Raw genomic sequence first — 57,671 nt, 5'->3', positions numbered from 1 at the left:
TTTACATCGTTCAGAAAACTGATCAGCTGTGGATGGCCGCACGCAAAGCCGATACGCATTCCAGCCATGGAACGGGATTTGGAGAAGGTCTGAACTACCAGGAGATTGTCATATTTCTCTATAAGCTCCAGTGCTGATTTCGCTCCGAAATCTACATATGCTTCATCTACGATCACAATGACGTCCCGGTTGTGTAAGAGAATCTCCTCGATGTCACCGAGGGGCAGCTCCACGCCTGTAGGTGCATTGGGGTTCGGAAAAATAATTCCACCGTTTTCTCCGAAGTAATCTTCTTTGCGGATACAGAAGTTCTCATCGAGAGCTTTACATTCATATGGGATTCTGAAAAGATCCGCCCATACGTCATAGAAAGAATAGGTGATATCTGGAAAAAGGATCGGTTTATCTGAGTTAAAGAAGGTGAGGAAGCTCATGGCAAGTACATCATCTGAGCCAACACCTACAAAAACCTGCTCGTCTTTCAGTCCATAGTTCCGGGCAATTGCATGTACCAGATCGCCAGCTGTAGGATCCGGATAAAGGCGGAGGGTATCTGGCTGAATCCCGTGTAATGCTTTCTCCACGCCTGGTGCAGGGGGATATGGGTTCTCGTTTGTGTTCAGCTTGATCATGTCCGGCTGATTGGGCTGCTCGCCGGGTGTATAAGGTACTACTTTACGAATGTTTGCTTCCCATGTATTCATTTCGGTCCATCCTCGCTTCTTCGTATTTTTATTATAATTTCTTTTTGAAAAAATCTGTAGTATGCATGTTTCTGCATAGTTATTAGTATTTTACTTTTTTCCTTGGAGTTTGTCAAATTTCGCTGTGGGGTGTTGCGGTGCTTCTTTCTGCGGTTATATTGCTATTTAATGTGTTGAAAGTTATTCAATGCGTCCCTCCTGAAGAACTTTTTAACCATAAAAAAGCCCTTTAGGAATTTTTATTGACTTCCTAAAGAGCTTTCAATATACAATCTTATTAACCTGCCAGGTGAAGGATTCCGATGAGGAATACCCAGCCAAGTCCATAATATGTCACAACAGCAACAAGGTCGTTGACGGTGGTGATCAATGGACCAGAGGCTACGGCTGGGTCTACGCCTACTTTTTTGAAAAACAGAGGGATACAGGTACCTACGGCACTGGAGATCAGCATTGCAAGGAGCAGGGCAACTCCGATGCAGCCGGATACGGCGTATGCAAATACCAAAGTCTTTCCTTTAAATAAGTAAATGTAAAGTCCAATGAGTACAAAGGACAATATACCAAGCAACGCACCATTGCAAAGACCAATCCGCATTTCTTTAAATACAAGTTCCAGCTTCTGCTTGCCGGTGAGGGACTCATCCATCAGGACACGGATGGTAACAGCCAGGGACTGCGTACCGACGTTTCCGGCCATATCCAATATAAGGGACTGGAAGGCCATGATGATGGGAAGCTGGGTAACTACGTTCTCAAAGACACCAACTACAGAGGATACAACCATTCCAAGACCAAGAAGAACGATCAGCCATGGCATACGTTTCTTCATACTCTCTTTCAGCGGCTCCTTCAGATCTTCCTCTGCGGTAAGACCTGCCAGCATGGCGTAATCCTCTCCCATTTCATCATCAACCAGGTCGATGATATTGGAAGATGTGATAACACCTAAAAGGCGGTTGTCATTATCCAGCACGGGGATGGAATCCTCGGAATACGCTTTCAGTTCTTCGATACAGTCGTCAATATCCTCTTCGGCATATACATATGGGTAAGAGGTTGCCACCAGATCTTCCAGGGATTTATCCTGTCTTGCAATGATCAGGTCTTTCAGATCAATGGCTCCGTAAAATTTCTGTGACTCGGTTACCACAAAGATTGTGGAAATATTATCGTTCTTAGCAGCCTGTTCTACAAGGCTGTTCATAGCCTGCTTCACAGTCAGGTTCTCACGAATGATAATGCAATTGGTCGTCATGCGGCTGCCGATTTCATCCTCATCAAAGGAAGCAATCATCTCAATATCGTGGCGGACATCATCGTCCATTAATTCGAACAGCAATTTCTTTTTGGCTTTATCAATCTTATGAAGAACCTCTACAAGGGCATCGGTCTCCATACGTGAAAGAATGGCTGCACCTTTTTTCACATCCATCTCTTTCACATATTCTGCTGCATTATCTGAGTCCGTATACTCAAAAACATCGGACAGCATATTCAGGTCCAGAATACGGTACAGTTTGCAGCGTTCCTGAACAGTCAGCCTCGGCATTGCATCTGCAATGTCATTGGCATGAAAATCTCCCAGCTTATCGCTCATAGCTGCCGGAGAGGTATTACTTCTTACTACAGCCAGAATATCCTGGGTGTAGTCCTGCACTCTTTTCTCCATCCTACTTTCTCCAATCTGACAATAAGACAGTTCACCATTTCCAGGTGTTTATCTTATGTATTTTTGACAGACTTATACAAAGTCCATTTTTACGGACAGTAAAATCCGTATTTAAACAGAATATAAGCGTATAGCTTTTCTGTTCTTTGAGCGTGTTTGAAAAAGGTTTTCTGCAAGATGTACGTCACAATTTGTGGGAGATTTTACCAGAATGAGGGCACCATAGTGGGCTACGGCAACCGAATTCGGGTAAAATATACTGCAAAATGGAGCGCAGATTGCGGAAATGCTTTTTCAAACAGGTTCTAGGGAATATTGGATTCTTCTGAAGAACTCATAGGATAGAAAAAAGAAATGAAACAGTGTTCTTAAGCGCAATGCGCCTTTTACATGAAAAGAAGAACAGAATGTGCGCGATGCTCATCTGTCATTTCGTTTTTCCATCCTATGCAACTACTTCGCCCATGAGAATCGCAACTATCCATTCTGTTCACCTGCCTTTGTTCTTAGATTTTGTGGGAATATATTTTATTCCCACAGGTCATTCTAACTGCTTTTATACAAAAAATCAATTCCTATTTTGCTATTTACCTGATTTTTCACCTGATTTTTTCAGGTTTCTTTCCATTTCTTTACATAGCTGTCATTTTTCTGTGGACAAATAGAAAAAGAGAGACGGCAAAAGCCGTCTCAAAAGAATCAACACGCTATAAATTACAGTAACTGGCGCAATGGTCTTATTATAATTCTTAATACTCCATAGAACAGCTTCTTCTGCCAGTTCAGCTCTTTCGTTTCGTACTGTGCTCCTTCGGTCTCCTGTCCGTTTGACAGAACTTCTTTACTTTTTTCTATGTAAGTACCTTCCGTGAACTGAATCTGCTGATTCAGTTCTTTGCTGTCGATAACAAGCATTAATTCCGTATCCAGATAAGTACTTCTCATGTCCAGGTTATAGGATCCAACGATAGAGAGTCGGTCATCAAGCAGGACTGCTTTGGTGTGAACTGGAACCTCGTTCATCAGCTCATAGACATCGGCACCGGTATTCAGAATTTTCTTTTTCTGATTCAGGTAGTCGGTGCATCCCCAGGGGTTGGAGCCTTTCTCTACTGCGTTAAGAATGATCTTTAACTGGGCATGGGACGCGATCTCATTTAAAGTGTCGTACATGTATCCGTTGCAGATCACATATGGGGTCTGGATCGTTACATTTTCTGCGTTCTGCGCCAGATAGCGGATTGTCTGAAGTACCAGGGGCGTTTTTGGACCTGCATGGGTTCCGTTGTTGACAAGCGTAATTTTATTCGCCGGAATGGTATCCTCCTGCCAGGAGCTGTAATCTTCAATATCGGTGTATTTTTCTTTCAGGGAAGCGTAACGCATTTCTAAAGACTGGTACTGTTTTTCGTACTTTGAAAGCTTTTCCTCTGTCTCGTCTGTTATCTCATTTTCAGCATTCGATTTTCCATTCACAATATCAGAGTTTTTCAAATTACTTTCTGAACCCTCACTGTCGTCTGCTGCTTCTTCTAACACAGAAATTTCCGAACTATTCTTTTTTCTTCCCCCCTTTATTTTCACGCAACCTTCATTCCAAATCTGCTGAAAATATGCTTCCAGGTCCTGCAAGGATTCACCTTTGCCGTTTGTTGTATCGCATACCAGAATATCCCGATCCACATTGATATCTGTGGTATAATCTCCAAGGAAAATATCATTGCTGTTGCGGCCACCAAGCAGATACATTTTGTCATCCACAATCACATATTTATCATGCATACGGTAATTGAGCTTAAATAAGCCAACCGGGCTCACCGGGTTGTAAACACCTACCTCCACATTTTCCCGCGACGCAAGTGCCTGAAATTCCTTGCTTCCATTCAAGAACAACTGCTGGTAAATTCCGTCAATTAAGAGCTTGATTTCCACACCTTTTTCAGCAGCGTGATCCAATGCTGCAAGAAGATCTGTTCCGCTTTCATCTGCCCGCAGATCAAAGGTTGCCAGAACAATACTCTTCTTCGCTGCTCCAATCATCCGCAGTCTCCACAAAAGTGCCTCTTCATTGTCATCAATACAGCGGATCCGTTCGCCCCCTGGCGTATCGGAAGTAAATTCTGTCTGTTTCAGCGTTTCCGCAAATTTTTCATCTGGCTTCCTGCAATACAGCGGCGCAAAAACATTTACCAGTACTACAATAAGTAAAAACCATAAAAATATATTCCGTATTCGTTTTAGATTTTTCTTTATCGTTATACACCCTTTCTAAAATCAACATTCCCACAAATATTTCTTCAAATCTACACAACCATTTTCTTTCAGAGTAACTCCTTCCCCTTTCAGCAGCCACTCCTGCTCTGTCCACCCCGGCGCCAGCCTCCCCATATGGTTCACCACCCGATGGCAGGGAAACTTCCCATAGTTCTCTGCATGTGACAACACTCTCGCCACCAATCTGGAATTCTTCTCCCGCCCGATCAGCTTCGCGATCTGTCCATAGGTTGCCACTCTCCCCGCCGGAATTTCCTCCACCACGGAAAGAATCTCATAGGCAAGATCATCGTTTAATTTGGAGATATTTTCTTTGCGCTTGTTTGTTTTCAGTAAATCTGAAAAGGGATCGTCAATCATAACTTTTGTCACCTACTTTTATTCATTTCTATTTTGTCATGTAGTATTTCAACTGCTAGAGCCTGTTTGAAAAACATTGTAAGTTGTTCATTTTAACCAAATTAATATTGAAGCGATACATATAAATCCCAAGAAAGTTAAAGCCAGCTTATCATAGCGGGTGGCAATTCGACGATATGCTTTCAATTTGAGAAAATAATTTTCTACCAAATGTCTCTCTTTGTAAAGCCACCAATCGCAATGGCGTTCAAATTTAGCACCTTTTCTAGAAGGAATCGTTGGTTCTCCTCCATGGGCATAGATATAATCAATTAGATTGCTACAGTCGTATCCACGATCTGCCAATACATTACTTCCATTGGGATTGACATGATCCAGCAAAGGGATTGCGTAATTGATATCGTTACGCTGCCCTTCACTGATCATAAAATAAACCGGATAACCGTATGCATGTACAACTGCATGGATTTTTGTGCTGGCTCCACCACGGCTGTGTCCGATTTCGTTTGGTGGCCCCCTTTTTTTGCTCCAGCACTATGCTGATGAGCTTTGACAATAGAAGCGTCAATTGACAGTTCTGTTAATTCGGCTTCTAAGCTCAAAACACGAAAAATATTATCAAGGGTGCCGTCTTCAATCCATTTACGGAAATGGGAATAAACAGTTTGCCAGGAACCATAACGTTCTGGAAGGTCTCGCCATGGAGCTCCGCTACGAGCAATCCAAACAATTCCATTCAGAATTGTCCGGCTGCACTTTTGGGGGCGTCCCTGTTTTCCGGAATTTTCAGGCGGCAGTAATGGAGCTATACAGTTCCATTCTTCATCAGTTAATTCGTATCGTCTCAACATAATTAACACCCCTTTTTCTTTATTCTAACATGAAAATGGGTATTAGAATATATGTTTTGTGCAACTTTTATTTTTCAAACAGGCTCTAGCGTAGGCGTAATCGACAGGGAAAATTATGTTGTACTCATTTGGACAATTTGAATATAAGACTCCCTCGTAAATCAAAATGCCATCACACCGACTACTCCAAGTGTGATGGCATATGCCTTCTTTCTGTATTTTCCTACTTGATTTACGGATGGGTAATTGAATGTTCCCGCCGGGGTATCACAGATACTGGCTAAACTCTATCTTTTCCTTATTCGGTCCCTTAATTGTGAAAAATCTGACTCCGTTTTCCCAGAATGGTAAAAAATGGATCGTATCCCTGGTGGTATTTAAACCAGCATGGTTGATCAGTTCATATACTTTTTCGATGTCTTTTACATCAATTGCAACGTGATCTATAGCGCCTGATTCCATTTTAGCAGCTTTATTCTCATATGTCTCAATTACCAGATTATTCAGCTTGAGGAATGCAACTTTCTCATTTGCTTCCTCGTTGACAGTTTGCAAAGCGACCTCGAATCCAAGCCTTCTATAAAATTCAACGGTTGTTTCTATATCATTTGTAGGAATTCCCACATGCTGAATTCCATTTAACTGCTTCCTTAACATTATTTCTCCTCCTTTTTTTCTCATATAACAGCCCGGCTTCAGCCAGTTTTTCTAAAATCCGCCTCTTTTCCACTTCCGTCTCAACTGGAATCTGCAATTCTCCATATGCAAAATCCGGCAAGCTTAAGACTCCAAGCATGGATTTCGCGTCCACAATATAGCGTCCATAACAAAGATCCACATCGCAGGAAATTGATTCTGCAATACTGACCAATTTACTTGCATTCTGCATAGTTCCCAATGTTACTTTTATTTTCATCGCTTTCACACTCCTACGCAAACAGACTAATCACAATAGCACAGACCAGACCTGTAATTCCAATAATGGTTTCCATCATGGTCCAGGATTTCAAAGTCGTTTTCTCATCAATCTCAAGAAGGGAACTGACCAGCCAGAAGCCTGAATCATTTACATGACTGAAAGCAGTTGCTCCTCCGTTGATGGCACAGACCATGGCAGCCAGATAAAGTGGTGACAGTCCTGCTACTCCAGGCATAGCGGCCATGATTCCAGCTGCCATTGTCATGGCTACCACAGCAGCTCCAACGGACGAGCGGATCAGTGCTGCAATGAGAAAAGCAATCAATACTAACGGAAGTCCGCTTTTTTCAAGGGCTGGTCCAATAATATTTCCCATTCCGCAGTCCTGAAGCACCCAGCGGACAATTCCGCCGCCAGTAATTACCAGTAGGATTTGTCCTGTAGGGCGCAGGGAACGATCCAGAATTTTCTTTAACTGCTCTCCATCATATCCCTGTTTTTTTCCAAGGAAGTACATGGCACACAACACAGCAATGATCAGCGCTACAAATGGAGTTCCCAGAAATTCCAGCACTGGTCTCGCCGGAGCAATACCAGGAATATAAGTTGAAAGTGTGTTACACAAAATCAGTACCAATGGTACAAGGATAATACATAACACTGTAGAAAACTTCGGAAGATTTCCTTCTTCGGCTTCCCGAACTTCCTGAATATTTGAAGGAAGTCCTGCATCAATTTTACTTCCGATAAATTTTGACCATAAAATACCTGCAAAAATCAGTGACAAAATTCCAACAGGCACACCTACTGCGATCATAATGCCAAGATCCACGTTCAGCATATTTGCCACCAGGACAGAGCCTGCTGATGGCGGAATAAATGCAAAGCCTGTGGCAAGTCCAGCCAGAAGAGGGATCACATAATATAAAGTAGATTTCTTTGTCTTTTTTGCAAGTCCGAATGCCAGTGGAATGAGAATCACCACGCCAGCCTCAAAGAATACGGTTGTACCAACTACCAGCCCTGTGATTCCCAATGCAATTCCAGATTTTTTCTCACCGAATTTATTGATCAAAGTCTGGGCAACACATTGTGCACCTCCTGATACTTCCAGGATTCCTCCAAACAAAGAGCCAAGTCCAATTAATAGGACAATTCCCTGCAAGGTATCCCCCGCACCTTTTTCCACTGTACTTACCAGGGTTGGAACCGGCATTCCGGCTCCAAGCCCAATAACCAATGCTGAAATCAGCAGTGATAAAATCGGATGAATCTTAAATTTAATGATAAGAAGCAGAAGCAATATAATTCCTGTCCCTGCCGCGATCAGCAGTCTGGCTGACTCTGCCACAAATACCGGTTCTGTCATTTTGTATTTCCTCCCCAAATTTCTCATTCAATAGTCTACAGTTAAACAGATAACAACACCCGCATTTTTGCTATCCTATATTCGGGACTTATCAGCATAGTGCATCCCAGATAAATTTATTACGCTGTAACATATTTATGAATTGTAGCTCTCACAACTCCCGGCCCTGCGATCATTTCCCTGAACATGTTCTCAATCTTCTCTCCCACACCAGCTTTATAAAGATCTGTGAAAAACAAACGCTCGTTAGAAAGGATCGGCTTCAGCTGATCTTTAAAGGTCTCAGGCTTTCCAGTAACAATATCTTTCAACTGTTCCTGAAGCTCTTCATTCATCGGATCTGGTGCCAGTTCGTATTTATTCCCTGCATCATCCACTGCCAGCATATATCTTAACCAGCCCGCGATTCCAAGAGGAATTGCTGTGAGCTTAGATGCATTCCCGAATCTCTTCACATATGCCTTTACAGTCTCTCCAAAACGGATTCCAACCATCTGGGATACATCCACAGCAAGACGAAGGTTGGTATCGCCAAGGTATTCATTTGGAAAACGATCGTTAAAAAGCTCATCCACAAATGCCTGTGGGGAAAGGATTCCAGGATCAGCAACTACCGGAAGACCCTCACCATAGGCTACCATACGTGCCATTTTCATCATGTCTTCATTTGTATTCAGCATATGGGCAAAAAGGTCATATCCAAGAACCACGCCAAGAGGACCAGTTGCAGAATGAACCGGATTCAGACATACCGTTACTTTCATCCGCTCAGAAAGGTTTACTGTATTTCTGTCTGCCATGTATACGCCGAAGCCTTTTTCCAGAGCAGGACGTCCATTGGGAAAACTGTCCTCGATTACAAGATACTGTGGTTTCTCAGCATTTACAAATGGTGCAATGTATGTTTTCTTGCTTGTGATAACAGGCTGCATGCTTTCTACGCCAAGCTTCTCAAGGTCAGCTGCAATCTGCTCACTGGGACGAGGTGTGATCTTATCGATCATGGTCCATGGGAAAGCAACCACTTTCTCATCACTTACATAGCTTATAAATCCATCATCTACAAATCCGGCTTTCTTCCATTCTTCTGTCATAGTCAGCACAGACTCACGAAGCTTCGCACCATTCTGGGAGCAATTGTCCATGGATACAAGAGCGATCGGATATTCGCCTGCTTTATATCTCTCGTAGAGCATTGCCACCAGAACTGCCATGGCACCTGTGGCCTTATCCGGACCATTCTGGATATCAGCCTGTACAAATGGTAACCAGGTTCCGTCAGCTTTATGTAATGCATATCCTTTTTCCGTGATGGTAAAGGATACCATCTGAAGGGATTTACTGGTAAAAATTTCTTTCAGACGGTTCCACTGAGCCAGTTCTGAAGACTGAGCTTTTACAGCTTCTGCCAGAGCGCCCAGAACCTTATATTCACGGGTTCCGTCTCCATGAAGGATTACATTTAATCCAAGATTGTCATATGGTTCATAAATCTTATCCACTACATCATAGTCAAAGGTCTCCACACAGGTGATTCCTCTGTCCAGAATTCCCTCTTCCAGAAGTCCGTCTGCAATACCACCGATAAATACACGGAAAATATTGCCGATTCCAAAATGTACCCATACCGGAGCTTCTTTCGCTTTGGCAGATATTTTCTCCACATCATAACCTGGAAGCTGAATTCCTGCATTTTCCCATGCTTCATGCTCTTTGATTCCGTTTAATGTTAATTTCATGTTCTGTTCCTCCCTAATTTTCTTATTGTACAGATCTGATTCTCAATCCCAATCTGTTTTGTTGTTCTTTATGTTTCTTTTTGTTTTAACTTATGTGTATGTCTTAATTGCAAGTTGAGTATATATCTTTTCTTTTCAAAAATCCATTGACAGAAATTCTAATTTTTGTTTCTAATTTTTGTATGGTTTTACCAGTAATTTTCTGCTTATTGCTTTTTTAACTGTTCTATACTAAAATGCAAGTAAGACTTAACATTATCTGATAAAGTAAAGATTACATGATTATTGTTCACTTCATAGTCTGCAATACAAGCTTTGTTACCAATGGACAGTAACATTACCTATTTGAATATTTATTAGCAGTCACTAACCTTATGTTGTACTAAAGACATAACCAGGAGACCATCATGAGTGAAAAAGGATTAACCACCATTGCTTTAAAGAAAATAAACCGTTCCAAAATTTACCAATACATTTACCGGAGCAAACTGACCTCAAAGCTACAGATCGTTCAAGATCTGCAGATGGGTCTGTCTACTGTCAGCCAGAATTTAAATCTTCTGGAAAATGAAGGGCTGATTGAGAAAAATGGTTACTTTGATTCCACCGGAGGACGAAAGGCCAATGCCATTCAGATTGTTTCGGATTTCAGAATTTCCATTGGTGTTGGAATATTAAAAAATATGTTTCATATCACCGCCATTGATCTGTACGGAAACACGGTCTATACGGATACAATTCCGCTTACCTACTCAAACACAGCTGCGTATTACCAGCAGATCACTGACAAAGTCAAGGACTTTATTGAAAAAAACCAGTATCCGGAAGACAAAATTCTTGGTGTTTCCATTGCTACCCAGGGAATCACCTCCCCGGACAATACCACTGTTATTTACGGAAACATTATGAACAACACCGGTATGCGTCTGAAGGATTTTTCCAGGCATCTGCCCTATCCCTGCCATCTGGAGCATGACTCCAAATCAGCTGCTTTTCTGGAATTATGGAATCATCCGGAGCTTGACAGTGCTGTTGTTTTTTTATTGAATCGAAATCTTGGCGGTGCCATTATCACCAATCACCAGATTCACCAGGGATGTTCTATGCACAGCGGAACAATCGAGCATATATGCGTCAACCCTGACGGACCGCTTTGCTACTGCGGAAACCGGGGCTGTCTGGAAACCTATTGCTCTGCCAACTCCTTGGAACAGGCCAGCGGCATGACTATAAAGGAATTTTTTCCTCTTTTAAGAGAAAAAAAATCCCCCCAGCTTATACAAATCTGGGAGGATTATCTGAAACATCTGGCTTTTGCAATGAAAAACCTGAATCTGGTTATTGATGCACCCATCATTATCAGTGGATATCTTGCACCTTATTTTACAGAAGAAGACACCGATTATCTGTTGGAACAGATTAATTCCATGACTCCTTTTGAACTGGAAAAAGAACAGCTTCTTGTGGGAACTCATGGGCAGTATACGCCAGCGATTGGGGCTGCACTATTTTATGTGAAGGAATTTATCCATTCAGTTTGACTGTTTAAAATCAAGTTAAAACAAAACACGGATTAGGAATGAGTCCCAGTAAATTTCGCCCAAGCATGTAATTACACATTTTTCTTGACAAAATTTTATCCTCTTATTATAATTACCATCGTTAATTAACTGTGGTAATTATTTTTTTGTAAGGAGAAAGACCTATGGACATTGAACTTATCAAGCGGATGATGGATGCCTGTTATCAGGGCAAGCGAATCCGGGATATGCTGCCGCCTCTGCCAGATGGAGTTGCATCTTCTTTTATTCAATATCTGGATATCATTGAAAAACTGGAAAAACAGGGTATTCGAGTGAAGATATCCGATGTAAGTGACGCTCTTTCCCTCCCACGTCCCGGTGTAACCCGTACAGTGAAGGACATGGAAGCCAAAGGCTATGTGAAAAAGCTTGCATCTGCAGAGGACGGCCGGATTACCTATCTGACTGTTACAGAAGCCGGAAAAGCCCTTTCAGAGAAGTACAACAAACAGTACTTTACTATTCTATCCGGTTATGTAGACAGTATTCCAGAGGAGGACATTCTATGTACCATCCGGACCATGGAGAAATTTTATAAGATTATGTGTGAAAGGAGAATTGACCTTGACAAATGAAAAAAATGATTTTACACAGGGAAGCATTCTGAAAAAGCTTGCCCTTTTTATGCTGCCGATTCTTGGTGCCCTTATACTGCAGGCAGCATATGGTGCAGTAGACCTTCTGGTAGTTGGACGCTTCGGCTCTACATCCGGACTGTCTGCTGTTTCTACCGGCAGTCAGGTATTGAACCTTGTGACTTTTGTGGTAACACAGTTTGCTATGGGAATCACAGTCCTCATAGCCCGCTATCTTGGCGAAAAAAAGCCGGAACGGATTGGCTCTGTCATTGGCGGTGCTGCAGTTGTTTTTGCTGTCATTTCTGCCATACTTTTTATTGTAATGATTGCTTTCGCCCACCCTATTTCCGTGCTTATGCAGGCTCCTGAGGAGGCTGTTTCACTTACCACAAGCTATGTAAGAATCTGTGGAAGCGGTATTTTCTTCATTGTTGCCTATAACCTGCTTTCTGCTATTTTCCGCGGGCTTGGTGACAGTAAATCGCCGCTTTTATTTGTTCTGGTAGCCTGTATTGTAAATATTTTCGGAGATTTATTTCTGGTTGCAGGGCTTCATCTGGATGCCGCCGGTGCAGCTCTCGCAACCGTTTTCGCCCAGGCGGTCAGTGTAGTATGTGCAATCGTCATCCTGCTGAAAAAGGAGCTGCCCTTTTCCATCCAAAAATCCGACTTCCGTTTTAATTCCCAATGTAAACGATTTCTGGGAATCGGACTGCCTCTGGCTCTCCAGGAATTTCTTACCCAGATGTCCTTCCTGGCACTTTGTGCATTTGTAAACAGATTGGGGCTGGAAGCCTCCTCCGGATATGGGGTTGCCTGCAAAATTGTAAACTTTGCCATGCTGATTCCAAGCGCACTGATGCAGTCCATGGCATCCTTCGTTTCCCAGAACGTAGGCGCAGGAAAGCCAAAGCGTGCAAAGCATTCTATGTTCACCGGAATCGGAGTCGGACTGCTATTCGGATGTCTGGTTTTTGTTCTGATTCTATTGAAGGGTGATATACTTGCCAGCCTGTTCTCAACTGATGCAGCAGTTATCCAGAAAGGCTTTGAGTATTTGAAGGGCTTCGCACCTGAAACAATTTTAACAGCAATTATGTTTAGTATGGTTGGTTATTTTAACGGAAATAATCAGACCTTGTGGGTTATGTTTCAGGGATTGTTCCAGACACTTCTGGTGCGTCTTCCAATGTCATATTATATGAGCATTCAGCCTGATGCCAGCCTGACAAAAATCGGCCTGGCGGCACCTGCCTCCACACTGGTAGGCATTTTGCTTAATGTAATTTTCTTTCTGTACTTCAACAAAAAAATCAATAACAGGCAATAAGTAAAAAAACAGTCCCCTACGCAGTCTGTAAAATGTACTGCGTTGGGGACTTATTTTATGACGGGGTTATTCTTATTATGCCCGTTCTGCTTTCTTTTCAGTTTCCGGTTTTTCCAAAAGCTTCTTAATACCCTGGATTGCAACCAGCACACCCAGTATTAACAGTAATACTGCAAATATCAGCTGTAAAGAATTTCCAAGATCCAGACCTGTTGTTACAAATGCTTTGGAAAGCTTTACAATTGTCATTCCAAGTGCGGTAAAGGTAACTGCCATCATAAATACCATTGGTACCCAGAGCATCCAGCCCTGACGCTTGGTCTTCTTTAAGAATACGGCGCAGGCTACCAGTGCAAGTACGGATAACAACTGGTTTGCAGAACCGAACAACGGCCAGATTTCCGCATATCCAACCTTTGTAAGCAGGTAAGCAAGTACAAGTGTAATGATGGTTGCAAAGTATTTGTTTGTTACTACTTTCTGGAATGGACTCATATTTTTCTCATCTGTGTCAGAATCAAGGAAAAATTCCTGGAAAGACAGACGTCCTACTCTGGCTACAGAGTCAAGTGATGTAAGCGCAAATGCGGATACTGCAAGGTTGATCAGAGTGAACACAAGGGAGTGAGGCAAACCGATCACAGAAAGGAAGTTTGCAATCGCACCTGCGAAAATCTGCGGCTGGGTGGTAAGTCCCTGTGCTGCTGCCTCGCCCTGTCCAAAGGATGCAACTGCGATCAATGCGATGATTGCAAGCATACTTTCCATAAGCATTGCACCAAAGGAAACTGGAAGCATGTTCTTTTCATTTTTAATCTGCTTGGAAGCAGTACCGGAAGATACCAGAGAGTGAAAACCGGAAACTGCACCACAGGCAATTGTTACAAATAAGATTGGGAACATGTACTGTCCATCTACGTTAAAGCTTGTAAACGCCTGAAGGTTACATGCCGGGTTTGCTGCAAATACACCGATAACAGCGCCCACGATCATGAAAATCAGCAGATAGCTGTTCAGATAATCACGTGGCTGAAGCAGCGCCCATACAGGAGCTACACTGGCAATCAGAATATATACAAAGATAATAATGTGCCAGGTTCCAAGGCTTACATACATTGGGAACTGCAGTCCCAGCACAATTGCTGCAACCAACAGCACAATTGCAAAAGCAGTATTTACCCATTTATTGAACTTTGTGTACTTCAGGAAAAATCCAAGTCCAACTGCTTCAAAAATGAATAACATGGAAGTTGTTGCAACAGCTCCGTTTGCCACTACCTTTGTCACTTCTCCTGCATCATTTGTGGCAAATCCGTTAAAGGTTCCGGCTACAACATCTGCGAATGCCGCAACAACCAGAATACAGAACAGCCAGCAGAATAAAAGGAATAATTTTTTTCCAAGTTTTCCAATGTACGCTTCAATAATGTATCCGATTGTACGTCCTTTGTTCTTTACAGAGGCATACATAGATGCAAAGTCCTGAACTGCTCCAAAGAACACACCACCGATCAGAATCCAAAGCAGTACCGGAAGCCATCCAAAAATTGCAGCCTGGATTGGTCCGTTGATCGGGCCGGCACCGGCAATGGATGCAAACTGATGTCCAAATACTACATTGGTATCGGCCGGTACATAATCAACTCCATCCTCCATTTCGTAAGCCGGAGTTTTTGCTTTCGGGTCAATTCCCCATTTGTTCTGGAGGTAACGGCCATACAGAAGATAGGCGCCGCCCAGAACTACGATAGCGATTACCATCATCATAATTCCACTCATAATCTTTCTCCTCGTCTTTCATTTGTAGTCAAGTGGTTAATATATAAAAAACGCCCTTGCTATCCAATGGATAACAAAGGCGGAATTTCCGTGGTACCACTTTGTATTATCGTATCTATTACTAAATACGACCACTCATTGCTGTCTGTATAAACAGCTTCTTCTGTAACGTGAAGACTACGTCCCGGCTTACTGAAATTAGTTATTATTTTTTCAGCGGGATGCTCCCAGGTGATACCACAAAATACCTTCTGCCGCCTCTCACCAGTCTGCGGCTCTCTGTGTTCCGGTTATCTTTTGTAATTTGTCCTGTTCAATGCATTTCTCTTTATCTAACTAAAGTTTTACTACTTTTTTTAGAAAATTGCAATACATTTTTTGTATATATTATACGATTTTATCGATCTGTTTTTGTGTATTTTCACCGACCGGTATCAGTATCTTCAGATCAAACCAATTCTCCTTTGTGTCAATGGAAACAGCGCCATCATATTTATTTACCGTATAGCGAATGCTTTTCAGTCCATAACCGTGGAATTCTTTGTCCCGCTTCGTTGTGATAAACGCTCCGCCCTGGTAATTCAGTTCCGTATCATAATAATTTTCAAACCGGAGAAGCAGAAAGTTTTTCTGTTTTGAGACACTGACGTGTATTAATCTTTTTTCTTTATCCGGAATCTTCAATTCACATTCAATGGCATTATCCAATGCATTTCCAAAAATACTGCAGATATCCATAACGTCCATAAAATCCAGCAATGTTCCATCTGCAACGCAGGTAAAAGTTATGTTATGCTTTGCGCAATAAAGACTCTTGGTAGTCAGCACAGTATCCAACACTTTATTTCCTGTTTTGTTCTGGTTTTCATATTTCTTTATATCTGCTTCCATTTTATCCAGAAATTCTTCTCGTTTTCCAGGATCAGTTTCACTTCTTAACACAGCGATCTGATGCTTCAGATCATGATACTTATAATTGATCAGCTCAATGCTTTCCTTTGACTGCTTGTATTGGGCATACTGATTCTGAAGCACATTCTGCACTGCCTCCAGCTCTTTTCTTACCCGAAGCTCACAGCACTGTATCAAATGTGCATATAAAATTGCAATTCCTGCAACATCTACCATAGTACGGATATTCCCCATTTCAAAAGAATATCTGCCTGTAAATGGCGTGTTCACATTCACATAACTCATATTGCTGACAGCAAATACAGCAATACTGATCAGGAGTCCGGAAAAATATTCCCTTCTGGTGATTTCCATCTGTCCATCCTTTGGCAGATGAACATGGAGAATTTTGTATAATATCACTACAAGCACACCATAGATCAGAAGAATTGCCATTCCCTGCTGCCACCAGGACATCCATGCTTCTTTCCCTGTATAACACAGGATCTGCCACCCGGCAGAAGCCATAAATTCAGCTGCTACAAAAGCAATCATTCCAAAATATGCCGCATCTGTCAGCCTGATCTCACAGCAGCAAAAAACAAAAGCAACCATCAGAAAAACCGCAAATATCATACAGGGGATCCAAAAAATCAGTCTTACCCCACCGGTAGAAATCAGAAATACGCTCTGTATTCCAAATGCACCTGCCACAAGACAGCCTGTTACAGCCGGTGAAAATCTTTTTTTGAAAGGCAAAATAAAAATCAGACAAGCCATCCACTCTGCAAGTGCCGTATAAAGTCTTGGAATATCGGGCAGATAATATTCTGTCATTTTATCACCTCTCCCCAATATCTGGTCAGGGCTTCCATGAAGACCTTTCTGCGTGCACGGCTCAATGTCAGATTTTCTCCCTTCACCAAAGCACATCCATCCTGGATCCGTTCCACATGCTGGAGGTTGATCAGATATCCCTTATTTCCACGGCAGAAATTCATCTCCGCAAGCTTTTCCTCCATCTCCTTCATTTTCCCTGTTGTTTCATAGTTTCCCAGTATGGTATGAAGTATCAGAGTATGTCCCTGACTTTCAATATAATAAATATTTGCAACATTGATTCTGACCATACCGCCTTTCATATTCACCATGATAATCTTCGTTTCCCGCTTTTTCATCCGGCTGATGGCACGGTTAAGCCGCTGGGAAAATGCGAAATAGGACACCGGCTTCAGTACATAATCCAGCGCATCCACTGCATATCCTCTGATCGCATATTGTGCCATATTCGTAATGAAAATGATCACAACCTCTGTGTCAATTTTGCGGATTTCTTCAGCTGCAGACATTCCGTCCATGAATTTCATTTCCACATCCATCAGAATAATATCGTACTGGGATTTATATTTATTTACAATCTGATCGCCGTCTGAATAGACTGTAATGTCAAACATCTCTTTGTTCTCTTCTTCATATTGATGCAGAAACTGCTGAAGCTGCTTTGCATACATTTCTTCGTCTTCCACAATTGCAATGCTGATCATGCCAGTCCTCCTTTTTTCCTGTTATTACGCCTCCTTTCATAATAAATAATTTTTCCTCACTCTGCAAGACAAAAATCGCATAAAAAAATCCCCCTTTTTTGCTCTGGAAATTTTACAGATTCCTTGCTCTGCTTATTCCAGATTTAAAAGGGGGACTTATGTCTCCAGATTACTGTTTAATTATTCGTTTACAGCCTGTTTTTTCTTTTTTCTCCAGCGTACAATTACAATTGTATCAACTACAATAAGAACAACTGCAAGAATCACGTCAATCATTACAAACAGTTTTGTCATATTGGTCATTCCTGTTGCCGGATTTCCATCTGCATAATATCCGCTGTTTGCTACTGTATAAAGGATATTTTTGCAAGCCTGACGCATTGCAAGAACTGCTGTTGCGCTCTCGTCTGTCAGTTTGTTGGACTCTGCACTGTTAAATCCAAGCATCAGATCATTTCCGTTTCTGATACAATGATCGGTGATCATGTAACCATAGGAACCGTCATAATCGGTTTCTACCATTCCAACAAATCCCCATTCTCCACGGAGCACGTTGTTCAAAAGCTCGTTGTTTGCACAGCTTGGTACTGTACCGATCCAGTTGAAGGAGGACATAACTGCCATTGCTTTTCCTTCAAAGCCCTTTGTTGCAAGCTCGAATGCTTTCAGATATCCTTCACGGATTGTCTGCTCGGAAGCAAATGTGAGAAGGAAAGAGCATCTGTTTGTTTCCTGATCATTTAATGCAAAATGCTTCATGTATGGATAAACACCCTTGGTGGCTGCTCCATTCATTTCATTTGCTGCCATGTATCCAGACAACAGACTGTCTTCTGAATAATATTCGAAGTTACGTCCTGCAAATGCTGTACGGTGGATGTTCATAGCCGGGCCGTACCATCCGTAGTTGTCAGCATCTACATATTCCTGTCCCATAGAAACGCCGATTTCATTTGCAAGTTCTTTGTTCCAGGTCTGAGCCATAAGAACTTCAGATGGATAAGCAGTTCCATATGCCTTTGTGATGAAGTTGTTTAATCCGGCAGGTCCGTCACAGTCAGATGTGGCAATTTTACCTACTGATTTGATTTCTGCGGTCTGCCATCCACCAACATTGATCAGAGTAGCCATATCTTCGAAGCTGAGCTGGTCTAACAGCTTATCCCAGTCTGCATCGTCATAATCTTTTCCGGTAAGGTCAGCAAGCTGAAGTCCGTTGTCTGCTCCCATTGCCGGCATTTCATCAGAATCATTGTTATATTTGGTTCCATCGTAAATGCCAAATACATTCTCTTCTACGGCTGCCCTTGTCTCGTCGCTCATTACATAAGCATCCTCTTCCGGCACACCGCATGCTTTGTCATAATTTGCAAAACCGTCCTCACGGGAAAGCTGCTCAAAGTCGCCTCTCGCATAATCCTCAAACTGGTTTGTTGCAACAGTTTTGTCGGAAGAACGACCATCTTTGCTGTAATCAATATCTTCATCAACGGTGAACTTCTCTTCACTAAGAACTGTATGAGAGTCTGAACGAAGAGAAATTGTGTATTCGCCAGCCTCTAAGATATAACCGCCTCCGGAGATCTTAATACCTTCAGAATCATAGGAAGCCATATCTTCTTTGTTGATGGTAAAGGATTTTGTCTGGGATTCTCCTGGCTCAATAGAATCTGTTTTCTCGAAAGCGATCAAGTTTGCTGCTGCTTTCTCGATTCCACCGTTTGTGTAAGGTGCTGTGTAATAAATTTCCACAACATCTTTTCCAGCAACAGAGCCTGTGTTCTCTACCGTTACATCAAAGGTGACGGTATCTCCGTTATCCTTGAAATTCTCAATCTGTTTGTCAAAGGTTGTGTAGCTGAGTCCATATCCAAATGGATACTGTACCATATCCTCATACTTGATAAGACCCTCTTCAGCTGCTGTTTCATAGAATTTATATCCTACATAAATTCCCTCTGCATAGTTTACAAATCCCATGCTTCCTTCGTAAGCCGGATCATTTGCTGCGATCTGCTCTTTCAGATCTTCTACGTTTGTATAAGCATTCAGGCCCATATTATTGTAGTATGGAGTCTCTGTCAGATCCTTTACAAAGGTATCTACTGTTTTTCCAGATGGGTTTACAGAACCATTGATGATCTCGCCCAGTGCTTCGAAGCCAGTTGCACCTGCTCCAGGAGCAAAGATAACCGCACCGATCTGCTCATATTTGTCTACCCAGTCCAGTTCCATTGCATTATTTGCGTTTACAACTACAATAACATTGTCAAACTGGGAGCATACTGTATCCAGCATATCTTCCTCTGTATTGGAAAGCTCAAGATAGCTTTCTCCCTCGTCGAAGTCATCATAGTCTCCATTGTTTGTGTAACTTCCTTTTACATATCCGTAATTGTCTGGGGAAACAGATACTTCTTCTGCTTTCTTTGCATAGCTTCCATCAATTACAGATTTCATGTCGGTTGGAAGGTCTGCACCCTCTCCGCCGGAACGTCCAATTACAACTACAGCTGTGTCAGAATACTCTTTTGCTTCGTCCATCAGGCTGTCTGTGTAATACTCCTTAGTCGGCTCAGGCAGTGTCCAGTCCTGCTGCGCCATGGCAATTGTAGGACGGTCAGCTCTGTAGTCAGTATACATCTTGGTAAGAGACTCGTTTGTCTCATATCCGGCATCCTTTAAGGACTGCAGGATACCGATTGCTGTGGAGGAATCAGAAGATCCTGATCCGGTTCCGCCAAACAGCGGGTTTGTAGAATCCCAGCCGAATACATTTAGTTTCTTTGTATCTGAGGAAAGAGGTAAAATACCATCGTTTTTCAGTAACACCATTCCTTCTTCAGCAACCTTCTGAATGGTTGCACGGCTCTGGTCTGTAGTCTCTTGTGCAAGTACTACTTTCTTTGCGTTTAAAACACTTGATACGTTGTTGTACATCGGTCCGTAGCAGATTACATTTACAAGCACTGCAACAATTGCAATAAATGCAATGGCAGCCTGCCAGCGGATCACATGACGGAATCCCTTTTGGGCTTTATGAGCCACAACCATTACTACGATCATCACAACAAGTAAAGCAAGGATTGCGATAACATAGCCGATCAGCTTCTCAATATAGGATGTAAGGTCAGCCTGACTTACACCGAGACTGCTGAAAACCGGGCTCAGTAAGTTTACTAAAAATCCTGTCATAATCATTTCCTCCCTTTGTTATTTTCAGGAGTATTCTATCAGATTTCAGCAGATTCTGTTGTATTTTACATAAACGGTTCTTTTTTTACATAAACGGTTCTTTTTTTTACATAAACGGTAGTTTTTATGGCATTCGTTTTATTAATCCATTCGGAAACACTTGGTGTAAAAGTCAATAATCCGACCTGCTTTTTAAAATGTTCAGATTGGGACACTTTAAATTGCTACATCTTGTACATTAATTATCCTATTCTGGCAGGCTACTTTCCAAACAGAGCCGTCCCCACCCGATTAAGTCATTTGGCAACTTTTCCGATCCTTGCAAGGCTTTTGCACCACGACGGAGATAGGCTTTTAGTTTTTCGCCATAGAGGTAGGGATCTTTTCGGCGGGTGATTCCCCATTCCATAAGGAGGGCGGCTGCACCGGTAACGAAAGGCGTGGAAAAGGAGGTGCCAGTGAAGGATGCATAGCCTCCACCAGAGCGGGGAGCATAGATATCAACACCGGGAGCGACAAGGTCGGGTTTTGGATAGGGGAGGGCACGACAGCCGCGGCCAGAGAAATCAGCATAGGTGTTTTGACGGGCGTCGTAGGCGCCGACGCTGATCACGCGTCTGGCAGTGGCAGGGATTGTAAGGGTTCCCTGAGGACGTGGAAGATAGAAGGCTGTGCCTGGGTTTAGCGTTTTGCCACCTGGAAGCCACAGGAAATATTCCCCGTTTTTTATATTTCTTGCTGCTAAGATTATTTTCCACACACCGCTGTCTACATAGGGGGGGGTCTCATCCTGCGGCAGAAAATCCACATAAATCTCCTGCGTCACATGATACGGTGCCGGTTTTCCATAATAAATCAGAAGTTCCGTATTTCCCGCCTGCCAACGCTGGGCGCCCAGTGTTTCAAAAAGGGGGCCAACACGCTCCCCGGCTGGATTTTCCAGATAGATTTCCATCTCATCTTCGTAATTTTTCCAAAGCTGCACATTTAAGGTAGGCTCAAAGGCACCAACCCCAAGTTCAATTTCCTGGATTTCACCTGGCGAAAGCTTTCCTCCGGTATGCAGAGCATCATTTCCATTGTTGCCCATTCCTACACAAATCACATTTTTCCCCATACCGGACACATTGTCCAGATAAGTTTCCAGCAGAGAATCGCCTCTGTGTGAGCCATAATTATTTCCAAAGCTTAAATTGAGCGCGATTGGTCTTCCAAGCCGTATAGCCTGCCGAACCAGATAATCTACACCTTGCATCAGCTCTGTAGTTCTTGGAAAAGAGTCCTGTCTTGGAATACCCATTTTCACAACCAGAAGGTCACTTTCATATGCCACACCCCGGTTCACTGCCCCACGGGAAAAATCGCTGCCAGCTGCCACTCCAAGCACAGCGGTTCCATGACCGCTTCCATCTTCAGACGGAACAAGGCGCCGCCCCTCCTGCACAGAGAGGGACAACGCCTCATTGATTTCCTCATTGGTATATTCAGTTCCTGTTGCATAGCCCTCCGGGGGATTACCGGGAATGCTCTGATCCCACAAACGCAGAATCCTGGACTTTCCATCTGCTGTAAGAAATGCAGGATGCCTGTAATCCACCCCGGAATCCACAATTCCGATCAACACGCCGCGTCCTGTCAGCTGCAGATTCCCCGGTTCATCGCGCTGTACCTGGGTAATACAGCTTGCCTCTTTTGAAAAAAGATCTTCAAAATACAGACGGGTGGGCTTTTCTATAAATTCTATCTGGGGACGTCGGGAATATTCTTCCAGCATACTTTCAGGAAGCGTCACAATGGCATACCCGCCAAGGAGAGGGACCACGGAAATTCCGGATCCACCAAGCAACGCCTCAACAGAATCACCCATTTCACTATACTTCACAATAATTTCCCACTTTCGTGTCTGCTTCTCATACCCCACATTCAGATTTCGGGATTTCTCTCTTTCCTCTTCTGTGGCATCCAGCGCAAGGTTCAAAAGATTATCCAGCTTCTGATCTGGCATATTTCCTCCATTTTGCAGCATATGCATACTCAGAATATACTTATCTTTAATTTACGCCAACCCGTTTTAAATAATACCTCAGCCTTCCTATTATATTTCAGAGCGTGTTTGAAAATCATTCCCACCATCTGTACTCCCTGCTTTATGGAAATTTTTTGCAGAAAGCCTTTTTCAAACACGTTCTAAACCCTCTGTAGATTTTCAAATATCAGTTATTTTTCCTCTACTTTCACCTTTTTCAGCAGAAAAACCATCACCAGCAGCACCACTGGGAAAATCAGGCCTACGCCCATACCCACGCGGATGTTATCTCCTGCATTCTGTGTGACACGGCCCACGATTCCAGGGCCTATACTGCCTCCAAGATCTCCGGCCATGGCAAGAAGGGCGAACATGGCAGTTCCACCTGCCGGAAATTTCTTAGAGGAAATACTGATGGTTCCAGGCCACATGATTCCAACGGAAAATCCGCATACAATACAGCCAATCAGTCCTGCTGCCGGATTAGAAGACAGGGATGCAAGAAGATAGCAGAATACGCATAAAATTCCGGATCCTGCCATAAATTTCATCAAGTCCATTTTATCTCCGTATTTTCCAAAGATCATACGGCTGATTCCCATCGTAATGGCAAACATGCAGGGACCGGCCAGGTCTCCGATGGTCTTTGACAGTCCAAGTGCCGCCTCTGCATAGGCAGATGCCCACTGGGACATGGACAGCTCTGATGCCCCTGAACACACCATCAGACACACGGCAATCCAGAACACAGGCTTACGAAACAGTTCCCTGATTTTCATGCCTTCCCCTTCATCCACCAGATGTTCGATGGGACAGGTGGCAAAGTTGTAAACATTAACGGCCGGAACGATTGCCCACAAAACTGCCAGCCACTTCCAGCTGTCCATTCCAAAAACTGCGAAAAACAGGGTGGAAACTGCAATGGTTCCCACAGAGCCCCAGCAGTAGAAGGAATGAAGAAGACTCATGGTCGCTTCTTTATTTTTGAAAGGACATGCTTCCATAATAGGACTGCACAGCACTTCAATCAGTCCGCTTCCAACAGCATAAACAATAACACTGATGATAATTCCCATAAAAGGATCTGGCAAAAGCTCCGGAAGAAATGCCAGCCCCACCAGTCCTAAAGCGGAACTGATCTCAGAGGTTACAATGCACACGCGATATCCGATTTTGTCCACAAATCGGGCACAAAACAAGTCAACCAGCAGCTGGGTAAAGAAAAAGCAGGTGGAGATCAGTGCAATATTTCCAAGGGAAATATGATAATCTGTGTGAAATTTCAGAAACAGCAAAGGTGCAAAATTTGCTGCTATAGCCTGGGTGATAAAGCCCATATAACAGGCTCGTTTGGTTTTCTGGTAATTTGGCATGATTGGTTCTCCTTTTTTTCTTCTTTAAAGAAGATTTTTGTCTTATTGGATTATATTATATTTAAATGTGTTTTTCATTGGATTATTTCTGATTTTTATTGTATAATATCGTAAAAACATTAATTTTCTATTTTTTCGGGGCACTTCCCAGAGCGGTTCGAAAAAGGTTTTCTGCAAAATATACCGCAAAGTGGGACGAGCAGATTGCGGGAATGATTTTCAAACAGGCTCCAGGTCTCGATTTGAGGATAAACAAGATATGAAAGAAACCAACGTATATACCAAAATTATTACCGACGAAAATTTAATGGAGACCATTCCCCACGGAAGCCAGGACTATCCCTTTCGCTACTATTATGAGCATTTAGCCCAATTTGATTTTAACTGCATAGACTGGCACTGGCATACGGAGCTGGAATTTGTGTATATTCAATCCGGAACCGTAACTGCATGGATTGGGGAAAAACAGCTGGAGCTGCCAGCTGACAGCGGCATTTTTATTAATTCCAAATTCCTTCACCGTTTTTCCTCTCCTGTGGATGCTGTCATCCCAAACTTTCTCTGCATGCCCTCTTTCCTTGCAGCTACAGACAGCTATATTTACCAGAATTATGTGAAGCCTATCATTTCATCGAATATTCCTTTTTGGATTTTTCGCAGGGAGATTTCCTGGCAGGCCAGAGTTCTTGATCTTATGAAGCAGATTATTTCTGCGCAGACTTCCGGTTCTTCCTGCCATCTTCTGACCTCTGCCCTTATGCAGCAGCTCTGGCTGGAAATATACAAGCATACAGATCTTTCCACTATGCCGGAAATCACTGGACAGTTCTCTGTAAACCGCGCAAGACTCCAGCTGATGATGCAGTTTATTCACGAAAATTACAGAAGAAATCTTTCCCTGGATGAGATTGCTGCACAGTCTATGATCAGCAAAAGCTCTGCCTTAAATCTTTTTCGGAGCTATCTTCACATCACGCCGGTCAATTATCTCATAAACTATCGGCTGAAACAGGCTGCTCTTCTGCTCTCCCATACAGAGAAAAAAGTCAGCACCATTTCAGCCGAAACTGGTTTTCACAATGTAGATTATTTTTGCAGAGCCTTCAAAAAACACTACCAGGTGACACCTGGGGAATATCGGAAAGAAAAGTGGGATAAATAGCTGTTATTTGTTAATTTTACATTCCGCATTCAATGCATTTACAACAGCTTCATACATCGGTTTCGCCTGCGGTGCAGCTCCAATCAGCTCTGCCAGTGTCATTCCATACGCAAACTGGATCATCGGACCATCCAGCATTCCCGGTTCCATTTGATTGAACCTTTCTACTGCAAGGGGTTCTGCCACAGTCTCACCAAGGGTGCTGTCCATACTGAAGCGCTCTGGCCTGTCTGCCTTTGCATTTAAAGTACTTTTGGAACTGCCTACGTTGAAAAAGCTGAAGGTTGCCATAGAAATATCATTCCTATAATGATTCATTTCTTTCACATCACCACGTAGCAATGCGCGTACAAATTCATTATATGGTACATTTTCGTCTGAAAACCAGTCTCTTATCATATTTTCAAACATCATTCGGACTTCCCGATTTGTAACACTTAAATATTTCCCTTTTGGATCAGGGAAATTATATCGTCACATAAAGATAATTGAACACCAGCTTTCTCTGATACTCATAATACTTCGCCTTTTTCTTGATCATCTCCATTACCGCACGGTCAACCTCATCTCCGCGGAGGTCGAAGGGATTGTAAGAATTGACATTATCCCGAATCCGAAGTATACATTCGCCATTGTTGTCCATTACTTTTACAGATACATAATATTTCTTATCTGTTTCGCCGATGCCAAATTTCATAATGTTCAGAAGCAGTTCTTCCACGATCAGATGAATAAAAAACGACTGCTTAAAATCCAAGTTCCATTCATCGCACAACCCTTCCAGATTCTGGGACATTTTTTCCATACTGCCTTCCTCGATGGGATAATATTCCTCAAAAACCCGGTTGGTAAAACTGTATTTTTCTTTTATGTAATCTTTTATTTTTCCAAATATCTGTATTGCAAAAACCAGCAGCAGGCAAACTCCCTCACTTATCACATACACAAGCGCAAGCCCTACAATACCCTTTTTCTCAATCAGCAAAAATCCGGCCACCAGCATGAGAATGAAGTTGCGTAAAACAGATAACCCGGAAGCATATCTTGTCTTTCCTATTGTTTGCCAGAAGGACGTGGTTACCACATTCACTCCTGCCAGAGCCACGCTTAATGCATAAATACGAAATGCGGTCGCTGCTGTTTCCAGTGCCGGACCATCATTCAGACCGAAGAATATCAGTATGTTTTTTGCCCCGGCTGCAAAAAACAATGCCATAATCATTCCTGCTGCTGCAACAATCCGCAGTCCATCGTGATACACCGCCAGCATTCCTTTCCAGTCCTTCTCTCCGCCTAAAATGGAGATAACCGTAGAAGCAGCAGCTCCGGCACCGTCAAACATAGCCCCCGGAATGGTACTCATGGTATAAATAACACCAAATACAGCCACAGAAAAAGTGCCATTTTCTGAGTTTCCCTTTAACAGCATAGTATTAAACACCAGCATAACCACCGCCTGAAAAATAAATGCAGAGCCTACGCCAAATCCATTTTCCACATATTCTTTGATCTCATTTCCTGTAGGAATGTGAAAATGAAAGCTTAAAAGCGCCTGCTTGTTCCAAAAATGAGTAAGCAGAATCAGAGTTCCTACTGTTTCCGCAATACATAAAGACGCCGAAGCCCCAACAAGTCCCCAGTTCAGTACTTTCATAAATAACAGATCCAGGCTTAAATTGGTGACAATAACGCCAGCAGAAGAAATGGCAGCCAGCTTTGGTGCTCCGTCTGTCCGCACTGCTATGGAAAGAATATTATATACCACATAAATTGGGGCAAAAGCAAACACTACCGTCAGATACTGCAGGGCCTGTGGCAAAAGCTCCGGTGTGGCACCAAGCAGACTGCATAATGTGCTGCGAAATATGAGAGATACTGCTGCGAAAAGCACACCTGTTATCAGGCCTGCACTTAATACGGAGCCGAAAACCCGATTTGCACCTTTTAGATCTGCTTCACCGAGTTTTTTCCCAATTAAGACGCCTGCACCGCCTCCTAAGGTGATCCCCATAAGTAAATAAAGCAGAAATACCGGTGTAGCAATATTCGCCACAGCCAGTCCGGTACTGCCTATAAAATTTCCTACCAGAGTAGCATCCACAAGGGTGGATACGGTAACCCCAAGAGAAGAACATACTCCCCAGAATAAAAAGGTTCTGTATGCACTTTTTGCATAGTTTGTTTCCATATAATTTTCCTCCTGCCCCATCACTTCCCAATAATAAAATTATATCGTTCATTTCTGTTTAAAACAATACTATTTTTATATGAAAGTCAGCTGTTCCGCGCCTATGGCACTCCCACAGCTGCCGACCGCATTCGTAATCCGGGCTATCGCCCTACTTACTCATACGGTCTAGCCCGTCCGATACCCAAGAATTCGCTGATGCAAGCATGGCTCATTCTTGGTTGCCGTCCAGGACTTTCATAGCAAGTAAAAAAACGAGCCATCCTCCACAAACGCAGATTCCTGCATTCATGGTTCGGACGGCCCGTGTAATTTTACCGAATAAAGTAAGTCCCCTGCTGGGGTTGCGAATATCCGCTTGACTTTTTAGATTTCAGCTAATTTCAGCAGATCCGGAATCTTGGACTCCCAGCCAAGTGCCATGATATGAACACCCTGGCAGTATGGCTTGCACTCTTTGATAATACGTGCAGCGATCTCAACACCGGTAATTCCAGCTTTTGTCTTTTCTTTGTCAGCCTTCAGCTCCTCGATCATCTCATCCGGAACATGAATGCCGGCAACGTTATTATTCATGAATTTCGCCATTCCAGCGGACTTCGGAATAATAATTCCAACCTGTACAGGTTTTCCGAACTGTTTTGCTTTTTCCATAAATTTGATAAATTTTTCCGGCTCGAATACAGCCTGTGTCTGGAAATAGTCAGCGCCTGCTGCAACCTTTCTCTCCATCTTCGCAAGCTGTGCATCAACAGAATCACTGCATGGAGACACGACAGCACCCTTGGAGAATTTCGGAGGCTCTCCAACAAGCTGGTTTCCGCCAAGATCCACACCGGATTCCAGAAGCTTCACTGTGTGAAGAAGGGATACGGAATCAAGGTCGAAGACCGGTTTTGCCTGAGGATGATCGCCCATCTTAGTATGATCACCGGTAAGGCAGAGAATATTGTCAATACCGAACATAGCAGCACTGAGAAGATCAGACTCCAGAGCGATACGGTTTCTGTCACGGCACGCAAGCTGGAAAATGGGATTCATGCCTGCATCTTTAAGAACCTTACACATTGCAAGAGATCCAAGACGCATAACAGAAGACTGGTTATCTGTTACGTTAACTGCATGAACACCTGTAAGGTATGTTTTGGCTTCTTCTACCAGCTCATCTACATGGATTCCTTTCGGCGGTCCTACTTCTGCTGAAACTGCAAATTCACCACGATCGAATAATTCTTTCATTTTCATATTATATTTGCTCCAATCATTAAAAATTTAGGATTAACCTTTTATTTCACTTCATCATCTGTAGCAAAATTGTGGATCTGTGTCGGGCATTTCAGCACATCAAGGCGTCCAATCTCTTTCAGGCGTCTGTAAATACGCTCCCATCCACACTCCATTTCGCTGTCCACTTCGCATTTTCCATTCTTGGAACCGCCGCACTGACCATTCACAAGGCTCTTGGAACATGCCGTGATCGGGCAGATTCCACCTGTCAGATTCAGATAACACTCACCGCACTGATCGCATTTATATTCTAATGGTGTCACTCCCTGGAAACCAGGTACCGGATATGTATCACAGGCAGCACAGACCATCTTATCTTCCAGATATTCAGAAATTGTCTGCACGCCAACACCACAGGAAAATACAAGAACCAGATCTGCTTCCTGAATTTTGCTCATATGTTTCTGAAGACGCAGCTCCATGTTCTCCGGATTACAAATATAATCAGTAGTCATAATTCCTGTCACATTTCCTTCAGCGGAAAGCTCCTTCTGAAGTTCAACAGCTTCTTTTTCCGGAAAATGAACCTCTTTACATCCATGACAGTTAATAATGAAAACTTTTTTTCCGGCTGTCAGTGATGTGATTGCTTCTTTTGCTTTTAACTGGGTAATCAACATATCACTTCATCCCCCTTACTGCATTTTTTCCGGCTTTAATACTGTCGATGATCGGAATCTTGGAAGAACAGATATACTGACAGCATCTGCACTCAACACAATCCATAACATTCATGTCCTTCATGCCCTGCCAGTTCTCGTCTTTGGCATATTTTACAAAGTACAGCGGAGACAGTTCCATCGGACAGACATCTACACATCGTCCGCATTTGATACATGGCTGCTCTTTGGTCTCATCTGTATCAATTGCAATGATACCGTTGGAGCCTTTCATCATAGGTACATCCAGTGTATTCAGAGGGAATCCCATCATAGGTCCGCCCATCTTAACCAGAACATCCTCATCTGTAAATCCACCACAGTAGTCGATCAGCTCTCTTACGCTTGTACCAATTTTGATGATAAAGTTTCCAGGATTCTTGATCTTCTCACCTGTAACAGTTGCAACACGCTCAATCAGAGGCATTCCTGTCTGGATTGCGTCTGAAATTGCCTTTACTGTACTGATATTATCTACTACAACACCAACATCTGCCGGAAGACCGCCGCTTGGAACAATTCTGCCCATAACACGCTTGATCAGAGTTTTCTCAGCGCCCTGTGGGTATTTGGTTCTGGCAACAAATACTTCCATATCTCCGATATTGGCAACTTTTTCCTGCATTAATTCAATGGCATCCGGCTTGTTATCCTCAATAACAATGATACCCTTCTGGGCACCGGTTGTCTTAAGAACTGCTCGCAGACCAAAAATAATATCATCTGCATACTCAAGAAGTACTCTGTGATCTGCTGTCAAAAGCGGTTCACATTCGCATCCATTGAGAAGGATGGTATCAACTGGTTTCGCCGGTTTCAGCTTGACACAGGTCGGGAAACCTGCACCACCCATACCAACGATTCCTGCTTCACGAATGATATCAATGATTTCATCCGGAGTAAGCTTGTCAAGGTCTCCATGTGGCTGTACGGATTCGTGCAGAGTATTTTTTCCATCCGATTCAATAACAACAGCCATCACTTCACTGCCTCTTGTGCCGTGCATACGAGGTTCAACAGCAACTACCGTTCCGCTTACGCTGGAATGTACAGGAGCGCTGATAAATCCGGCAGCTTCGCCGATTTTCTGACCGACTTTTACAGTGTCACCAACCTGAACGATTGGATTCGCCGGAGCACCCAGATGCTGAGACATGGAAATTACAACCGTCTTCGGATCCGGGAACTTCTTAAGAGCAATGTGCTCACTGAATTCCTTGCGCTCTGACGGATGAACACCACCATAATAACCATCCAGTCTGTTTTCTCTGATTGATTTCACATAATCATTGATCACCTTGAAATTAACCTTGGAGAAATCACGAACCTGTACGGGCTGATTAAGGAATTCTTCCAGACGTCCCTGTTTCGCCAGTCTCTGGTAAATTTTCTCCCATGCACAGTCCTTATTGGGATCTACTTCGCACTTTCCATTCTTTGCTCCTCCACACTGACCATTCACAAGACTCTTGGAACAGTCAACGATGGGACAGACACCACCGGTAATATTCAGATAACACTGTGCACATGCATCACAGCTCTTCTTGGTAAGTGCCATGCCATGATAACCTCTGTAGTTAAGGGTATTGCTTGCAGCAACAACCGGCTTACCTGCCAGATCCGCAACAGTCTGAATACCAAGACCACAGGAAATTACTACCACATTCTCTGTTCCTTCCGGAAGCAGATCCTGCAATTTTCTTTCTGTGTGCATTTTATTGCATAAGAAATCAACTTTCGCACTACCTGTGACAGTCTTTCCCTGCTCCTCAGCAAACTTCAGGAATTCATCGCAATCCGGTTCCTCAACCGTCTCAAATTCCTTAAAGCACTTATTACAGGCAATCACAAACAGGTTGTCCTTGCCGTTCAGCACTGATGCAAGCTCATCACTGCTTTTCAGCTTGTACTTAGTATAATTTTCCAATTGCTCACCTTCCTTATAATAAAAATTATATTCTTATACTATCTGTTCTTATCCGTTCCCTCCACAAAAAAACTTATAAAAGCAGATAAATAAGTTACTGTTTTTTCTTATATAATTTACCACAAACTGACTATTTTATCCAGTCTTTGTGACTATTCTGCCTTCAAATTATGTTTTATTTTTTCATTGTTGGTTCTTTTTCTTAAGTTGTTCGTATTATAGTTTATGGGAATGGATATGTATTGTAAAAAACGATACTATTTTTACAAAATCATCTGAAGATATGTTATAATGAGAATATCTGTTGGATATCGTTAAAAGAAATATTATGATTCCGTTCAGCATAGAACATTGAATCATTAATGAAAGATACTTACGAGGTGTAAAGCTTATGAAATACAGAGATGAGTTCCACATTGCATCCACTGCAATTCTGCTCAGTGTGGCTATGGTGGGAATTTCCGTAGTCGTTCCCAAAGAAAGCAGAGTGCCAACTGCCAAGACCACATTAACAGAGGCTCCTGAAACAGCTGCTGAAGCGGAAGCTGCACAGCAGGAAGAATTTCCAATTTACAGTCAGGACAGTAATTATGACGAGACTTATGACTACAGCCGGGAAGATAGCTCCTACGACAACAGCTATGATTCTTCGGACGGCGATTCTTCAGGAAGCGACCAGATCACTTATCCTACTGAGGATTCTGGAGATGGCTCAGGAAGTGACTCATCTGATATTCCGGATTATACAGAAGATACCTCCGAAGATCCCGGACAAGATAACGATGAGAACTGGGATTATATTGATAATGGAGATGGTTCTGGTTCCGATAACGGAGGAGACTATACGGAGGATACCTCCGATCAGGATGTTGAATACTATGAATAAAAAAATCCTGCCCGGCAGGGCTTGAAAATTCCAACGGAATTTCCTGTTACATAATAAAAATCCCCGGATTTCCGGGGGTTTTTATTATTATCTGATCTTATTCAAAAATCCAAATGGTTCCTTATCTTCCAGAAAATGCATCAGCATATATGCCGTCATGATTGCTACATTCTCTTCCTTCAGAATCCGCTTCACTTCCTCGCGGTCCGCCAGAATCACTTCAATTTCTTCCGTATCTTCCTGTGCCTTGGAACTGATTTCGCCGCTGGCATATCCATATACAGTCGCACAAGACTCGTCTGTCATTCCTACAGTAGTGAAATAGGGCTTCTGGTAAGCTTCTGCTACCGGAATAGGATCAAGCTTCAGTCCGGTTTCCTCGTACATTTCACGAATTGCGCCTTCATGGTAATTCTCATCTGGCTCTACCAGACCAGCTGGAAATTCATAAATATAATCGCCTAATGTATAACGATACTGGCGAATCAACACCACTTTGTCATGTTTTTCGCCATAAATGCTATAAATGATCACACCGTCCGGATTGTTCTTATGTGTCACCATTTTCAGGCTGTCTACATCTTTTGCACGGGAAGACACAAAATAGTTTACCGGGGTATTGTGCACACTGGTGGCTTTTACATTATAAAGGTTTACATAACGATTATCTGTCTGTTTGGTAATGCTGTTGATTTTTCCCATAGGAACCTCTTTTCGTCAGTTCTTGCTGTTCTGGTCAGAGGTCTCGCTAGAGCGTGTTTGAAAAAGGCTTTCTGCAAGATGTGCGTCACAATTTGTGGGAGATTTTGTCCGGATAAGGGCGCCGTAGCGGGCTACGGCAACCGAATTCGGGCAAAATATACCGCAAAGTGGGGCGTGCAGATTGCGGGAATGATTTTTCAAACAGGCTCTAGATCTCACCAAGGAACAGAAAATCAGTCACCGCGAAGAATCACACGGATTCTTTTATAAATAAAAAACACGATCACTGAGGTTAATGTGTATTTGAATAAATTGAATGGTACAAGAATCATAATTGCAAAAGTAAGAAGGTTGGTTACACCGCTGTGTACTGCTGCACCCATTTCAATAAATGCCTGTACCGGCATTCCAAATGCCTTGCCGTATGCCGGAAGAAGTACAAATGCGTTTACAAAGCATGCAAGCACTGTGGTAAGAATTACACCTGCTGCCATACCTGCCACTGCGTGTGTTCTTGTCTTCTTATGCTGATAACGATAAATCAGTCCGGCTGGAACTACATAAGAACAGCCAAAGAGGAAGTTTGCCACATCACCAACGCCTGCTGTCATAGTTCCCTTGGTTACCAGATGTACCAGAATTTTCACCAGTTCAATCAGTATACCTGCTACAGGTCCCATTGCAAAAGAACCGATCAGTGCTGGAATCTCAGAGAAATCCAACTGATAAAAGGACGGTGCCAGAAATGGCAGCGGTACCTCAAAATTCATCAACACACCTGCCACAGCACCTAACATTGCTACCTGGGCAATGGTTCTGGTGCGGCTTCGCTCCATTACGTTTCCATTTTTGATTACTTGTTCGCTCATACTCATTGCTCCTTAAATTATAATATTTAAAGAAAATTTCTGCAAGTATGGGATTAAAATGTTACCAGTAAACAGTAACGTTAAAATCACCACATAAAAAGCCCCGGAATCTCTTCCGGGGCAATGAGCACGTACAAAAAAATCAACCGATCTAAATATTCTGCGCGTTCTTCTCTCATCCAGACTTTACTGTCGGTTTTGGAATTTCACCAAATCAGCCGCCAAAGCGGGTCGCGGACTATACCGCCGGTAGGGAATTTCGATTTCCAAAGATTTCGATCACCCTGCCCCGAAGAAATTTTCTTTTCATGGTGGATTATACAATAGAAATAAGATAATTTCAATAGGAAATCTATTTGTACATCTATTTCATATTTTCTATTATATATCTATTATCATTTGTCTTTATTTGTCTCCACAACATGTACATCCATCTGTGGATACGGAATGGAAATTCCGTTGGCATCAAAAGATTCTTTGATTTTCTCATTGAGGCGCCATTTGATCTTCCAGTATTTATCGGTGGGCACCCAGACGCGAAGGCCCATGACTACGGCGCTGTCAGCAAGTTCGTCTACAAAGACCAGCATGTCTTTGTCCGATTTGGTTCCGGGATCTTCCTGTAAAATGTGCTGCAAAAGCTTTTTTGCTTTCTTAATATCGGAATCATAGGAAATTCCCACTTTGATTTCCAGGTTACGCAAATTCTGCGCAGTTACATTGATAATGGTACTGTTGGATAATTTTCCATTTGGAATGATTACGTGCTTATTGTCAATGGTGATCAGGGTCGTATAGAACATCTCAACCTTATATACGGTTCCCTCCGTCCCACCAGCCTGATCCTGTATAATATAATCACCTACCTGAAAGGGCTTAAACAAAAGCAGCATAACACCGCCAGACAGATTCTCCAGACCGCCCTGCAAAGCAAGACCGATGGTAACGCCGGCAGTTCCCAAAAGAGCTGCTACTGAAGATTCCTTCACACCGAAATTAGTAGCTATATTAAAAATCAGAATCAGATACAGCAAAAATTTCCCAAAAGAACAGATGAACTGGGCAACCCCCATGTCTATACCGGCCTTTTCCATGGAACGCTTCGCAACCTTCAGCAGCCACTTGATCAGCTTTGTTCCCACATAAAACGCTACAATAGAAAGAACCACTTTCATTCCGAAGCTGATCAAATCCGGAATATGACCGTTAAAGTAAGCCTTGATCTGATCCCAGTTGGAGTTTACTTTATCCACTGTTTCCTGGACAGTCTCCTGAACTGCATTCTCTATAACCTGTCCTTCCAAATTCCCATCTCCTTTTTTCAGTCCTTTCCCACAAACAACTTTGTCCCTTGTTATCCAAAAACAATTTCGTCCACTCCGCTCAAAATCGCAAAAGCGGCAGGAACTAATACCCATTTAAAACAGGGCAATCTGGCCTGTTTTCCACCGGAAATTCATTTTGGAAGCAAATTATCCACCGTCTACTGCAAGACTCTCCACAGTATCAACTGCGCTGCCAGAATTAACGGCACACCCAGGCGAAATTTCCACTTTCTGGTTTTATGGTGGAAAAACTGCATTCCAAGAAGAGCCCCAGCGGAACCGCCAATGGCAGCCACCGCAAGAAGCTGAGCCTCTGGGATGCGCCACTGTTTTCTGATGGCTTTCTGCTTGTCCATGCCGTACATTCCGAAGGCTGCGATATTAACTAAAACCAGATACACAACAAGCATATTTTCTAACATTTTAATCCAACTCTCTAATTCCTCTGCCAAACACGCTATAAAGCGTGTTTGAAAAAGGCTTTCTGCAAGGCAATGTCAAAAGAAGAGAAATAATGCTTTCCCTCTTCTCTTTATTTATTCAACCCTTTCATAGAAAGGCTGATCCGGTTCTTCTTCTCATCCACACCGAGAACACGAACCTCCACAACATCTCCGACGCTTACAGCTTCCAACGGATGTTTGATAAATTTTTCACTCATCTGGGAAATATGAACAAGTCCGTCCTGATGAACTCCGATATCAACGAAAGCTCCGAAATCGATTACGTTGCGGACAGTTCCTTTCAAGATCATACCCTCTTTCAGATCCTTAATATCCAGTACGTCTGTGCGGAGAATCGGCTTCGGCATCTCATCACGCGGATCTCGTGCCGGTTTCTCCAGCTCTTTTACAATATCCCGAAGAGTAATCTCTCCAATTTCCAGTTCATCTGCAATTTTCTTGTAATCCCTGATCTGTCTGGAAAGTCCGGCAAGCTTGCCTCCTGCAATATCCTCAGCGGAATATCCCAGTTTCTCAAGAAGCCTGGAAGCCGCCTCATAGCTCTCCGGGTGAACGCTTGTCGCGTCGAGAGGATTGGAGCCGCCTGTAATACGCATGAAACCAGCACATTGCTCGAATGCTTTCGGACCAAGCTTCGCAACCTTCAGAAGATCTTTTCGGCTTGTGAAACGGCCATTCTCCTCACGGTAAACTACAATGTTCTTCGCAATAGCCTTGGAAACACCGGAAATATACTCAAGAAGGGAAGCCGAAGCAGTATTTAAATCCACACCTACTTTATTTACAGAATCCTCAACCACACCTGTCAGAGCCTCGCCAAGCTTCTTCTGGTTCATATCATGCTGATACTGCCCTACACCAATGGATTTCGGATCGATCTTAACCAGCTCAGCCAACGGATCCTGCACACGTCTTGCAATGGATGTGGCACTTCTCTGTCCTACATCAAAATTAGGGAATTCGTCTGTAGCAAGCTTACTTGCAGAGTAAACAGAAGCACCCGCCTCATTTGTAATTACATACTGAACCTTCGCTTCCGGAATCTCCTTCAGCATATCAACAATAACCTGCTCAGACTCTCTGGAAGCAGTACCATTTCCAACAGAAATCAGGGAAATGCCATACTTCCTGATCATAGCTTCTACTGTATCCTTCGCAGCGCGAATCTTCTTCTCGTTAGTAGGGGCAGTTGGATAAACAACTGTGGTATCCAGAACTTTTCCAGTAGGATCTACAACAGCCAGCTTACAGCCTGTACGGAAGGCCGGGTCCCATCCAAGGACAGTCTGTCCGGCGATTGGAGGCTGCATGAGAAGCTGCTCCAGATTTTTTCCAAATACTTTGATAGCTCCGTCCTCTGCCTTCTCGGTCAGATCACTTCTGATCTCGCGCTCGATTGCAGGAGCAATCAGACGCTTGTAACTGTCCTCTGTCACTTCTTTCAGAATCGGTGTAGTAAATGGATTGTCGCGGGTGATCACCTGCTTCTCAAGGTAACGAAGAATATCTTCTTCTGGTGCAGCTACCTTGATAGTAAGGAATTTCTCTTTCTCACCACGGTTCAGCGCCAGCACACGATGTCCAGCCAGCTTCTTCACCGGCTCCTCAAACTCATAATACATCTCGTATACAGACTGTGCCTCCGGATCTTTTGCCGTAGAACTGATGGTTCCTTTTTTTGCAGTAAGATCACGGATGTGGATTCGATAATCTGCCTCATCGGAAATATGCTCTGCAATAATGTCCTTTGCACCAGCAATGGCATCTGCCACAGAAGCAACCTCTTTTTCCTCGGAAACAAAGGCTTCTGCTTCTTCCTCGATGGACTTGCCTGTCATCTGAAGCATAATAATATTTGCCAGCGGCTCCAGACCTTTTTCCTTGGCAATTGTTGCCCTGGTACGTCTCTTCGGACGGTACGGACGATAAAGATCCTCTACCACTACCAGTGTCTGTGCTGCCAGGATCTGTGCTTTCAGCTCTTCTGTCAGTTTTCCCTGGTCCTCAATGCTGGAAAGAACCTGATTCTTCTTGTCTTCCAGATTTCGAAGATAAGTCAGTCTCTCGTTCAGGTTACGAAGCTGCTCATCATTTAAGGTTCCAGTAGCTTCTTTTCTATATCGTGAAATAAAAGGGATGGTGTTTCCCTCATCGATCAATTTAACAGCAGCTTCTACCTGCCATTTCTGCACCCCAAGTTCCTGGGTGATTACCTGTAAAATATCCATTTTTTCAATCTCCTCTTGTTGCTTGTATTTCTAATTTCTGTAACCGTCATTATTTTCTGTATCATATCCGTTTCCAGAATCATTGGTCCAGTTATGAAAGCCGCCGTCAGCAGTTCCATCTCCTGGCAGTCTGTAGTCCAGTTCCCCATCCAGATCCCGATAAAATGCCACCATGGACATTTCCATATAAGGCATGATCCAGAAAAGTGCAATATAGAACGTGAACACAGATAATAACAAAAGCGGGATAAAGCTGAGATTCAGCTTCACATATCTCCAGATATTTCCCTTCATCAGCCTTGCGCTCTCTTTCAGTGCCTGGATTCCTCCAAGCTCTGTGTCATCCGCCATGAGAAAGTAGGTCATGGCAAATGGAAGGGAAATAAGAAAATTCAGCAAAGTGCTTACAGCCAGCAGTCCCAGAGTCATGGAAAGCCACTGGATCTGGGAATCCACAGTCAGTCCCGGATCTGTGGTAAAGCTCACATAATAGTAAGGGATTGCTGTGACCAGCTGGATCAGCGCCAGCACAAAGCCTGCAACGATCACCCTGTCTGGCTGGTTTTTGAAAAAGTAGCCCAGATCTCCCAGAGAAAACTCCTTTCCCCTGGAAATATTCAAAAGCATATACCCCAGACCAGCGGAAATGATCCCCACGATCAGTGACACCACCAGCATAAATACTTCACTGAGAACCAGATCCAGCGCGGATGTGCCAGAAAATAAATTGGTAGAAAGGATTGTTCCTAAAGTATTCAGACCATACACTGCCAGAAGCCCAAGGATCACAGTTCCAACATGTCCCTGCAATGCCTTTTTTGCCTGCAGTTTGATTTCCTTCGTACTTCTTTTTTTCATAATCATCATTCTCCTTTGCAGTGAAACAGCAGGCCGGGATTCTGATGCATCCCGGCCAGATATATTGCAGCACCATTTCGCTGTTTTCACTTTTTGCTCCATTAAGCCATGCCAGTTGTTCCCAATATAGCATTCTTCCATCTGACATCTGTAATTTTTTAATTACGCCGTTCTCTTGTTTCCCCAGAAAAACAGCGCTACCGTACCAGGACCTGTATGGCTTCCGATGGTAGTTCCGATGTTATTGATCTCAACCTTCCCATTTAATTTCGGGAAACGCTCTTCCACCAGCCTTGCCACTTCCCTGGCATCCTCTATACATGCGGACTGGGAAATATAACATTTCCCACTATAGTCAAGTCCGCCCTCAGCGTACTCTTCCATTTTGTCTACAACAGCCCGGATCACCTTTTTCTTGGTACGGATCTTAAATCTTGGGATCAGTTTTCCCTGATCATCCATATTCAGCAGCGGGCAGATATTCAGCATCGTGCCGAAAAAGCCGCTGGCCTTGGAAATACGGCCTCCTCTGATATAAAACGTAAGATCTGTGGAAAAAAACCAGTGATGCAGGTTCAGCTTGTGTTCCTCCGCCCAGGCATGAACCTCCTCAATGGGTCTGCCCTCATCCCGAAGGTCTGCAAGTTTATCCATAAAAAGCCCATATCCGGAGGATGCTCCCAGAGAATCCACCACCAGGATCTTACGCCCCGGATATTTTTCCTCCAGATCCGCTTTTGCAACGTTAGCTGAATTGATAACGCCAGAAATTCCTGAAGACAGGCAGACATGGAGCACATCTTTTCCCTCTTTCAGAAATCCTTCGAAATATTCTTCGAATTCATCTGCATTTACCTGGGAAGTCTTGGTGGATGCACCATCCTGCATGGCCTTATAAAATTGGTCAAATGGCATAGACTGTCCCAGATCATCTGCATATTCTTTTCCATTTAGTTCATAATGAAAGCAGATATAGGAAATATTTCTTTTCTCAAAATGTTCTTTCGTAAGGTCTGCTGTGGAACAGCAGCTGATCACATAGTCGCTCATATTTCCCTCCTGTTACTAATTTTGCAAAACCTCCAGATCGGGTTCTCCCTTATTCTGGAAGAATTTCATTTCTGTACGCAACACTTGCCACTGTATCCGGATCCTCATCCTTGTTAAACCAGAACTGTGCCCGGTTGTCAATCTTGGTATCTGCAGTCTTATAAATATTCAGGTAATCTCCGTCCTCATCACACGCATAGCCTTTTTCCTCTGCAGCTGCGATCAGGTCCGCCTTCTTCGCACCCAGGGTAAATCCACCGGAAAGAGTAAGGGTAAGAGCATCACTGTCGTAATTGCCTACCTCAAGCTCCCGTACAAAACAGTTCTCGATGGCAGTTGCATCCTGGGTAAAATTGTAAACACTGAAATGCACACTCTGGTTATTCTTCATCATGTCTACAAATTCCAGATCCCGGCCAGCCACATAAGCGCCATCTTCCACATCCTGAAGCTCCCAGCCATTCTCAAGGAATGCAGACACCGGAGCCGGAAGGGAATAAAGATCTCCGCAGAATTCCAACTGTGGAGCCAGCAGATCATCTCCCAGCTCAGTAGGAGCGGTATAGGAAGATACGATTTCTGGAACTTCCTCGCTTACACTTCCCTTGTCATATCCTTCTGGCTCTACGAAGTTACGCATATCTACCTGCTTCAGAGTATTGTCATCCTTATATACATAGAAATGAACTTCCTCGTAATAATCTTTCGAGTAGGAATACTTGGTATACAGGTCTCCCTCGTAAGTATCGCTTGGATCACCATAAGCAGCTTTGATATCATCAAAATTGGATTTTCCCATTACGATTCCGCCAGGCAGTTCTACAGGAGTAGCCGCCACATCAAAATCATAGCTTGCATCAATATCAATTCCTGCTACCAGACACTGGTTTAATGGCAGCTGGTTGATTCCAAGATTGATCACATCTACGGAAACGCGGTCGTCCCCTTTGTAAAAACTGATGGAACCATAGGAATTGGTTCCAACGCCCATCTCCGGGTCCTCGTTCTTGCCAAGTGTCCAGTCTGCTGCAAAATCCTGGTAATACATAGGGAACTGGTAAACCTTATCCCCGATCTTCACCTGAAAATCGTACAGGCTGTCGGACAGCTCTGTAACCGTTTCTGCACCAGCCTCAGGCTCATCAGCAGCCTCTCCTGCTGCCTCTGTAGTTTCGGCTTCCTGTGCCTCTGCATAAGCCGCGGACGGAACCGCACACAGGCACATTGCTGTAAAAAGCACTCCCAATACTTTTCTTTTCATACAGAAATTCCTCCTTAGAATGTATATTTGATCAGTCGGCAAGGCCGAAAGCATCGTGTACTGCATTCATAGCCCGGATTCCGTCTTTTTCGTTGATAAGGACGGTAATACGGATTTCAGATGTGGAGATCATATTAATGTTTACGCCTTCATTGTAAAGGCTCTCAAACATCTTGGCAGCCACGCCAGGATTGCTGAGCATACCGGAGCCAACAATGGAAAGCTTGGCGATATTGCGCTCAGAGTGAAGCTCCTTGAAGCCAAGGCGCTCCTGGCTCTCCTCCAGAGTGGCAACTGCATCATCCAGATCATCCTTATTTACGGTAAAAGAAATGTCCTTTGTTCCTGCACGTCCGATAGACTGCAGGATAACATCTACATTAATATTTTTCTTTGCAAGGGTATCAAATACCTTAAATGCAACACCAGGCACATCACGAAGTCCCAGTACTGCGATCCTCACAGCGTCTGTATCCAGCGCAACACCGCTGATCAGCATTCTTTCCACGCTAACTACCTCCTTAACTACCGTTCCTTCACTGTTATTCAGGCTGGAGCGGACCACAAGGGGCACTCCGTATTTCTTCGCCATTTCCACAGAACGGTTGTGAAGTACACCCGCTCCTGATGTTGCCAGATCCAGCATCTCATCGTATGTGATCTCTTTCAGCTTTCTGGCATTTGGAACCTTACGTGGGTCGGCTGTATAAACGCCGTCCACATCTGTATAAATCTCGCAGGCGTCTGCATGAAGCGCTGCTGCCAGTGCCACGGCAGTGGTATCAGAACCGCCTCGTCCCAGGGTGGTATAATCATCATACTTATCCACTCCCTGGAATCCGGTAACGATGACAATCCTGCGGGCATCCAGCTCACGGCGGATACGCTCTGTGTCAATTCTTTTCAATCTTGCATTCTGATGGCTGCTTGTGGTATGCATGGTCACCTGAAAAGCATTCAGGGAAACCGCCGGAACGCCCAGCTTGTGCATTACCATGGCCATCAGAGATACGGACATCTGCTCACCGATGGTAAGGAGCATATCCATCTCACGCTTCGGAGGCTTGTCGTCCATATCATGAGCCATACGGATCAGCTCATCTGTATATTTTCCCATGGCGGACAAAACCACCACCACGTCATTTCCTTTTTTATATTCCTCGATACAACGGTTGGCAACATTATACATTCTCTGTTTGTCCCCAACGGAAGTACCGCCGAATTTCTTAACTATCAGCATAGTTTTTCCTTTCACGCTGTCAGTTTTATTTTTTATCTGCGCATACAGACAGTTTCACGCAGCTGCCCATTACCTGAATAACTGCGGTTTCATGTTATCAGTCTTTCACGCGGATCATGCCCAGAACATTCTCTCCAAGCGCTTTCACACGCGCTTTGTACTCGCCCTGTGTCATAAGTCTGGTAATAAAACCAAATTCTTCCGGAAGGGAATCCGGCTCGATCACAGCCTCAACCTTACCAAAAGCCTTATCCACCTCATCCAGGGAAGTATCCTTCACACGGACAAAGAAACGGCCTTCTACAGAATCCGGCTCCATCAGGGTCATCTCTTCATTGCTCCAGTTATTCGGAATGGTGTCATGAAGATGCTTTGCAGCCTCCACAACGTCTGCTGCAACTGCACTGGCAGTAGGAAGCTTGCCAGCTCCGCTTCCATAGAACATGGCATCGCCAAGCATATTTCCATGTACAAAAATACTGTTGAACACACCTTTTACGCCATAAAGAGGATTATCCTGTCCAACAAGGAAAGGTGCTACAAGTGCGTAGAAGGAATCGTCTCCCAATTTCTTGCTTGTGCCAAGAAGCTTGATGCTTCTGCCCATTTCTCTTGCGTATTCCATATCCTCTGGTGTGATCTTTGTAATTCCTTCTGTATAAACATTTTCAAAATTCAGGAATTTTCCATATGCCAGAGAGGAAAGAATGGCAATCTTACGGCATGCGTCCTGTCCTTCCACGTCAGCGGTAGGATCAGCCTCTGCGTAGCCTTTTTCCTGAGCCTCTTTCAGAACAGTATTGAAATCAGCACCTTCTGTGATCATCTTATCCAGCATATAGTTGGTAGTTCCGTTCAGAATTCCGCTGACCTCATCGATCTCATCTGCGGTAAGAGAACCGTTGATGGCACGAATGATCGGGATTCCACCGCCGCAGCTTGCCTCGAAAAGGAAGTTGATCTTTTTCTCTTTTGCAATTTCCATAAGCTCAGGACCGTATTTGGCAACCAGAGCTTTATTTGAGGTGCACACACTCTTGCCGGCTTCAAGTGCTCTTTTTGTAAAAGTATAGGCAGCACCGGTTCCTCCCATTACTTCTACTACAATTTTAACTTCCGGATCATTTACGATCTGCTCAAAATCATGAACAAGAATCTCTTCTACCGGATCTCCCGGGAACTCACGAAGATCCAGTACATATTTGATCTTAATCTCTTCCCCGGCTCTTTTGTTAATCAATTCATGATTGGTGCGGATGACTTCTACTACACCACTTCCAACTGTGCCATATCCTAACACTGCAATATTTATCATCTGTCCGTTACTCCCTGCCTAAAATTTTTAAATAATGGATTCCTCCCATCTGTTCAATGTCATCCACCATTGCCTCTGCATCCCCTTCTCCCTGAAGGATCTGCACACTTAAGGTAAGAGTGGCAATACCACTGATGGGAATACTCTGATGTATAGTCAGAATATTGCCATGATTTTCCGCAATAGCCCGAAGAACATTGGATAAAATTCCCGGCTCATCATCCATCTGTATAATAAAAGTGATGGTCTTTCCCTTGGCTTCCTCGTGGAAGGGAAAAATATCATCTTTATATTTATAGAAAGAGCTTCGGCTGATTCCCACAGCGTCTGCAGCTTCCTGAACTGTAACTGCCCGCTTTGATTCCAGAAGCTTCTTCGCTGCAACTACATTCAGAAGCACTTCCGGCACAGCCCGCTCTTTTACTACAAAATATTTATTCTTATCTGTTGTCTTTGGCATCCTGCATTTCCTTCCACTTTCACTGCGCCCTGCAAATCTCTGCCATTACAGCCGCTGTATCCAGACATAATCCGGAAACTGGCATTGCCCTGTTACCGTTACTTCGTGAACAGCAGCATGCTTTTACTGCTGCTCTGCAGGTCTCTTCGCAAGTGCGATCCATTTCAGATATGCATTAATAAAGATATCAATGGCACCATCCATAACTGCATCTACATTTCCGGTTTCTTCATTGGTACGGTGATCTTTGACCATGGTATATGGCTGCATAACGTAGGAACGGATCTGGTTGCCCCAGCCGATATCCGTTACTTCGCCTCGGATTCCGGAAAGCTTGGCTTCTGCTTCCTGCTGTTTCAGAAGATATAACTTCGCTTTCAGCATCTGCATAGCCTTATCTTTATTCATATGCTGGGAACGCTCATTCTGACACTGTACCACGATTCCTGTTGGGAAATGAGTGATACGGATAGCGGATGAGGTCTTGTTGATATGCTGTCCGCCGGCACCACTGCTTCGGTAGGTATCAATACGGATGTCCTCATCATTGACCTCTACGTCCAGATCTTTCTCAATATCCGGCATTACATCGCAGGATACGAAAGAGGTCTGGCGCTTTCCAGCCGCATTGAACGGGGAAATACGTACCAGACGGTGAACACCTTTCTCAGACTTCAGAAGTCCGTATGCGTTCTCTCCGTTTACCTGGAACGTAACAGATTTGATACCAGCTTCATCGCCGTCCAGATAGTCCAGAACTTCAATTGAAAAGCCCTTGCGTTCAGCCCAGCGTGTATACATACGATACAGCATACTGCACCAGTCGCAGGCTTCTGTTCCACCAGCTCCTGCGTTCAGTTTGATAATAGCATTCTCGCCGTCATACTCTCCTGAAAGAAGTGTCTTCACGCGGATACTGTCAAACTGTGCCTGGAACTCATCCAGCATTTCCTGGATTTCTTCGATCATGGACGGATCATTTTCCTCATAGCTCATCTCGATCAGGGTCTCCATATCTTCTTTCTGGGTTACCAGATTCTGATAGGTTTCCATGTCGTCCTTCATACCCTTTAATTCTTTCATTTTCTTCTGGGATATTTCTGCATTGTCCCAGAAATCAGGCGCTTCCATTTCGCGCTCTAATTCTTCAACCCGCTTTTCTTTGTTAGCCAGGTCAAAGTGAATCCCTCACTTCCACTAATGGTTCTGTGTATGTTGCAAGAATGCTCTTGAACTGGTCTAATTCAACCATAGCTTCACCTTCTTTCTAATATTTCTGTGTAACTGTCCAGTGTTTTCTGAATCGTTACATTTCTTCAACAATGCCGCCGGCCTGGAACGTGTTTGAAAAATCATTCCCGCGATCCGCACGGCACACAGACTTTCAAACTATACAATAGCATATTCCGTGGGAAATTACAATAAAAAGCGGTGTGGAAAGGAATAGCCACCCGTTACCGTTTTCTTTGTGAATAACAGGCATTCTCTCTGTTGCGATTTTTTCTCAAAAATGGATTTTAGAATAGGTTGAAAAATCTCTGTATTTCTTATATCATAAACTAATGGTTCGTTTGTGGAACATGGTTCTATGATATGATGATTTTGGTTAAAGCTATTAATGAAGAGGTATCATTTTTGAAGAAGAAAGAAGCGGTATTTATTGGTGCACTATTGGTTATTTCAGTGGTGCTTTGTATTTTTGTTTATGCGGTTCCACATGGAACTCATGGGTCGATCCAGATTACGGTGGATGGGGAACTTTATGGGACTTATTCACTGGCGGAGGATCAGGTGATCCAGATTGGGGATACCAATGTGTGTGAAATTAAGGACGGCGAGGTAAAGATGACAGAGGCGGACTGCCCGGATCATCTTTGCATGAAGCAGCCGGCAGTGGGCAGTGCAGGCGGATATATTGTGTGCCTGCCAAACAGAGTAGTCATTCAGGGAGAGGGCGATTCAGATTCACAGGATTCCGAAAGTGGATTTGACGCAGTGGTGTAAGTGATGAATCAGAAAAAGACAGCGTATCTTGGGCTGTTTGCAGCCATTGCCATTATTTTCGGGTATGTGGAATCGTTGATTCCGTTTTTTGCGGGAATTCCGGGAATGAAACTAGGGCTTGCAAATCTGGCGGTGCTTTTTGTGCTGGAGAGGTATACGTGGAAAGAAGCGGCGCTGGTTTCCATTGTGAGAATTTTTATTATCGGTTTTATGTTTGGAAGCGGCTCCAGTATTATGTATAGCCTGGCGGGGGCGACCCTTAGTTTGATTGTGATGGTTTTTGTGAAAAATAAGATTGGATTCGGGCAGCTGGGTGTAAGTGTGGCTGGTGGCGTTTCCCATAACATCGGTCAGCTGCTGGTGGCGATTCCGGCAACGCATACGGTGGGACTGTTGTATTATTATGCTCCGGCGCTGATGGTGTCGGGAGTGATTACAGGACTGCTGATTGGAGTGCTGACGAAGGAAGTGCTTAAGAGGATTCCGTAATATGTTACCACCGTACGCATCTGGGCTGAATATATTCCACGCGGGGAGGCGCAACATTCCGCGGAGCTAACTGCTAACTGCGACTAAACATCTCAGGAGAGCCTTCGATGTTAAGTCTTCGTAAGCAGTGGATCTCCGCTCCATTAAAGGCGCGCCTTGAATGCCCCGCTTAGGAATATATTCAGCCCAAATGCTGTTGATTGAAAAAGAGCTCCTGACGATAGTTTTTGACTATCCTCTGGAGCTCTTTTCGTTATTCCGTAAGCTATCATTTTCTATGAATCTATCATGGACAACTTACGCTTCGTTTACTGTGTATCCGTCTTTCATTAATTCGAATTTATCCATCAATCCACTTGTCACATACACATTTTTGTCTTCATCTACGAATACGGCTTCTGCATCATATTTCTCTAAAAGAGGTTTCGCGGCGTCCAGACCCAGGACGAAGCAGGCAGTGGAGAGGCCGTCGGCCAGGTAACCCTGGTCGCAGACGATGGTGACGGAGGTGAGACCGTTCTGTACAGGATAGCCGGTCTTTGGATCCAGAATGTGGTGGTAGCGAATTCCATCTTCTATGAAGTATTTTTCGTAGTCGCCGGAGGTGGAAAGGAACTGGTTGGCGTCCAGGGTGATGGCTCCAAGATAGTCGCCTTCCGTGTCACGGGGATCGGTAAGGGCTACTTTCCAGGAGGAGCCGTCGGGCTTTTCGCCGTAGGTCATGACACTGCTGCCGCCAAGGTTCAGGATCATACCGACGACGTCTGGCTGGGTTTGCAGGTAATCCATGATCTGGTCACAGCCCATGCCTTTTCCAACAGCACCAAGATCCAGGGTACAGCCATCAAGAAGGGTTACATTGTTTCCGTCCACCTGAATTTTCTCGTAGCCCACTTCGGGAAGAAGAGTGTCAATTTCGGACTGGTCCGGGACATGAGGATTCTCGCCGTCAATGTTCCACAGGCGGATGATCTTTCCAAGGGTGGGGTCAAAAACACCGTCGGAATCCTGGGACAGTTGGCGGATTTTCTCAAGGTCGGCGACAAGATCATCAGAGACTTCCATGGTCTTGCCCTCAGCATTGTTCAGCTGGGAAATCTGGGAGTTTTCCTCTGTCCAGGAAAGGAGGGTGGTTTCCATTTCGCGGAGCTTTTCGCCAATCTGAGTGTTGATGTCCTTGCCTGAGGTATAAAGGGTTTCGGAAACTACCGTGTCCATTGCGAAATCTGCGTTGGTGTATTTTTCTATGTCAGATGCATAAACAACTGTAGTTGTTTTTCCCAGTACTGTAGCGGAAATGACAGTGAGAAGCAGGCTGCCGCAGAGGATTCCTGCCACACTTCTCTTTCTCAAATTCCTTCTCCCATTAAACATATCCAAGCAGGTAAGTGATTGACCTCTGGACTGCTTTTTATAATGTACCTTAATTAAATCGACTTCATTCTGAAATCTTACTTTACTTCTTTTTTTACTCATATCCTGTTCTTTCTGATTTTATTTTCTCTTATTTTCCAATAGCTTTCGCCCATCTTTTTCCAGCGCGTGTTCAAGAAAGAATCCTGCTTTGCAGGATTCTCCGCCTGCGGCGGGTCGCTATAAGCGACATCTACCTTTCCGCCGCAGTGCGATCCTGCCCGGCAGGGCTTTTTATGCTATAGGGAATTCCAACGGAATTTCCTATAGCATAAAAAAGGCTCTCATCTTTCGCCTTCGGAATCCCGATCCGGATGTTCCTCTTCGGGCAGATTCCCTGGCAGGCGTGGCAGCAGATACATTCTCCGGAGAGAGAGGTATCACCGTCAATGTCCAGATGAGCAGGGCAGCGTTTTTTGCAGGCTCCGCATTTCGCCGGACAGGTGCTTCTGTCACGATTGAACAGTGCAGAAGGCGCTATAGGCATTATAGCAAAAATTGCGCCCATTGGGCAGAGGAACTGGCAGAAAAATCTTTCCTGAGTGCACATTCCGATCATGAGCAGAATCAGCAGCACAATCCCCACCTTGTAGGCAGCACCGGGAAGTCTGCCAGCGGTGAGCATGGAAAACACATCCCATGGGCTCATGCCCTGAAGCTTGCTGTACCAGCCGGTAAGGATAGATACAAGAAGCACCAGAAGCCAGATATATTTCACCTTCTGCAAAATGCGGATGGCTTTTTCTGAGTATCCGTGACGGCCTTTTTTATGAAAAACCTTCTGGCGGATAAACACAGTCAGCTCGTACAATGCATCCCCAAGGGAACCAAATGCGCAGGCATATCCGCAGAAATGCCGTCCGAACAGGCAGGTTACCACCAGCAGCACGGCAGTCACATCCAGAAAGGAATTCCAGCTGATTGCTTGATGTGCTGCGATTGCCTGAAAAACGGACTTCACGCCTGCGAATGCTGTGGAAAAAAGTGCCGGAGCAAAAATGAAAAACAGAAGCTGGATGCCGGCACGGATCAGCCGGATTTTTCTCTGTCTCTTTTTCATTGATTTTCCGCCTTTCCAAATGCATCATTTACAGCGTTGATAATTCCAGTGGAACTGAAGGTTGCTCCGGAAATGGTGTCAACATCTGTACTCTGGGCAGCCAAAATGGTACTGATCACGCCCTGTCCCTGGGAAAGGTATGCAGAGTCTTCGCCTGGTGCACTTACCACCTGAATGTCTGTAATCGTGTCATTTTCAAGTGTAACCTGAACCTGGATATTGCCGCCAAAGCCCTGGCCGTCTCCTGTGTAGGTTCCGTTTTTGTAGACAAGATCTTCACTTTCTTCCTCAGAAGAAGCGTCCTCAGCCTCTGTCTCATCTGTATTCTTGTCATCTTTTTTCGTGTCCTCGGAAGCATCCCCGGAAGCCGCTTCTTCCGTCTGGGCTTTCTGATTCTTCGCTTCCTCTTCTGCCTTTTTCTTCGCCTCTTCCTGCGCTTTTGCAGCCTCTTCAAGGGCACTTAATATCTCATCCTGCTGTTTTTCCAAGGCCTCCACTCTGGTTGTCAGACTGGCGATCTGCTGGTCTTTTTCGGTATCACTATCTTTTTTCTGCATGGAGTTGTAGCCGAGAACGACACCAACGATCAGAAGCAGACATAAAACTCTCATAATAAAACTCTGGTATTTCATGGGTTATGCTCCTTTTGCCTGATTTAATGCATTTCTAAATGCCTGAATAAATCCCTGGGAGGAATATGTGCATCCAGATACTGTATCTACACTGTCTGCGGACTGCTTTCCCATAACCTGTCCAAGAATTCCCTCCCAGGCTGTATCTGCATATTCTTCATCATCATAGGAAAAATAAGTTGCTCCCACAATCTGTCCTCCGGATATTGTTACGGTAACCTGTACACTGTCTGGTCCGTCATTGCCTTCTCCAATGCCAGTGTAGGTTCCATCTGTATATGCACCAGCAGGCACAGGCGTGGGTTCTGGCGTAGCTGTCGGTTCCGGCGTCACAGAATTCTCCGGTGTATCCGTCGGTTCCGGTGCAGAAGTTGGCGCTGGCGTTTCAGTAGGCTCTGGTACAGCTGTAGGCTCCGGTGCAGTCGTTGGTTCCGGAACAGAAGTCGGCTTTGGCGTATTTGTGGGTTCTGGCTTCTCGGTGGAATCCGGCGCCTCAGTGGGCTCTGGCGTTACTGAAGGCTGTACCTCTGTATTTTTTGCCTGCTCCAATGCTATTTTGGACGCATCCAGAATTCCCATAGAAGAAAATGTTGCACCACTTACAGTGTCAATTCCTTCTGTACTCTGCTTTTCCAGTATTTTAGGCTGTATGGATCTCCATGCCTTATTGAAAAAGCTTCTGGTATCTGAGTTTGTATTGGTTACTTCCGTAATTTTTCCGTCTTTAATTGTCAGTGTTATGTTAACCTTTCCAGAATATCCCATTGCAGACCCTGTATAGGTACCATCTTTCAAAAGCTTTACAACCGGCTGTTCATCTGACGGATTATCCGGAGTCTTGGTAGGATGTGGAATCTCCGTTGGAATTGGTGTTACAGTTTCATCAGGTACAGTAGTCGGGGTTGGAGTTATATCTTCTTCCTTTGAGTCTGTAGTTCCTGATTGATCAGCCTTTGAAAGAGCCTGGGATAAAGCTCCGAGAATTCCATTGGAAGAAAATGTTGCACCACTTACAGTATCAATTTCAGAAGTACTCTGTCTGGAAATCACATTGGACTTGATTGTTTTCCATGCTTTATTAAAAAATTCAGGTGTGTCTGTATTTGTGTTGCTTATTTTTTTGATTTTTCCATTTTTTATTGTAACCTTTACCGTTACGATTCCATCAAAGCCTTCTGCCTGTCCCTCATATACGCCATCTTTATAGCTGACAGAAGTATCTTTCTTCGGTTTCTTTGCAGGTTTTGGCGTTGGCGTTGGAGTTGGTGTGGCAGCCGGTGTGGCAGAATCACTGTTTCCTGCCTGTGAAAGGGCATTCTGTACTGCCTGGATAATCCCGTTTGAGGAATAAGTTGCACCGCTGACTGCATCCACATTCGGGGACTGGCTTGATAAAACCTTACTTACAACGCCCTGTGCAGAGGCAAAATAAGAGCCTGTTTCTCCAGAGGCACTCAATATATCAACAGCTGTGATTTTCCCACCTGATACAGTTACCTGTACGGTAATCGTTCCTCCAAAGCCAGTACCGCTGCCCTGATAAGTTCCATCTTTATAGCCGCCTTCCGGAACTTCTGTAGTTGGTGTAGTGGTGGAGCCCTGACCTACCCCTGAAGATGCAGCCGTTTTTACTGGAAGGGTCTTTGAGCTTCCTTTTTTTATACCACTTTTTTTCTTTGAAATTTTGGAGGTTTTTTTCTTTGAAGATGATGATGTATTTTTGCCTGCTTTCAGCAGACTCTCCTCTTTTGCCTCGTCATCTGCTGCCTCATAGGAATAGGCTGTTTTCAGAAGCGATTCCAGATCCTGGGATTTTACAACCTCTCTGGTTTCAGCAGTCACTTCTTTTCCACTGCTGCCAGCCTGAGCACCTGCTGCAGCCACAGCCGCAATAACCACTGCTGCTGGAGCAAGTTTCACCAGATTCTTTTTTTCAAAAGGATTCTTATCACTGTCTCGTTTTTTCATGCTGTCTCCTGTTAAAATATGTAGCAAAATAAGTTTCTTTTTACAAGCAAAAGCAGGGGCTGTTAAAAACGGCCCCCGTTCCTTTGCCTTGTTTTTGCACAAGTATTATTTGTTATCGTAAAAGCTTTGTAATCATTATTTTACTTTTACTTTGAATTTCTTAGATACTCCATTACTTGTAACAGTGATGGTTGCAGTACCTTTCTTCTTACCTTTTACAACACCTTTTGCAGTAACAGTCGCTACTTTCTTGTTGCTGGACTTGTATGTTACTTTTCCGGATGGTGTTGCGGTTGCTTTGATTTTTACTGTTTTGCCTTTCTTGATTGTTGCAGAAGATTTTGCAAGCTTCAGAGAAGGTTTCTTAACCTGGATTACTACCTTCTTAGTGTAATTTCCAACCTTTACCGTAATGGTTGTCTTTCCCGCTTTTTTCGCTTTTACAACGCCTTTGGAAGAAACAGTAGCTACTTTCTTGTTGCTGGATGTAAATTTAACTTTTCCAGTTACATCATTTTTTACAACCGTAATGGTTGTAGATGTTTTTCCTTTGGTGTAAATTGTGGAAGCTTTTGCAGTTGCTGTAATTCCTTTGGCCGGTGCTGCAGTCGGTGCCGGAGTTGCAGTTGGCTGTGCAGGTGCTGCAGTTGGCTGTGCCGGGGCTGGTGTTGCAGTCGGCTGTGCCGGTGTTGCGGTTGGAGCCGGAGCCTTTACAAGCATGTTGAGAGCTTCTCTTAAATGTCCGATCTGCTCTTCTACGCCATAAGTTGTCTGATTCTTAATATTTGCAAGCATTTCCTCGCACTCTTCAAGCTCATTTGCAATGCTGTCTTTTGCAGCAGCCCAGCTCTCCGGAGTATAATCAGCCTCGTTCAGGGCTTTTGCTTCTGCGATAATGTTTTCCAGTGGCGTGGAATCTGCATCACCTGCAGGTTTTGCAATATTCTCAGCTGTTGCCTGGAATTTTACAACGTAATCCTGGTATCCAAGGGCATGAACAGTAAGGATCCAGTAACCAGTTCCGTCAGTTCCTTCCGGAAGCTTGCATCTTCCAGATTCTGTAAGACCAAGCTGGATACCCATCATTTTATGCATCCAGTTATCAGCTGCAAATTTTGTTCCATAGTTTGCAAGTCTGTTTGTATAAGTGGAATCATTTCCATAATATGCCCACTCAACAGACTGCATATGTGCACCAAGATCGCCATAGTTTCCAGTCAGGTCAACTCTCAGGAACTCACCATAAGAACCATTTCCAGGTTTTACAGTTGCTGTAATTCCGTCTGCCACTTTCAGCTCTGCATCTTTGATACCAGACTCAGTTCCGTTCTGTCTTGCTCCGATTACAAAGCTTCCGTCTTCAGCTTTTGTAACTTTTTTCAAACCATTTGTATTTGCAGTTACATTTGCAACAGCTTCATAGGATTTCAGTTCTTTCTCGCCATAACCGCCGATCAGCTGTCCGCCATTTTTTACAATTGTATGGCTTTCTGCAAAAGCAGCAAGGTCAGCTCTCTTAATCTCAACCGGTACATATTTCAGTCCAGTTACGGTATATCCGGTTACATTGTTCCGGTTAAATACTTCTGATGTTCCATCGGCATAATAAACTGTTTTTCCGTCTGCGCTCCAGTGGGAAACTGTTTTTCCATTAAGAACCGCGATTGCCTGGAAGCTTCCTCTGTGAAGGCCATGGTTTGCAGTTGCTCTTGTTACAGCATCAAATGCTCCAAGGTCTGACTCACCTCTTCTGTCTTTTTCTTCAGAAGAAGCTGTGGAGCCTGCATTGTATACATCCTCGGAAGCCCAGTACTCAGCCCATGTAAGACCTGCGTATACATATACGTTTTCGTTGTAAACAAATGTTACATCTGGGTATCCGGCAGCACTTACAACTACTGTATCTCCATCGTTTACAGCTGTTTTAGAATAATCAAGAGTTCCATCCTCCTGAACAATCTTCACAGCACCTTTTCCGCTTGCAGCATACTCTTGGTCACCAATTTTTACTTTTGAAACTGTTTTGGTAAATGCAACAAACTGCTCAGCGGTAATATCTGCCGCAGCAACCAGTTTTCCTTCATACTCATCATAGGAAGCCATTACAGTATCTGTTGTTGCTGTAAAAGTAGCGCTGACAGGAGCATATTTTCCATTTGCATCGGAAATTGTCAGAGTATGTGTTCCAGGTGTAAGATTTGTAACCTTTACTCCTGTCTCTGTTGTCGCTGCTTCCACATCATCAACTGCATATTTCTTTGAATAATCAGATGGAAGTGCTTCAGATAATTCAACTTTAACCTCTGCATCTGTTACCTTGATGTTGTCAACGGTTGCACTGACACCTGTTTTTACCGGAACATAAGTATCTGGAATATCAAAATTAATTTCCCCCTTATCCGTATAGTACGTTACGCTGGAAATAGTTTTTCCCATCATGGATTTGTAGTGGTCAGAGCTTATTGGGCAACCGTGAGATTCTGTTGTAAAGCCGGTGCTCCATGCAAGTTCTTTTCCTTTCCAGATATTCTCAAGATGACGGAGTGCATAAGTGGTTCCGTCTGTTGTATTGATGATTACACCATAAATCTTATCACCATTAGATGCATTTACTACTGCCTTTACTGCTGTCTCATCCAGCTCAAGCTGATAATCTCCATATTTGGAATTAAGCTTTAATTCAGCATTCACACTAACATTCTGTTCGGACATTCCCTGAACAGCGCCAAAAGAAATATTTCCGTTCTCATCTACGCTCATTTCCTTGTAATATGCAGGAGTTTCTGCCGGAACATAATAAGTATAGCTTGGCTGTTCAATAAGAGCCGCTGCACCAGTATATGTATTAGTACTTACCTGGCCTTTCATGTTCGTAGTAATCTCTATAGTAGTGCTGTCTGTAATCTGTTTAAAATTTTCCAAATCAGAAGCTTTATTCACTTTTACCGGAAAAGTAACACCTGCAAGTTCATTTCCTTCCGCGCTTGTATGATAAGCAGCATTTCCATTCATCACGCCGCTCATCTTTGTTTTTGCTTTCGTCGCGGATGTAAATGCATCTACTTTTACATCATTGTTTTTCAACTCAGATCTGTAAAAAGCTTCATAGGGAATGTTCATCAGTACGATCTGACCATCCTCCACTGTTTTCAAAGCTCCCGCTTCATTGTTGGTTTCGCCCTCAGTGTCTGCTAAAAAAGCATCTTCTGTGTCTCCGGTTTCACCATCCTCGAATCCAGACTCCTCTTCTGCGGCTTCTCCAGACTCAAAACCATCCTCTGTGTCTGTAGCAAAATCTGCTGAATCGTCAGCCTCTGATGATTCGTCATAGTCGTCTGAAATCTCATCAGAACCATATGTAGTCTCCTCAGATACCTCAACAGCTACTTCTCCAGAAATAAAGTCCTCTGCCATAACTCCAACCGGTGAACTGGTCATCGCTACAGCTGCACTCATAATGATCGGAGCAATTTTTCTTAATAACTTTTTGTCAGCCATTCTCTTCCTCCTTGTTTAACTATTATTAGTGTTTTCTAATCTTTGTTTATTTTACAGAATTGTGTTAGAAATGTCTATCTATTTTTAGTTTAGACATTGCACTTTTTTTATCAACAAGAGGGGCTGTTTCGTATATCAACATGCTGATTCCGTCTCCATATTTTATATAAAAAATGCTTTCCTCTCTTTAGGCATAATGATATCGCTTACAGACATCATCCCCCCATTTGCAGCAAAAAAGAATCCAGGCACGGAAGTCTTCTTACTTCTATACCTGGATTCTCCTACATTGAAAATTAAGCAACTGCCATATTGACTTGTCTGATTTTTCATCTGCTGCACCGCCTTCCTACGCGATGCACAAAAATTATACTGTGTATCATTTCCCTTTGGCAGCCTTTAAATTTCATTTTTATTTATCTTTTCTGCCATATCTGCATTTTGCGCCCTCTGGCGGTCACAAATACGTTTTAGAACAGCCGTTTTGCTACACAGACACGGCCGTTTGGATGCGCCATACACCATATTTTCTTTCTATGAGAAAAAGCTTTCAGCCACGCTCATCTCTGCAATATATCCAACAGTTCCTGTCATAAAAATAGTTCCATCTTCTTTAATGTCGATCTGGATCATACCACCTGGCTGGTTTACATTGATTCTGTTTTCCATCAGACCTTTTCGGTAGGCTGCAATGGCTGCTGCACAGCTTCCTGTACCGGAAGCTTTTGTGTAACCGGAGCCACGCTCCCAGATCTCGATATCCAGATTTCCTTTATCAATCTGGCGGCAGATCTGCAGGTTCACTCTTTCCGGGAACTCATCTGCATTTTCCACATATGGCCCCAGCTCTCTTACTTTTTCCTGAGATACCTGATCCATGAAAATAATGCAGTGTGGATTTCCTACTGTGAGACAAGTTGCCTTGTATTCTTTCTTGTTAAATGTAAATGGCTCATCGATCACCTCACGCACCTCGCCAGTTACCGGAATCTCTCTGGAAAGGAAAGAGGCTTTGCCCATATTTACGCGGAACTCTGTCGCTCTGGCATTCAGACACTCTACTTCGATTGTTCCGGATAAAGTCTCAATGGCAAATTTTTTCTCTGTAACATACTCATTGTCCATAAGATATTTTGCAAAAATACAGACACCGTTTCCACTGATTGCAGCTTCACTTCCATCGGAATTAAAAATATGCATTCCCATTTTTCCGTTAATGTCAACTGGTCCGTAAAGCACACCATCCGCTCCAAGTCCGAACCCCCGCTGGCAAAGAAGCGCAACTTTTTTGCCCTGCAGCTGAAGCTGGTTTTTCTTCGCATCCAGTACCAGATAATCATTTCCAAAGCCCTGATATTTTGTCATGATAATGCTGTCTCTCATTGTTTTCAATTCCTTTCTGACGAAACGCCCGTGATCTTTTTTCTCAAATCACATCTTATATCCAGTATAGCGTTTATTTTTCCCATGTACATAGAATAACTTGCGAAATATATTGCAAAAAATGCGGTATTTCATTTATAATAAAGTCATATTTCAAGCGCAGAATTGAATTATGACGCTACGCAAACGTAGCTGCAAACAAAGTTTGCGGTTCCATACACACTATAGTTAAAACAGGAGCCATAACATATGAATTCTTTCAATGAGCCAACTGAAAAAACCGGCTATCTGGAGCAGGATTTCCGGCTTTTTCACATCAAGGACCAAACCAAGCGGGAATTTTCCTACCATTATCATGATTTTCACAAGGTGATCATCTTTCTTTCCGGAAAGGCAGCCTACCACATTGAGGGAAAGTCCTACTACCTGAAGCCCTGGGACATTCTCCTCGTGAACCGTCACGCCATCCACAAACCTGAAATTGATTTTTCGGTTCCATACGAACGTTTTGTACTATGGATCCGCAACGACATCAAATCCACAGAACTGCTCCGCTGTTTTCAGAAGGCGATTGACCGGAGTTACAATCTAATCCGTCTGGACTCTGACACTCAGGAAAAATTAAAGCAGCTTCTCTACGAACTGGAAGCTGCCCTGAAAGACAAAAAATTTGGAAGCGAGCTTCTTGGCTCAGCTCTTTTTACCCAGTTCATGGTTTATGTAAACCGCATTTTTCTGGAAAAGCAGTACATTTACGACGCTCGCTCCTACAGCAGTGATTCCCAGATAGAAGAGCTTCTCCGTTATATTAACCACAACCTTACGGAAGATCTTTCCATTGAAACCCTTGCGCGGAAATACTACCTGAGCAAGTATCACATGATGCGGAAATTCAAGGAGGAAACCGGTTACACCATCCACAACTACATCATTAGCAAGCGCCTTCTTCTCGCCCGCACAAAAATTTCCGAAGGCACCCCCATCCTGAAGGCCGCCCAGTTAAGCGGCTTCTCCGACTATACCACCTTCTCCCGGGCCTATAAAAAACAATTTGGCACCGCGCCGAGCCAGACAATATAATTGCTATTTAGTTGATTAAAAGTTCTTCAATGCGGACGCATTTGGACAATGTGTATTACTCACTCGCCGGCGCAAC

The 57,671-nt window shown here is 43.7% G+C and carries 50 protein-coding genes, 2 pseudogenes, 1 riboswitch and 1 other annotated feature (1 of these 54 running past the window's edge); of the genes and pseudogenes, 11 read left to right on the top strand and 41 right to left on the bottom strand.

Annotation, left to right across the window (positions count from 1 at the left end):
- The 3 genes and pseudogenes from hisC to AB5170_RS10855 form a co-directional block, all read right to left on the bottom strand.
- Nucleotides 1-704, bottom strand: the 5' portion of a protein-coding gene (hisC, locus tag AB5170_RS10865) for a histidinol-phosphate transaminase (protein ID WP_173717893.1). 361 nt of this gene lie to the left of the window's left edge; 704 of the gene's 1,065 nt are visible here — the first part of the coding sequence; the start codon lies at nucleotides 702-704; its stop codon lies off the left edge, out of view.
- A 277-nt stretch (nucleotides 705-981) separates the two neighbouring features.
- A complete protein-coding gene (mgtE, locus tag AB5170_RS10860; protein ID WP_118580463.1) occupies nucleotides 982-2,376 on the bottom strand; it encodes a magnesium transporter in 1,395 nt (464 codons plus the stop codon).
- 111 nt (nucleotides 2,377-2,487) lie between these two features.
- Nucleotides 2,488-2,601: pseudogene (locus AB5170_RS10855) on the bottom strand (DUF6783 domain-containing protein); the annotation flags it as partial.
- Between AB5170_RS10855 and AB5170_RS10850 the strand changes: the two are divergent.
- A complete protein-coding gene (locus AB5170_RS10850; RefSeq protein ID WP_319017809.1) occupies nucleotides 2,554-2,685 on the top strand; it encodes a DUF6783 domain-containing protein in 132 nt (43 codons plus the stop codon). The pseudogene AB5170_RS10855 and the gene AB5170_RS10850 overlap by 48 nt on opposite strands.
- Nucleotides 2,686-3,090: 405 nt before the next feature.
- Here AB5170_RS10850 and AB5170_RS10845 read toward each other — a convergent pair whose 3' ends face one another.
- The 7 genes and pseudogenes from AB5170_RS10845 to AB5170_RS10815 form a co-directional block, all read right to left on the bottom strand.
- The gene (locus tag AB5170_RS10845; protein ID WP_233456082.1) at nucleotides 3,091-4,416 is read right to left on the bottom strand and encodes a phosphatidylserine/phosphatidylglycerophosphate/cardiolipin synthase family protein; all 1,326 of its coding nucleotides are present in this window, start codon (nucleotides 4,414-4,416) and stop codon (nucleotides 3,091-3,093) included.
- A gap of 234 nt (nucleotides 4,417-4,650) precedes the next feature.
- Nucleotides 4,651-4,956, bottom strand: a complete 306-nt coding sequence (locus tag AB5170_RS10840; RefSeq protein ID WP_325064547.1) for an MGMT family protein — start codon at nucleotides 4,954-4,956, stop codon at nucleotides 4,651-4,653.
- 141 nt (nucleotides 4,957-5,097) lie between these two features.
- A pseudogene (locus tag AB5170_RS10835) lies at nucleotides 5,098-5,861 on the bottom strand (IS5 family transposase).
- A 267-nt stretch (nucleotides 5,862-6,128) separates the two neighbouring features.
- On the bottom strand, nucleotides 6,129-6,518 hold the full coding sequence (locus AB5170_RS10830) for a VOC family protein (RefSeq protein ID WP_148461055.1): 390 nt from the start codon (nucleotides 6,516-6,518) through the stop codon (nucleotides 6,129-6,131).
- Nucleotides 6,466-6,777, bottom strand: a complete 312-nt coding sequence (locus AB5170_RS10825; RefSeq protein ID WP_173773983.1) for an HPr family phosphocarrier protein — start codon at nucleotides 6,775-6,777, stop codon at nucleotides 6,466-6,468. The genes AB5170_RS10830 and AB5170_RS10825 overlap by 53 nt, the downstream gene beginning before the upstream one ends.
- A gap of 13 nt (nucleotides 6,778-6,790) precedes the next feature.
- The gene (locus tag AB5170_RS10820) at nucleotides 6,791-8,149 is read right to left on the bottom strand and encodes a GntP family permease (RefSeq protein ID WP_173773984.1); all 1,359 of its coding nucleotides are present in this window, start codon (nucleotides 8,147-8,149) and stop codon (nucleotides 6,791-6,793) included.
- Nucleotides 8,150-8,268: 119 nt separating this feature from the next.
- Nucleotides 8,269-9,888, bottom strand: a complete 1,620-nt coding sequence (locus tag AB5170_RS10815; RefSeq protein WP_368361376.1) for a mannitol dehydrogenase family protein — start codon at nucleotides 9,886-9,888, stop codon at nucleotides 8,269-8,271.
- Nucleotides 9,889-10,295: 407 nt separating this feature from the next.
- On the opposite strand from AB5170_RS10815, the gene AB5170_RS10810 reads away from it, so the two are divergent.
- From AB5170_RS10810 to AB5170_RS10800, 3 genes are all read left to right on the top strand, one after another.
- Entirely contained in the window at nucleotides 10,296-11,429 is a 1,134-nt protein-coding gene (locus AB5170_RS10810; protein ID WP_173773986.1) for an ROK family transcriptional regulator, read from the top strand.
- Between the two features lie 164 nt (nucleotides 11,430-11,593).
- Complete coding sequence (locus tag AB5170_RS10805; protein ID WP_173773987.1) at nucleotides 11,594-12,046, top strand: MarR family winged helix-turn-helix transcriptional regulator; 453 nt, start codon at nucleotides 11,594-11,596, stop codon at nucleotides 12,044-12,046.
- Nucleotides 12,036-13,379, top strand: a complete 1,344-nt coding sequence (locus AB5170_RS10800; RefSeq protein WP_368361375.1) for an MATE family efflux transporter — start codon at nucleotides 12,036-12,038, stop codon at nucleotides 13,377-13,379. Before AB5170_RS10805 ends, AB5170_RS10800 begins: the two co-directional genes overlap by 11 nt.
- Nucleotides 13,380-13,454: 75 nt before the next feature.
- On the opposite strand, the gene AB5170_RS10795 is transcribed toward AB5170_RS10800, so the two are convergent.
- The 6 genes from AB5170_RS10795 to AB5170_RS10770 all read right to left on the bottom strand — a co-directional run bounded on the left by AB5170_RS10795 (nucleotide 13,455) and on the right by AB5170_RS10770 (nucleotide 24,187).
- Nucleotides 13,455-15,158 (bottom strand): carbon starvation protein A, encoded by a 1,704-nt coding sequence (locus AB5170_RS10795; protein WP_195379632.1) that lies wholly within the window; start codon nucleotides 15,156-15,158, stop codon nucleotides 13,455-13,457.
- 72 nt (nucleotides 15,159-15,230) lie between these two features.
- Nucleotides 15,231-15,484: a binding site (T-box leader), on the bottom strand.
- A gap of 61 nt (nucleotides 15,485-15,545) precedes the next feature.
- Nucleotides 15,546-16,886, bottom strand: a complete 1,341-nt coding sequence (locus AB5170_RS10790; protein ID WP_368361374.1) for an ATP-binding protein — start codon at nucleotides 16,884-16,886, stop codon at nucleotides 15,546-15,548.
- The gene (locus AB5170_RS10785; protein ID WP_148461047.1) at nucleotides 16,883-17,593 is read right to left on the bottom strand and encodes a LytTR family DNA-binding domain-containing protein; all 711 of its coding nucleotides are present in this window, start codon (nucleotides 17,591-17,593) and stop codon (nucleotides 16,883-16,885) included. The genes AB5170_RS10790 and AB5170_RS10785 overlap by 4 nt, the downstream gene beginning before the upstream one ends.
- 180 nt (nucleotides 17,594-17,773) lie before the next feature.
- Complete coding sequence (locus AB5170_RS10780) at nucleotides 17,774-20,788, bottom strand: glycoside hydrolase family 3 C-terminal domain-containing protein (RefSeq protein ID WP_270430992.1); 3,015 nt, start codon at nucleotides 20,786-20,788, stop codon at nucleotides 17,774-17,776.
- 247 nt (nucleotides 20,789-21,035) lie between these two features.
- Nucleotides 21,036-22,793: a S8 family peptidase gene (locus AB5170_RS10775; protein WP_294423271.1), complete on the bottom strand. Its 1,758-nt coding sequence runs from the start codon at nucleotides 22,791-22,793 to the stop codon at nucleotides 21,036-21,038.
- Between the two features lie 212 nt (nucleotides 22,794-23,005).
- A complete protein-coding gene (locus tag AB5170_RS10770; RefSeq protein WP_173735260.1) occupies nucleotides 23,006-24,187 on the bottom strand; it encodes a sugar MFS transporter in 1,182 nt (393 codons plus the stop codon).
- 98 nt (nucleotides 24,188-24,285) lie between these two features.
- On the opposite strand from AB5170_RS10770, the gene AB5170_RS10765 reads away from it, so the two are divergent.
- Nucleotides 24,286-24,450: a DUF6783 domain-containing protein gene (locus AB5170_RS10765; RefSeq protein ID WP_368072602.1), complete on the top strand. Its 165-nt coding sequence runs from the start codon at nucleotides 24,286-24,288 to the stop codon at nucleotides 24,448-24,450.
- Nucleotides 24,447-25,349, top strand: coding sequence for an AraC family transcriptional regulator (locus tag AB5170_RS10760; RefSeq protein ID WP_368361371.1), 903 nt, complete (start codon nucleotides 24,447-24,449; stop codon nucleotides 25,347-25,349). The genes AB5170_RS10765 and AB5170_RS10760 overlap by 4 nt, the downstream gene beginning before the upstream one ends.
- Nucleotides 25,350-25,352: 3 nt before the next feature.
- Here the strand turns inward: AB5170_RS10760 and AB5170_RS10755 are convergent, their stop codons facing one another.
- From AB5170_RS10755 to rsxC, 5 genes are all read right to left on the bottom strand, one after another.
- Complete coding sequence (locus tag AB5170_RS10755) at nucleotides 25,353-25,763, bottom strand: hypothetical protein (protein WP_368361370.1); 411 nt, start codon at nucleotides 25,761-25,763, stop codon at nucleotides 25,353-25,355.
- 52 nt (nucleotides 25,764-25,815) lie between these two features.
- Nucleotides 25,816-27,537: an MATE family efflux transporter gene (locus tag AB5170_RS10750; RefSeq protein ID WP_368361369.1), complete on the bottom strand. Its 1,722-nt coding sequence runs from the start codon at nucleotides 27,535-27,537 to the stop codon at nucleotides 25,816-25,818.
- A 366-nt stretch (nucleotides 27,538-27,903) separates the two neighbouring features.
- Nucleotides 27,904-28,782: a methylenetetrahydrofolate reductase gene (locus AB5170_RS10745; protein WP_118071790.1), complete on the bottom strand. Its 879-nt coding sequence runs from the start codon at nucleotides 28,780-28,782 to the stop codon at nucleotides 27,904-27,906.
- A 41-nt stretch (nucleotides 28,783-28,823) separates the two neighbouring features.
- Nucleotides 28,824-29,444, bottom strand: coding sequence for a methylenetetrahydrofolate reductase C-terminal domain-containing protein (locus AB5170_RS10740; protein WP_118580418.1), 621 nt, complete (start codon nucleotides 29,442-29,444; stop codon nucleotides 28,824-28,826).
- 1 nt (nucleotide 29,445) lies between these two features.
- The gene (rsxC, locus tag AB5170_RS10735; protein ID WP_195982606.1) at nucleotides 29,446-31,410 is read right to left on the bottom strand and encodes an electron transport complex subunit RsxC; all 1,965 of its coding nucleotides are present in this window, start codon (nucleotides 31,408-31,410) and stop codon (nucleotides 29,446-29,448) included.
- Nucleotides 31,411-31,801: 391 nt separating this feature from the next.
- Between rsxC and AB5170_RS10730 the strand changes: the two genes are divergently transcribed.
- Nucleotides 31,802-32,296, top strand: a complete 495-nt coding sequence (locus tag AB5170_RS10730) for a hypothetical protein (RefSeq protein WP_368361368.1) — start codon at nucleotides 31,802-31,804, stop codon at nucleotides 32,294-32,296.
- Between the two features lie 87 nt (nucleotides 32,297-32,383).
- On the opposite strand, the gene AB5170_RS10725 is transcribed toward AB5170_RS10730, so the two are convergent.
- Together AB5170_RS10725 and AB5170_RS10720 are read right to left on the bottom strand one after the other, a co-directional pair.
- Nucleotides 32,384-32,998 (bottom strand): NUDIX hydrolase, encoded by a 615-nt coding sequence (locus AB5170_RS10725; protein ID WP_118580392.1) that lies wholly within the window; start codon nucleotides 32,996-32,998, stop codon nucleotides 32,384-32,386.
- A gap of 15 nt (nucleotides 32,999-33,013) precedes the next feature.
- Nucleotides 33,014-33,157, bottom strand: coding sequence for a DUF6783 domain-containing protein (locus AB5170_RS10720; RefSeq protein ID WP_334298021.1), 144 nt, complete (start codon nucleotides 33,155-33,157; stop codon nucleotides 33,014-33,016).
- On the opposite strand from AB5170_RS10720, the gene AB5170_RS10715 reads away from it, so the two are divergent.
- On the top strand, nucleotides 33,089-33,268 hold the full coding sequence (locus AB5170_RS10715) for a DUF6783 domain-containing protein (protein ID WP_319017188.1): 180 nt from the start codon (nucleotides 33,089-33,091) through the stop codon (nucleotides 33,266-33,268). The genes AB5170_RS10720 and AB5170_RS10715 overlap by 69 nt on opposite strands.
- Here AB5170_RS10715 and AB5170_RS10710 read toward each other — a convergent pair.
- From AB5170_RS10710 to prfB, 11 genes are all read right to left on the bottom strand, one after another.
- A complete protein-coding gene (locus tag AB5170_RS10710; protein ID WP_118580386.1) occupies nucleotides 33,232-33,867 on the bottom strand; it encodes an ECF transporter S component in 636 nt (211 codons plus the stop codon). The genes AB5170_RS10715 and AB5170_RS10710 overlap by 37 nt on opposite strands.
- A gap of 163 nt (nucleotides 33,868-34,030) precedes the next feature.
- Nucleotides 34,031-34,168: riboswitch (FMN riboswitch) on the bottom strand.
- 94 nt (nucleotides 34,169-34,262) lie between these two features.
- The gene (locus AB5170_RS10705; RefSeq protein WP_368361367.1) at nucleotides 34,263-35,171 is read right to left on the bottom strand and encodes a mechanosensitive ion channel family protein; all 909 of its coding nucleotides are present in this window, start codon (nucleotides 35,169-35,171) and stop codon (nucleotides 34,263-34,265) included.
- 179 nt (nucleotides 35,172-35,350) lie between these two features.
- Nucleotides 35,351-35,614 (bottom strand): DUF1294 domain-containing protein, encoded by a 264-nt coding sequence (locus AB5170_RS10700; RefSeq protein WP_173716542.1) that lies wholly within the window; start codon nucleotides 35,612-35,614, stop codon nucleotides 35,351-35,353.
- A gap of 110 nt (nucleotides 35,615-35,724) precedes the next feature.
- Nucleotides 35,725-37,884 carry a Tex family protein gene (locus AB5170_RS10695; protein WP_368361366.1) on the bottom strand — a complete coding sequence of 720 codons (2,160 nt, stop codon included), beginning with the start codon at nucleotides 37,882-37,884 and terminating at the stop codon, nucleotides 35,725-35,727.
- A gap of 30 nt (nucleotides 37,885-37,914) precedes the next feature.
- Nucleotides 37,915-38,742: a DUF975 family protein gene (locus AB5170_RS10690; RefSeq protein WP_173716544.1), complete on the bottom strand. Its 828-nt coding sequence runs from the start codon at nucleotides 38,740-38,742 to the stop codon at nucleotides 37,915-37,917.
- A gap of 162 nt (nucleotides 38,743-38,904) precedes the next feature.
- Nucleotides 38,905-39,792, bottom strand: coding sequence for a DegV family protein (locus AB5170_RS10685; RefSeq protein ID WP_148461034.1), 888 nt, complete (start codon nucleotides 39,790-39,792; stop codon nucleotides 38,905-38,907).
- Nucleotides 39,793-39,841: 49 nt separating this feature from the next.
- The gene (locus tag AB5170_RS10680) at nucleotides 39,842-41,053 is read right to left on the bottom strand and encodes a hypothetical protein (protein WP_148461033.1); all 1,212 of its coding nucleotides are present in this window, start codon (nucleotides 41,051-41,053) and stop codon (nucleotides 39,842-39,844) included.
- 31 nt (nucleotides 41,054-41,084) lie between these two features.
- The gene (locus tag AB5170_RS10675; RefSeq protein WP_118580501.1) at nucleotides 41,085-42,293 is read right to left on the bottom strand and encodes an aspartate kinase; all 1,209 of its coding nucleotides are present in this window, start codon (nucleotides 42,291-42,293) and stop codon (nucleotides 41,085-41,087) included.
- 97 nt (nucleotides 42,294-42,390) lie between these two features.
- Nucleotides 42,391-43,608 carry a homoserine dehydrogenase gene (locus AB5170_RS10670; RefSeq protein WP_173735267.1) on the bottom strand — a complete coding sequence of 406 codons (1,218 nt, stop codon included), beginning with the start codon at nucleotides 43,606-43,608 and terminating at the stop codon, nucleotides 42,391-42,393.
- A 7-nt stretch (nucleotides 43,609-43,615) separates the two neighbouring features.
- Nucleotides 43,616-44,068, bottom strand: coding sequence for an ACT domain-containing protein (locus AB5170_RS10665; protein ID WP_177290069.1), 453 nt, complete (start codon nucleotides 44,066-44,068; stop codon nucleotides 43,616-43,618).
- A 123-nt stretch (nucleotides 44,069-44,191) separates the two neighbouring features.
- Nucleotides 44,192-45,320 (bottom strand): peptide chain release factor 2 gene (prfB, locus tag AB5170_RS10660; RefSeq protein ID WP_118580361.1). Its coding sequence is split into 2 segments (ribosomal slippage): nucleotides 44,192-45,244 and nucleotides 45,246-45,320, totalling 1,128 coding nucleotides; the frame shifts between segments, so codons are not numbered across the junction.
- A 383-nt stretch (nucleotides 45,321-45,703) separates the two neighbouring features.
- On the opposite strand from prfB, the gene AB5170_RS10655 reads away from it, so the two are divergent.
- Nucleotides 45,704-46,072, top strand: a complete 369-nt coding sequence (locus AB5170_RS10655; RefSeq protein WP_226815079.1) for a NusG domain II-containing protein — start codon at nucleotides 45,704-45,706, stop codon at nucleotides 46,070-46,072.
- 3 nt (nucleotides 46,073-46,075) lie between these two features.
- Nucleotides 46,076-46,561, top strand: a complete 486-nt coding sequence (locus AB5170_RS10650) for a Gx transporter family protein (protein WP_148461028.1) — start codon at nucleotides 46,076-46,078, stop codon at nucleotides 46,559-46,561.
- Nucleotides 46,562-46,858: 297 nt separating this feature from the next.
- Here AB5170_RS10650 and AB5170_RS10645 read toward each other — a convergent pair whose 3' ends face one another.
- The 7 genes from AB5170_RS10645 to dapF all read right to left on the bottom strand — a co-directional run bounded on the left by AB5170_RS10645 (nucleotide 46,859) and on the right by dapF (nucleotide 56,515).
- A complete protein-coding gene (locus tag AB5170_RS10645; protein ID WP_227198925.1) occupies nucleotides 46,859-47,914 on the bottom strand; it encodes an FAD:protein FMN transferase in 1,056 nt (351 codons plus the stop codon).
- A gap of 253 nt (nucleotides 47,915-48,167) precedes the next feature.
- Nucleotides 48,168-49,034: a 4Fe-4S binding protein gene (locus tag AB5170_RS10640; RefSeq protein WP_195379613.1), complete on the bottom strand. Its 867-nt coding sequence runs from the start codon at nucleotides 49,032-49,034 to the stop codon at nucleotides 48,168-48,170.
- The gene (locus tag AB5170_RS10635; RefSeq protein ID WP_195379612.1) at nucleotides 49,031-49,666 is read right to left on the bottom strand and encodes an FMN-binding protein; all 636 of its coding nucleotides are present in this window, start codon (nucleotides 49,664-49,666) and stop codon (nucleotides 49,031-49,033) included. Before AB5170_RS10635 ends, AB5170_RS10640 begins: the two co-directional genes overlap by 4 nt.
- A 3-nt stretch (nucleotides 49,667-49,669) precedes the next feature.
- Nucleotides 49,670-51,634 carry an FMN-binding protein gene (locus AB5170_RS10630; protein WP_195379611.1) on the bottom strand — a complete coding sequence of 655 codons (1,965 nt, stop codon included), beginning with the start codon at nucleotides 51,632-51,634 and terminating at the stop codon, nucleotides 49,670-49,672.
- Between the two features lie 135 nt (nucleotides 51,635-51,769).
- A complete protein-coding gene (locus AB5170_RS10625) occupies nucleotides 51,770-55,132 on the bottom strand; it encodes a penicillin-binding Tp47 domain C-containing protein (RefSeq protein WP_227198924.1) in 3,363 nt (1,120 codons plus the stop codon).
- A 162-nt stretch (nucleotides 55,133-55,294) separates the two neighbouring features.
- A complete protein-coding gene (locus tag AB5170_RS10620) occupies nucleotides 55,295-55,465 on the bottom strand; it encodes a hypothetical protein (protein ID WP_173735271.1) in 171 nt (56 codons plus the stop codon).
- A 201-nt stretch (nucleotides 55,466-55,666) separates the two neighbouring features.
- Nucleotides 55,667-56,515 (bottom strand): diaminopimelate epimerase, encoded by an 849-nt coding sequence (dapF, locus tag AB5170_RS10615; RefSeq protein WP_173735272.1) that lies wholly within the window; start codon nucleotides 56,513-56,515, stop codon nucleotides 55,667-55,669.
- Between the two features lie 249 nt (nucleotides 56,516-56,764).
- Between dapF and AB5170_RS10610 the strand changes: the two genes are divergently transcribed.
- Entirely contained in the window at nucleotides 56,765-57,595 is an 831-nt protein-coding gene (locus tag AB5170_RS10610; RefSeq protein ID WP_173771558.1) for an AraC family transcriptional regulator, read from the top strand.
- The last annotated feature ends 76 nt before the right edge of the window (nucleotides 57,596-57,671 follow it).

The sequence above is a fragment of the Ruminococcus sp. RTP21484sp1_RTP21281st1_A8_RTP21281_210402 genome (assembly GCF_040914025.1).
Taxonomy (GTDB): domain Bacteria; phylum Bacillota; class Clostridia; order Lachnospirales; family Lachnospiraceae; genus Blautia_A; species Blautia_A faecis.
The sequence above is the reverse complement of the archived record's forward strand: the minus strand, read 5'-3'. Positions and strand labels throughout refer to the sequence as shown.

What these genes read in the sequence shown, in the direction of transcription:
- AB5170_RS10650 (WP_148461028.1), top strand. Translation starts at nt 46,076, where the DNA reads ATGAATCAGAAAAAGACAGCGTATCTTGGGCTGTTTGCAGCCATTGCC.
- AB5170_RS10760 (WP_368361371.1), top strand. Translation starts at nt 24,447, where the DNA reads ATGAAAGAAACCAACGTATATACCAAAATTATTACCGACGAAAATTTA.
- AB5170_RS10805 (WP_173773987.1), top strand. Translation starts at nt 11,594, where the DNA reads ATGGACATTGAACTTATCAAGCGGATGATGGATGCCTGTTATCAGGGC.
- AB5170_RS10695 (WP_368361366.1), bottom strand. Translation starts at nt 37,884, where the DNA reads ATGGATATTTTACAGGTAATCACCCAGGAACTTGGGGTGCAGAAATGG.
- AB5170_RS10820 (WP_173773984.1), bottom strand. Translation starts at nt 8,149, where the DNA reads ATGACAGAACCGGTATTTGTGGCAGAGTCAGCCAGACTGCTGATCGCG.
- AB5170_RS10610 (WP_173771558.1), top strand. Translation starts at nt 56,765, where the DNA reads ATGAATTCTTTCAATGAGCCAACTGAAAAAACCGGCTATCTGGAGCAG.
- AB5170_RS10745 (WP_118071790.1), bottom strand. Translation starts at nt 28,782, where the DNA reads ATGAAAATGAAAGAATTATTCGATCGTGGTGAATTTGCAGTTTCAGCA.
- AB5170_RS10780 (WP_270430992.1), bottom strand. Translation starts at nt 20,788, where the DNA reads ATGACAGGATTTTTAGTAAACTTACTGAGCCCGGTTTTCAGCAGTCTC.
- AB5170_RS10710 (WP_118580386.1), bottom strand. Translation starts at nt 33,867, where the DNA reads ATGAGCGAACAAGTAATCAAAAATGGAAACGTAATGGAGCGAAGCCGC.
- AB5170_RS10790 (WP_368361374.1), bottom strand. Translation starts at nt 16,886, where the DNA reads ATGACAGAATATTATCTGCCCGATATTCCAAGACTTTATACGGCACTT.
- AB5170_RS10785 (WP_148461047.1), bottom strand. Translation starts at nt 17,593, where the DNA reads ATGATCAGCATTGCAATTGTGGAAGACGAAGAAATGTATGCAAAGCAG.
- AB5170_RS10755 (WP_368361370.1), bottom strand. Translation starts at nt 25,763, where the DNA reads ATGATGTTTGAAAATATGATAAGAGACTGGTTTTCAGACGAAAATGTA.
- AB5170_RS10750 (WP_368361369.1), bottom strand. Translation starts at nt 27,537, where the DNA reads ATGGAAACAAACTATGCAAAAAGTGCATACAGAACCTTTTTATTCTGG.
- AB5170_RS10850 (WP_319017809.1), top strand. Translation starts at nt 2,554, where the DNA reads ATGTACGTCACAATTTGTGGGAGATTTTACCAGAATGAGGGCACCATA.
- AB5170_RS10670 (WP_173735267.1), bottom strand. Translation starts at nt 43,608, where the DNA reads ATGATAAATATTGCAGTGTTAGGATATGGCACAGTTGGAAGTGGTGTA.
- AB5170_RS10730 (WP_368361368.1), top strand. Translation starts at nt 31,802, where the DNA reads ATGAAATACAGAGATGAGTTCCACATTGCATCCACTGCAATTCTGCTC.
- AB5170_RS10770 (WP_173735260.1), bottom strand. Translation starts at nt 24,187, where the DNA reads ATGCCAAATTACCAGAAAACCAAACGAGCCTGTTATATGGGCTTTATC.
- dapF (WP_173735272.1), bottom strand. Translation starts at nt 56,515, where the DNA reads ATGAGAGACAGCATTATCATGACAAAATATCAGGGCTTTGGAAATGAT.
- AB5170_RS10635 (WP_195379612.1), bottom strand. Translation starts at nt 49,666, where the DNA reads ATGAAATACCAGAGTTTTATTATGAGAGTTTTATGTCTGCTTCTGATC.
- AB5170_RS10830 (WP_148461055.1), bottom strand. Translation starts at nt 6,518, where the DNA reads ATGTTAAGGAAGCAGTTAAATGGAATTCAGCATGTGGGAATTCCTACA.
- AB5170_RS10775 (WP_294423271.1), bottom strand. Translation starts at nt 22,793, where the DNA reads ATGCCAGATCAGAAGCTGGATAATCTTTTGAACCTTGCGCTGGATGCC.
- AB5170_RS10795 (WP_195379632.1), bottom strand. Translation starts at nt 15,158, where the DNA reads ATGAGTGGAATTATGATGATGGTAATCGCTATCGTAGTTCTGGGCGGC.
- AB5170_RS10845 (WP_233456082.1), bottom strand. Translation starts at nt 4,416, where the DNA reads ATGATTGGAGCAGCGAAGAAGAGTATTGTTCTGGCAACCTTTGATCTG.
- AB5170_RS10810 (WP_173773986.1), top strand. Translation starts at nt 10,296, where the DNA reads ATGAGTGAAAAAGGATTAACCACCATTGCTTTAAAGAAAATAAACCGT.
- AB5170_RS10620 (WP_173735271.1), bottom strand. Translation starts at nt 55,465, where the DNA reads ATGAAAAATCAGACAAGTCAATATGGCAGTTGCTTAATTTTCAATGTA.
- AB5170_RS10625 (WP_227198924.1), bottom strand. Translation starts at nt 55,132, where the DNA reads ATGGCTGACAAAAAGTTATTAAGAAAAATTGCTCCGATCATTATGAGT.
- AB5170_RS10815 (WP_368361376.1), bottom strand. Translation starts at nt 9,888, where the DNA reads ATGAAATTAACATTAAACGGAATCAAAGAGCATGAAGCATGGGAAAAT.
- AB5170_RS10700 (WP_173716542.1), bottom strand. Translation starts at nt 35,614, where the DNA reads ATGTTAGAAAATATGCTTGTTGTGTATCTGGTTTTAGTTAATATCGCA.
- AB5170_RS10825 (WP_173773983.1), bottom strand. Translation starts at nt 6,777, where the DNA reads ATGAAAATAAAAGTAACATTGGGAACTATGCAGAATGCAAGTAAATTG.
- AB5170_RS10640 (WP_195379613.1), bottom strand. Translation starts at nt 49,034, where the DNA reads ATGAAAAAGAGACAGAGAAAAATCCGGCTGATCCGTGCCGGCATCCAG.
- AB5170_RS10725 (WP_118580392.1), bottom strand. Translation starts at nt 32,998, where the DNA reads ATGGGAAAAATCAACAGCATTACCAAACAGACAGATAATCGTTATGTA.
- AB5170_RS10685 (WP_148461034.1), bottom strand. Translation starts at nt 39,792, where the DNA reads ATGAGCGACTATGTGATCAGCTGCTGTTCCACAGCAGACCTTACGAAA.
- AB5170_RS10690 (WP_173716544.1), bottom strand. Translation starts at nt 38,742, where the DNA reads ATGAAAAAAAGAAGTACGAAGGAAATCAAACTGCAGGCAAAAAAGGCA.
- AB5170_RS10740 (WP_118580418.1), bottom strand. Translation starts at nt 29,444, where the DNA reads ATGTTGATTACCCAGTTAAAAGCAAAAGAAGCAATCACATCACTGACA.
- AB5170_RS10675 (WP_118580501.1), bottom strand. Translation starts at nt 42,293, where the DNA reads ATGCTGATAGTTAAGAAATTCGGCGGTACTTCCGTTGGGGACAAACAG.
- AB5170_RS10680 (WP_148461033.1), bottom strand. Translation starts at nt 41,053, where the DNA reads ATGAAAAGAAAAGTATTGGGAGTGCTTTTTACAGCAATGTGCCTGTGT.
- AB5170_RS10630 (WP_195379611.1), bottom strand. Translation starts at nt 51,634, where the DNA reads ATGAAAAAACGAGACAGTGATAAGAATCCTTTTGAAAAAAAGAATCTG.
- mgtE (WP_118580463.1), bottom strand. Translation starts at nt 2,376, where the DNA reads ATGGAGAAAAGAGTGCAGGACTACACCCAGGATATTCTGGCTGTAGTA.
- AB5170_RS10665 (WP_177290069.1), bottom strand. Translation starts at nt 44,068, where the DNA reads ATGCCAAAGACAACAGATAAGAATAAATATTTTGTAGTAAAAGAGCGG.